This window comes from Hydrogenophaga sp. FW305-3-2-15-A-LB1, from assembly GCF_058787875.1.
The window spans coordinates 1-42,739 of sequence record NZ_JBYTAE010000056.1; the positions used below are offsets into that span (position 1 = coordinate 1).

Below are 42,739 nucleotides of genomic sequence, written 5' to 3' on the forward strand. Positions count from 1 at the left end.
GTAGGGGGTGTCGGGCCGGGTTGGGATTATAGGAACGGAGCCCCAGGCCCTCTGAAAATGGCCGCGCCAGGGAGCCGCGAGGGCGGTGGCATGCCAGCCGCTTGCCGGTTTTCCGGGCACATGCTAAAATCTAGGGCTCGGTGGAATTGGGTCCGCCGAGCTTCCATTCGTGGAATTTTTAAAGAGGTTCATATGTACGCGGTCATAAAAACCGGTGGCAAACAGTATCGTGTTGCTGCTGGCGAAAAAATTAAAGTAGAACAGATTGCTGCGGATGTGGGCCAAGAGATCGTGTTTGACCAGGTACTCGCTGTCGGCAACGGCACCGATATCAAGGTTGGCACTCCCTTGGTTTCCGGCGCAACGGTCACGGTCACGGTGTTGGCCCACGGCAGGCACGACAAGGTCAGCATCTTCAAGATGCGCCGTCGCAAGCACTACCAGAAGCGCCAAGGGCACCGTCAGAATTTCACCGAACTGCAGATTGCTTCGATCGCAGCCTGAGGAGTAAGTCAACATGGCACAGAAAAAAGGCGGCGGCTCAACGCGAAACGGGCGCGATTCCAAGCCCAAGATGCTCGGCGTGAAGGCGTTTGGTGGCGAGCTGGTCAGTGCTGGCTCGATCATCGTGCGTCAGCGCGGTACCAAGTTCCACCCCGGCATGAACGTGGGCGTGGGCAAGGACCACACCATTTTTGCAACGGTCGATGGCCACGTGAGCTTCGCCATCAAAGGCGCGCTGAACCGTCAGGTTGTCAGCATCACCCCCGTCTGAGCGGGCGTGCTCCGGTGCTGCAAGATTGAGAAATCGGTGCAGCGCGATGAGGCACATGTGATACGTTGAATGCAAAAGGCCCGCCCATGCGGGCTTTTTGTTTGGCCCTTCTCTAGCAGTTCCTTCCTGGAAAGCATGTCATGAAATTTGTGGACGAAGCCACGATCGATGTCGCTGCGGGCGATGGCGGCAATGGCTGCGCATCTTTCCGGCATGAAAAATACAAAGAGTTCGGGGGCCCCGACGGCGGCGACGGTGGCCGTGGCGGCCATGTGTATGCTGTGGCGGACGCCAGCCTGAATACCCTGGTGGATTTCCGGTTCACCCGCCGCTTCGAAGCGCATCGCGGCGAACACGGCAAGGGTTCGGACATGTTTGGCGTCAAGGGCGACGACATCGTGCTCAAGATGCCGGTGGGCACCATCATCGCGGATGCGGAGACCGGCGAAGTGCTGTTCGAGCTGCTGCAGCCCGGTGAGCAGGTGACGATCGCCAAAGGGGGCGACGGCGGCTTTGGCAACATGCACTACAAGAGTTCGACCAACCGGGCGCCGCGTCAGAAGACGCCCGGCTGGCCCGGCGAGAAGCGCAGCTTGAAGCTGGAGCTCAAGGTGCTGGCCGACGTCGGCTTGCTGGGCATGCCCAACGCGGGCAAGTCGACCTTGATCGCGGCCATCTCCAACGCGCGCCCCAAGATCGCCGACTACCCTTTCACCACTTTGCATCCCAATCTGGGTGTGGTCCGCGTCGGGCCGGAGAAGAGCTTCGTGGTGGCCGATGTACCCGGGCTGATCGAAGGGGCGTCGGAGGGCGCTGGCCTGGGGCACCAGTTCCTGCGGCACCTGCAACGCACGCGCCTGCTGCTGCACATGCTGGATGTGGCGCCCTTCGATGAAGGGGTCGATCCTGTCGCGCAGGCCAAGGCCATCGTGGCGGAGTTGAAGAAATTCGACCAGAAACTGTACGAGAAACCTCGCTGGCTTGTGCTCAACAAGCTGGACATGGTGCCCACCGAGGAGCGGGAGGCCCGGGTCAAGGACATCGTGAAACGCCTGAAATACAAGGGGCCCGTCTTCGAAATATCAGCGCTTACCCGCGAGGGTTGCGAACTGCTGGTGCAGAAGATCTACCAGCACATCGCGCAGGTGCATCAGTCGATGCAGGCGCCGGTGGATGTGGATCCCCGCTTCGTGAATGGTCCTGACACTCACTGACTCCGAGCCCATTTGCCCATGGACATCGCCTCAACCTCTTCGCCTGTTGATTCAATGAATGTGCATGGCATGGCCCCGGCGGCCGTGTTCAAGACCGCTCGCCGCATCGTGGTCAAGGTAGGTTCCAGCCTGGTGACCAACGAGGGCCGCGGCCTTGACGAGGAGGCCATCGGGCAATGGAGTCAGCAATTGGCGGCCCTGGTGCAGCAGGGGCGTGAGGTCATCATGGTCAGCAGCGGTGCGGTGGCCGAAGGCATGAAACGCCTGGGCTGGACCGTGCGGCCCAAGGAGATCAACGAACTTCAAGCTGCGGCGGCCGTAGGGCAGATGGGCCTGGTGCAGATGTACGAGAGCAAGCTGCGCGGTTGTGGCGTCGGCAGCGCACAAGTGCTGTTGACGCACGCCGACCTCGCGGACCGTGAACGTTATCTCAATGCCCGCTCGACCCTGTTGACATTGCTCCAACTGGGCGTGGTGCCGGTGATCAACGAGAACGACACCGTCGTCAACGACGAAATCAAGTTTGGCGACAACGACACACTGGGCGCGCTCGTGGCCAATCTGGTGGAGGCCGACGTGCTCGTGATCCTCACCGACCAGAAGGGCTTGTACACGGCCGATCCCCGGCGCGATCCTTCCGCTCAGTTTGTTCACGTGGCCCGCGCTGGCGATGCACGCCTGGAAGCCATGGCGGGCGGCGCGGGCAGTGGCATTGGCAAGGGCGGCATGATCACCAAGATACTGGCCGCCAAACGCGCCGCCGGTTCCGGGGCCTCCACGGTCATCGCCTGGGGCCGTGAGCCAGACGTGCTGTTGCGACTGACGGCGGGTGAAGCCATCGGCACCTGCCTCGTGGCCCAGACGCCCAAGCACCAGGCGCGCAAGCGCTGGATTTCCGATCATTTGCAGTTGCGTGGCGCCGTCGTGGTGGACGATGGCGCAGTCGGCAAGATCGTGGGCGAAGGCAAGAGCCTGCTGCCCATCGGCATGACGGGCGTCGACGGCGAGTTCTCCCGAGGGGATGTGATCGCGGTGCGCGATGCGCGCGGGGCCGAGGTGGCGCGCGGATTGGCCAACTACGCGAGCAGCGAGGCCCGGCTCATCTGCCGCAAGTCATCGCAGGACTTCGAGCGCTTGCTGGGTTACGTGGCTGAACCCGAAATGATCCACCGCGACAACCTCGTCCTGGCGCGCGGCTAAGGCCAGCGCCCCCGGGCCCGCTCAGCGCGTTTCCGGGCGGCCGTGTTTGAGGGTGTGCAGGATTTTCTGCGCGCTGCCGTTGATGGTTCGGCCTTCGCAGATGCCCGCCCGTGCCAGCAACATGGCGGGGCGGGTGGGTCCGGAGAACGACAGCTCTTGCCATGCTTCCTTGGCGTTGACGTTCCAGCTGGACGCGTTGTTGTTCCAGCGTCCATAGGTCTTGACTTCGGCCGTCTGGCAACGCAGGCCCTGGTACAGCACATTGAGGGCTCCGCTGGAGCTGCGGGCGACCAGTACATAGCGCACCACACCGTCCTCGCCCACGCTCAAGGTCTTGGGGTCGATACCGTAGCTCAACGCCGTACCGGCTGAGACCTCGAAGGCCTGCAATTGGTCGATGCTGAAAGTGGGCGGCGGCTTGACCGCCGCTTCCTGCCACGCAGGGGCGTCCGGGTCGTCTCGCAATTGGGCCTGCAATGCAGGGCTGAAACCCAGAAACGAAATCAGGGCCGCTGCGACGGACAGGCATCGCGGCAACCGGTGGCGGGCAGAAGTCATTTGTGTTCGATGTGGGCAGAGCGGGAGCCGCTCTGCGGGTCGGGATCAAAACTGGCGCCCGGGGGCAGCTCCAGGCCCGGCGGTGGGGCCGACAGGGACGAGGATTCGGGACTTTCGTCGTGGCGGTGGCGGGAGCCACCGCGCAGGTAGCGGTTGCGGGTGTCGTTCTTGGGCAGGTAGCGCGAGAGTTCGGTGAGCGCCATTTCGTAGACGCCTCGTTTGAACTCCACGACCACGTCGAGCGGTACCCAGTAGTCGTGCCAGCGCCAGGCGTCGAACTCCGGATGGCTGGTCGCGCGCAGGTTCAGGTTCCAGTCCTGCGCCACGAGGCGCAGCAGGTACCAGATCTGTTTCTGCCCCTTGTAGTGGCCGCGTGCATCGCGGCGGATGAAGCGGTCCGGCACTTCGTAGCGCAACCAGTCGCGCGTGCGGGCGACGATGCTCACGTGCTCGGGCATGAGCCCGACTTCCTCGTGCAACTCGCGGTACATCGCCTGCTCAGGTGTCTCGCCTCTGTCGATGCCACCTTGCGGAAACTGCCAGGAGTGTGAGCGGATGCGCTTGCCCCAGAACACCTGGTTTCGCTGGTTGAGCAGAATGATGCCGACATTGGGCCTGAAGCCTTCTCTGTCAAGCATAATCAACCCCAAATTTTTAAACTGTGTTCATTATGCATCGCGGCATGCAAGTTGCGAAGTGATCACACACCTGTTGCATCTCCGGGCGCAGGTGGGCCGTCCAGATCGCCGGATGTGCCGTTCTCCCGGTTCCCACCTCCGATGTACCGCAACACTGCCTCGCGGCAGAACCCAGCTCGCCCATGAAAGCCTCCCAGTTCCTGATTTCCACCCTCAAGGAAGCCCCGGCCGACGCGGAAGTCGTCAGCCACCAGCTGATGACGCGCGCCGGCATGATCAAGAAGCTCGGCGCTGGCATCTACAGCTACATGCCCATGGGCTTGCGCGTGATCCACAAGGTGGAGGCCATCGTGCGCGAAGAAATGAACCGGGCAGGTTCGGTGGAGCTCACCATGCCGGTGATCCAGCCGGCGGAGTTCTGGCAGGAAACCGGGCGCTTTGACAAGATGGGGGCCGAGCTGCTGCGCATCAAGGACCGGCACGACCGAGATTTCGTGGTGCAACCCACCAGTGAGGAAGTGGTCACTGACATTGCACGCCAGGATTTCCGCAGCTACAAGCAGTTGCCCAAGAACCTGTACCAGATCCAGACCAAGTTCCGTGATGAGCGGCGCCCGCGTTTCGGCCTCATGCGGGGCCGCGAATTCATCATGAAGGACGCCTACAGCTTCGACCGGGACGAGTCGACAGCCAAGCTGAGCTACCAGGTGATGGCCGCGGCCTACCGGCGCATCTTCGACCGGTTCGGCCTGCGCTACCGCGCCGTGGCGGCCGACAGCGGCGCCATCGGCGGCGATCTGAGCGAGGAATTCCAGGTGATCGCCGCGACCGGGGAAGACGCGATCGTCTACTGCCCGGCGAGCGACTACGCCGCCAACATGGAAAAGGCCGAGGCGCTGGCGCCGGCTGGACCGCGCCCCGCGGCAGCCAACCCCATGGTCAAGACGCCCACGCCCGGCAAGGCCACCTGCGCCGACGTGGCCACGCTGCTGGGCGTGCCTCTGGCCACCACGGTGAAATCGCTGGTGTTGGCCACCGACGAACTCGACGAGGCGGGCGAGGTCGCCAAGAGCCAGGTCTGGCTGTTGCTGCTGCGCGGCGACCACGACATGAACGAAGTCAAGGTGGCAAAGGTGCCGGGGCTCAACGCCGGCTTCCGGTTCGCCACCGGCGCCGAGATCGATGCGCACTTCGGCTGCAAGCCAGGTTACCTGGGCCCGATCGGCCTGAAGAAGCCGGTGAATCTCGTGGTCGACCGCGAGGTGGCCGTGTTGGCGGACTGGATCTGCGGGGCCAACGAGCCGGACTTCCACATGACCGGTGTGAACTGGGGCCGCGACCTGCCCGAGCCGACCCTGGTGGCGGACCTGCGCAACGTGGTCGAAGGCGATGCCTCGCCCGACGGCCAGGGCGTGCTGGCGATCGAGCGTGGCATCGAGGTCGGCCACGTGTTCTACCTGGGCACGAAGTACAGCAAGGCCATGAACGCCACCTTCCTGGGCGAGGACGGCAAGCCCGCGCATTTCGAGATGGGCTGCTACGGCATCGGCATCACGCGCCTGCCGGCCGCGGCGATTGAGCAGAACCACGACGAACGCGGCATCATCTGGCCCGACGCGCTGGCGCCATTCACGGTGGTGGTCTGCCCCATCGGCATGGACCGCAGCCCCGAGGTGAAGGTCGCCGCCGAACAGCTGTACAGCGAGCTGCTGGCGGCTGGCGTGGATGTGATCCTGGACGACCGGGGCGAGCGCCCCGGCGCCATGTTCGCGGACTGGGAGCTCATCGGTGTGCCGCACCGCGTCACCATCGGCGACCGCGGCCTCAAGGCCGGGCAGGTGGAATACCAGCACCGCCGCGATGCCGCCGCCACCCAGGTGGCGTTGGGCGAGGTGGTGGCGCTCCTGAAGGGCAAGCTGGGCGCATGAAGCCGCTGGTCTGGTCGCGCCGCGACTGCCTGCTGGCTGCCGGCGCGCTGGGCCTGGGCTCTCTGTCCCCGGTCGCGCACGCCGGTGGCCAACTGGAAGAGCCCCTGGCCGATTCGGTGCGCGGTGCCTTGAGCGCTGCGATCGCCAACAGCGCGCCGCCCGTGCCCGAGTTCACCGACCTGGAAAAACGCCTGGCCTATCTGCGCTGGCTGGGCGCTTCTAGCGACCGGCTGCAGCGCCGCAAGCCGGATTTCCAGACCCGCATCGAGTTCCTGCAGACCCTCTGGTACGAAACCCGGCGCGCGGGGCTGGACACCACCCTGGTGCTGGGGCTGGTGCAGGTCGAGAGCGCGTTCCGCAAGTTTGCCATTTCGCACGTGGGCGCTCGGGGCTACATGCAGATCATGCCGTTCTGGTCGCGCCTGATCGGCGACGGCGATGCCAGCCGGCTCTTCAACATGCAGACCAACCTGCGGTTTGGCTGCGTGATCCTGCGCCACTACCTGGACCGCGAACGCGGTGATACCTTCCTGGCGCTCGGCCGCTACAACGGCAGCCGGGGCCGCGCCGAGTACCCGAACGCGGTCTATGCCGCGGCCAGGAACTGGGCCCACCCGGACGCCTGAGCGCGCCAGGCCGTTTACTGAAGAAAGCCGATGCGGCCTTTGCCCGCGCCCGCGCGAGGCAGATCTTCGGGTTCGATGCGATAGCGGTTGTCCAGCCGCGCATTGCCAAAGCCGGTGACGAGCGCGCGGCGCATCTCCCGCGGCGCGAGCGTCGCCAGCAAATCCAGCACGTCGTTGGCCGGTTCGGGGTCAAAACGCTGGCCCCAGTCGTGCTCCCCCAGAATGCCCCGGTAGAGGTGGGCCGCGATCTTGCGCGCGGCCTCGGGTGAGGGCGGCGAGATCTCGTACACGTTCATGCGGTTCATGATGGGCTCGGGGATGCCGCGCTCGTGGTTGGCCGTGGTGACCCAGATCACCTGGCTGGCGTCGATCGGCACTTCCGCGAACTCGTCGACGAAGCTCTGCGCCGTGTCGTGTTCCAGCAGGCTGTAGAGCGCACCCAGCGGGTCGTACTGCGCGTCCGCAGCCGCCTTGTCGATCTCGTCCACCACGATCACCGGGTTCGCGTACTGCCCATCCACCAGGGCCTCGAACACCTTGCCGGGCTTGGCGCCTTTCCATTGCGAGGACGAGCCCGAGAGCAGCCAGCCGGCCGTCATGGAACTCATGGGCACCAGGCTCATGCTCGTGCCGAGCAGGTCGGCGAGCTGGCGCGCGAAGTGGGTCTTGCCGACGCCGGGCGGGCCCAGCAGCAGGATGGGTGTGACTTCCAGGCTGTCGCGGCTGTCCTGGCTCAGCGCCACGTGGCGCTTCACATCGTCGAGCACTTCACCAAAATTGGGCAGCAGGTCGTAGAGCGGTGCCATGTCGGGCACGCCCGAGGGCTTGACCGCGAAGCGCTGGGGACCGCGCTCCAGCATGCGCTGCCAAGTGTTTCGAAGGCTTTCGTAGTCGCGTTCGTTGCCGCTGGCTTGCAGGTGGGCCAGCTTGCGCTCGACGTCGTCGGCGCTGAACACGCTGCGCATCTGGGCGATGGGCAGACCGAGGGAGGGTGAAGCGACCAGGCTGCGAGAGCTCATGCGATTCTCCTTGAGGTTCGGTGGCGATTTCATTCAAGCACACAACATGCCCGACCTCAATGCAGAAATGCCCGGCAAAGTCACCGCATTCCGAAAGATGGGCACGAGGTGTGCGAAATCGCGCACCAGAAACAACAAGGCCACCCGAAGGTGGCCCTGGCTGGCGCACGAGAGGAGAACGGGATCAGGCTTCGCCGTTGATGACCTGTTGCAGTTCGCCGGACTGGTACATCTCCATCATGATGTCCGAGCCGCCGATGAACTCACCCTTGACGTAGAGCTGCGGGATGGTGGGCCAGTTGCTGTATTCCTTGATGCCCTGGCGGATGCCGTCGTCTTCGAGCACGTTGACGGTGGTCAGCGTTTTCGTCTCGACGCCACAGGCCTTGAGGATCTGGATCGCACGGCCGGAGAAGCCGCACATGGGGAAGCTCGCGTTGCCCTTCATGAACAACACGATGTCGTGGGATTTGACCAGCTGGTCGATTCGGGTTTGCGCGTCGCTCATGGCTGAAAGTCCTTCTGCGGAAGGGTCTGGAGAGACCCGGAAACGGCTCACATTATCGCCGCTGCGGCCACTGGCCGCCGCTGCAGCGCTCAATGCCCGGGAGGTCGGCGCGGCTGCCGACCTGTGTGAAGCCGGCCGCCTGGAGCAGGCTGCGTACCGCGCCGGCCTGGTCGTGCCCATGCTCGAGCAGCAGCCAGCCTCCCGGGTTCAGGGCGGCGGGCGCGGTGGACACCAAGGCCCGGATGTCGTCCAGGCCGTCGGGGCCGGCGGTCAGCGCCGAGCCGGGCTCGTGGCCGAGCGCCGCCAGATGGGCGTCGCCTTCGGCGATGTAGGGCGGGTTGCTGGCGATCAGGTCGAAGTGCTGTGCCGGCACCGCGGTGAGCCAGTGCCCGAGGTGGAAATCCACCGCCAGGCCCAGCCGATCGGCGTTCGCACGGGCGACGGCCAGCGCATCGGGGCTGGCGTCCGTGGCCGAGACCACGGCGCCCGGGCGCTGGGCCTTGAGGGCCAGTGCGATGGCGCCGCTGCCGGTGCCCAGGTCGAGCACGCGGGCGGCTGCCGGCAGCGCATCCAGCACATCCAGCGCCCAGCTCACCAGGGTTTCGGTGTCGGGCCGTGGCACGAGCACGCGCGGGTCCACCTGGAGCGTGAGGCCGAAGAATTCCTGGTCGCCGCGCAGGTAGGCCATGGGCTCGCCGTGCCGGCGGCGTTGCACCAGGGCCGCGAGGCGGGCGGCCGCCTCGGCGTCCATCGCGTCGCCGTCGTGCGCCAGCAGCCAGGCGCGGTCGTGGGGGCTGCGCTGCAGGGCCAGCAGCAGCAGCATCTGCGCGTCGATCCGGTCCAGGCCGTCGCGCTGCAGGTGCGTCAGGGCTTCGCGCAGCGTGGTGGTCATGCGCCGTTGCGTTGTTCGAGCTCGGCCAGCAGCTCGGTGCCGCGCGCGACCTGCAGGGCGTGGATCACCTCGTCCAGATCACCTTCCATCACCTGCAGCACCTTGTACAGCGTGAGGTTGATGCGGTGGTCGGTCAGGCGGCCCTGCGGGAAGTTGTAGGTGCGGATGCGGTCGCTGCGGTCGCCGCTGCCGATCAGGCCCTTGCGCGTGGCGGCTTCGGCGGCTGCGCGCTCGCTGCGGTCTTTTTCCTGCAGGCGCGCCGTGAGCACCTGCAGCGCCTTGGCCTTGTTGCTGTGCTGCGATCGGCCGTCCTGGCATTCGGCGGTGATGCCGGTGGGCAGGTGGGTCACGCGCACGGCGGAGTCGGTCTTGTTGATGTGCTGGCCGCCCGCGCCACTGGCGCGGAAGGTGTCGATGCGCAACTCGCTCGGGTTGAGCTGCACCGCCTGGGTCTCGTCGGGTTCGGGCATCACCGCCACGGTGGCCGCACTGGTGTGGATGCGGCCCTGGGTCTCGGTGGCGGGCACGCGCTGCACCCGGTGGCCGCCGGACTCGAAACGCAGCCGCCCATAGGCTCCGGGGCCCGCGATGCGCAGCACCACTTCCTTGTAGCCGCCGAGCTCGCTGGGCGACTCGCTCACGGTCTCCACCTGCCAGCGCTGCTTTTCGGCGTAGCGCGTGTACAGGCGGGCGAGGTCGCCGGCGAACAGGGCCGACTCGTCGCCGCCGGTGCCGGCGCGGATCTCGACGAAGGCGTTGCGCTCGTCGTCCGGATCCTTGGGCAGCAAGAGTTGCTGCAAATCGATGTCCAGCTGCGCCAGGTCGGCCTCGGCACTCTGGATTTCCTCCTGCGCCATCTCGGCCATGTCAGGGTCGTCGAGCATTTCCCGCGCCGTCGCCAGGTCGGTCTCGCGTTGGAGATAGCGGTTGAACACCTCGACCACCGTGGAGGCCTCGGCGTGTTCGCGGCTCAGCGCGCGGAAGCGATCCATCTGGTCGACGACGTCGGGCGCGGACAGCAGCGCATCGAGCTCGTGCAGTCGGGCTCGCTGGCGCAGCAGGGTGTCACGGACGAAGGGTTTCATGGTGGGGCACGGAGACCCTGCACGCCGACACGGGCGCGGGCCCGCAACGCCGTGCGCGGGCCGGGTCAGCTAGTTTTGCGCGTTGCGCGGGGGTTTGAGCGGTTCGTCGCGCAGGAACAGCCGCGAAACGGTCTGCGCGGTGGCGGCACGTGTGGTGCTGTCACCGGTGTGCAGTTCGGCAAGGGTGCCGTGAAGCATTTTTTGCGTGAGGCCGCGCGAGAGCGCTTCCAGCACGGCTTCCACCGGCTCGCCCTTGGCCAGCAGGCGGCGGGCGCGCGCCATTTCCACGGCGCGCCATTCGTCGGCCTGGGCGTTGATCTGCTGGATCAGCGGCACCACGCCGTGGGCCGGGTCGCGTTGCTCCATCCAGTGCATGAAGCTGAGCACACCCGCGTCGATGATGGCCTCGGCCTGCGCCACGGCAGCCAGGCGGTGGTCCTTGCCGGTCTGCACCACGGTGGCGAGGTCGTCCACGGTGTAGAGGTAGACGTCGGGCAGGGCTTTGACCTCGGCCTCGATGTCGCGCGGCACCGCCAGATCGACCATGAACATGGGGCGGTGGCGGCGCTTCTTGAGCGCGCGTTCCACGGCGCCCAGGCCGATGATGGGCAGCGTGCTCGCGGTGCAGCTGATGACGGCGTCGAACTCGTGCAGGCGGTCGGGCACGTCGGCCAGCCGCATCACCTGCGCGCCGAAGCGGCTGGCGAGCTTCTCGCCGCGCTCCAGCGTGCGGTTGGCGATCGCCATGCCCTTGGGCGTCTTGGCCGCGAAGTGGGTGGCGGCCAGTTCGATCATCTCGCCCGCGCCGACGAACAGCACCTTGATGTCGCGCAGGTCTTCGAACAGCTGCGACGCCAGGCGCACCGCGGCGGCGGTCATGCTGATGGAGTGGGCGCCGATCTCGGTGGAACTGCGCACTTCCTTGGCCACGGCGAACGAGCGCTGGAACAGCTGGTGCAGGGTGGTGCCCAGGGCGCCCGCGTCGCTGGCGGCGCGCACCGCGTCCTTCATCTGGCCGAGGATCTGGGCTTCGCCCAGCACCATGCTGTCCAGGCCGCTGGCGACGCGGAAGGCATGGCGCGCGGCCTGGTCGTCGCGCAGGATGTAGGCGTGGTCGCGCAGCACCTGGCCGCTCACGCCGCCGGTCTGCGCCAGCCAGTCCAGGGTGGGGTCCACCGCCGACTGGTCGCCCGCGCCGTACAGCTCGGTGCGGTTGCAGGTGGACAGCAGCGTGGCCTCGGGCTGGCGCGCCAGACTCTGGCGGTAGCCGTGCAAAGTGGGCTGGATCTGGTCGAGCGCAAACGCAAAACGGCCCCGCAGATCGAGCGGAGCCGTGTTGTGGTTGATGCCGAGGGCCCAGACAGACATGGGGTGATTATAAAATTGAACCCTTATGCACGCCGCCGCCCGCTTCGAATGACGCCTTTGGCCTTCCTCGGGCACATCGCCGGCTTCATCGCCCCTGCCGTTTTCATGGCCCTGGTCCTGTGGACGGTGCCCCGTTTCCGCCGCGCCGGCCGTGCGGCGCAGGGCGCCGGCCTGGAGGCCTTCATGCTGGTCGTGGCGGGTGTGGTGGTGCTGCTGGCGGGGCTGGTGTTCTTTGGCCGTGACGGCAAGATGGCCACCTACGCCGCCCTGGTGTTCGTTCAGGGCACGCTGGCCTGGTGGCTGCACCGCAAGCGCTGAGCGCTTCGCCTCAGCGCCCGGGCGCAAACAGGTCGATGCGGTCGGTGATGATGCCGTCCAAGCCCAGGTCCAGCAGCCGCTGCGCGGCCCATTCGTCGTTCACGGTGTAGGCCAGGGTGCGCAGGCCGCTTTCCCGGGCCTGGGCCACGGTGCTGCTGTCCCACAGGGCGTGGTTGCACACGGCCGCCACGCACCCCAAAGATTGCGCCATGTCCCGCCAGCCTTCCCGCAGGGTGTCGAGCAGCAGCCCGCGCGGCAGGTGGGGAGCGCTTTCCCGCGAGCCCTGCAGCGCGTCGGGCTGGAACGAGGTGAGGAAGGGCGCGCGCTCGGCGTTGCTGGCCCAGAGCCGCGCGGCCGCTTCCGCCACGGCGCGCCCCGTGGCCAGCTCCGTGCCGGGGGTGGGTTTGATCTCGATGTTGAGCCAATGGCCCTGCGCCTGGCAGTGGCGGGCCACGGCTTCCAGGGTGGCCAGGGGCTCGCCCGCGAACGCGCGCGAGTGCCAGCCACCGGCATCGAGCTGGCTCAGCTCGCCCCAGGGGCGCTCACCGGCCACGCCGCTGCCGTTCGTGGTGCGCTCCAGGGTCGCGTCGTGCAGCAGGAAGACCACGCCATCGGCGCTGAGCTTGGCGTCGCATTCGTACATGCGGTAGCCGTGCGAGGCCCCGAGGCGGAAGGCGGCGAGGGTGTTTTCGGGCGCCAGCTTGCCGGCGCCGCGGTGGGCGACCCAGCGCGGGTAGGGCCAGTGGCCCGGCTGCTCTCTCCCACTCATTGCCGCTGGCCGGTCTCGGCGTTGAACCAGTGCAGGCGGTCCTCGCGCGGCTGGGCATGGATGGTGCTGCCGATGGCCGGGGCACCCTGGTCCTCGTGGGTGCGGATGATCAGCATCTCGTCGCCCAGGCGGGCGTGCACCAGGCGCTCGGCGCCCAGCAACTCCACCGTTTCCACCTGCAGCGCCCAGCCACTGTCACCCACGTCCAGGTGCTCGGGGCGGATGCCCAGGATGCTGCCGGGGCGCCCACCGGGCGCGTGTTTCAGCAGGTTCATGGGCGGCGAGCCGATGAAGCTGGCCACGAAGGTCGTGGCCGGGCGCGAATAGACCTCTTCGGGCGTACCGAACTGCTCCATGTTGCCCGCGTTCATCACGATCATGCGTTCGGCCAGCGTCATCGCTTCGACCTGGTCGTGCGTGACGAACAGCGAGGTGATGCCCAGTTCGCGGTGCAGCTTCTGGATTTCCAGCCGGGTCTGGGCGCGCAGCTTGGCGTCCAGGTTGGAGAGCGGCTCGTCGAACAGGAAGACCTGTGGCTGGCGCACGATGGCGCGGCCCATCGCCACGCGCTGGCGCTGGCCGCCCGAGAGCTCGCGCGGCTTGCGCTCAAGCAGGTGGCCGAGTTCGAGGATCTTGGCGGCCTTGTCCACACGGGCGCGGATCTCTTCCTTGGGCACCTTGGCGATCTTCAGGCCGTAGGCCATGTTGTCGAAGTTCGTCATGTGCGGGTAGAGCGCGTAGTTCTGGAACACCATGGCGATGTCGCGCTGGGCCGGTTCCAGGTTGTTGACGACGCGGTCGCCGATGCGAAGTTCACCACCGGAGATTTCCTCCAGGCCCGCGACCATGCGCAGCAGCGTGGACTTGCCGCAGCCCGACGGCCCGACGATGACGACGAACTCGCCATCCTGGATCTCGGCGTTCACCCCGTGGATGACCTGATTGGCCTTGGGGCCGATGCCGTAGCGCTTGACGATGTTGCGAAGTGAGAGAGAAGCCATGGCGTTGTTGTGATCGTGTTGTTGTCGGTTGCCGGGTTACTTTTCGGTGTCCACCAGTCCCTTGACGAACCAGCGCTGCATGAAGATCACCACGAGCGCGGGCGGCAGCATGGCCAGCAGCGCGGTCGCCATCACGATGTTCCACTCGTTGCCGGCGTCGCCGCCCGCGATCATGCGCTTGATGCCGATCACCACCGGGTACATCTCTTCCGAGGTGGTGACGAGCAACGGCCACAGGTACTGGTTCCAGCCGTAGATGAACTGGATCACGAACAGCGCGGCGATCGAGGTGCGCGACAAGGGCACCAGGATGTCCTTGAAGAAACGCATCGGGCCTGCGCCATCCACGCGCGCGGCTTCCACCAGTTCGTCTGGCACCGTGAGGAAGAACTGCCGGAACAGGAAGGTGGCGGTGGCGGAGGCGATGAGGGGGACGGTCAGGCCCGCGTAGGTGTTGAGCATGCCCAGGTCGGATACCACCTGGTAGGTCGGGCCGATGCGCACTTCCACGGGCAGCATCAGCGTGATGAAGATCAGCCAGAAGCAGATGCCCTTGAACGGGAAGCGGAAGTAGACGATGGCGAAGGCCGACAGCAGCGAGATGGCGATCTTGCCGAAGGTGATGACGAGCGCCGTGACCAGGCTTACCCACATCATGCGCGCCACCGGCGCGCTGGAGCCCGGGCCGCTGCCGCCGCCGAACAGGGTGTCGCGGTAGGTCTGCCAGAAGTTGCTGCCGGGCAGCAAAGGCATGGGGGCTTGCACGATGTCCTGCGCGGTGTGGGTGGACGCCACGAACGCCAGGTACAGCGGGAAGCCGACGATGAGCACGCCCAGCACCAGGATCAGGTGCGACAGCAGCGTCAGATAGGGACTGCGTTCAACCATGTCAGTACTGCACTTTCTTCTCGACGTAGCGGAACTGGATCACCGTGAGCACGATGACGATCACCATCAGCACCACCGACTGCGCGGCCGAGCCGCCCATGTCCATGGCCTTGAAGCCGTCGTGGTAGACCTTGTAGACCAGGATCGCGGTGTCGCGGCCCGGGCCGCCTTGCGTGGTCGCGTCCACGATGGCGAAGGTGTCGAAGAAGGCGTACACCACGTTGATCACCAGCAGGAAGAAGGTGGTGGGTGACAGCAACGGGAACTGGATGCTCCAGAACCGGCGCCAGGGCCCCGCGCCGTCGATGGCGGCGGCCTCGATCAGCGACTTGGGGATCGACTGCAGCCCTGCGAGGAAGAACAGGAAGTTGTAGGAGATCTGCTTCCACACCGCCGCGATCACGATCAGCGTCATCGCGTGGTCGGAGTTGAGCATGTGGTTCCAGTTGAAGCCCGACTGGCGCAGCATGTAGGCCACCACGCCGAGCGATGGCGAAAACATGAACATCCAGAGCACGCCAGCCACCGCCGGGGCCACGGCATAGGGCAGCAGCAGCGCGGTCTTGTATGCCAGCGCGCCTTTGATGATGCGGTCGGCGAAGATGGCCAGCACCAGCGAAATGGCAATGCCGAAACCCGCGACCAGCACCGAGAAGAAGGCCGTGGTCTTGAACGAGGCCAGGTAGCTCGGGTCTTCGAAGAGATTTCTGAAGTTCTCGAAGCCCACCCACTCCTTGGAAAAGCCGAACGAATCCTGCACCTGGAACGATTGCACCAGGGCCTGACCTGCCGGCCAGAAGAAGAAGATGCTGATGATGGCCAGCTGGGGCGCCAGCAACACCCAGGGCAGCCACGCAGAGCGAAAGAGCACGCGCTTTTCCATGTCCAGTCTTTCTCAGTCTTTCAAAAAGACAACCCGCCGCTGTGCAAACCGCGGGGGTCTGCAGAGTGGCGGGCTATCGATGCCGACCAAAGGACTGGCAGGCATCGTCAGGCTTCGGGCCAGAATTTACTTGTTGGCGCGGGCGAAACGCACGAGCTGCTCGTTGCCTCGTGTCACGGCGGTGTCCAGCGCTTCCTTGGGCGACTTCTTGCCGGCCCAGATCTGCTCGGTTTCCTCGTCGATGATGGTGCGGATCTGCACGAAGTTGCCCAGGCGGATGCCGCGCGACTTGTCGGTGGCCTTGCGGATCATCTGCGTCACGGCCACGTCGGTGCCCGGGTTCTTTTCATAGAAGCCGGATGCCTCGGTCAGCTTGTAGGCCGCGGTGGTCACCGGCAGGTAACCGGTGCGCTGGTGGCTGGCGGCCTGCACCCGGGTGTCGTTCAGGAAGTTCAGAAAATCGGCCACGCCCTTGTATTCGGCGGGCTTCTTGCCGGCCATCACCCACAGGCTGGCACCGCCGATGGCGGTGTTCTGGGGCGCGCCCTTGACATCGGCGTAGTAGGGCAGGGCGGAGATGCCGTAGGCGAACTTGGCGTCCTTGGACACGCGGGCATACAGGCCCGACGAGCCCGTGATCATGGCGCACTCGCCCGAGGGGAAGGAGGCGTCGGGCGCGTTGCCTCGACCCTTGTAGACAAAGCTGCCTTCCTTGGAAGCCTTGGCGAGGTTCTCGAAGTGGCGCACGTGCAGCGGCGTGTTGATCATCAGCTGTGCGTCGTTGCCGTCAAAACCGTTGTTCTTGGAGGCGAACAGGGTGTTGTGCCAGAGCGAGAAGCTCTCCAGCTGCGTCCAGCTGATCCAGCTGGTGGTGAACGGGCAGGCGTGGCCGCTGGCTTTGAGCTTGGAGGCGGCGGCGAACACTTCGGGCCAGGTCTTGGGCGCTTTTTCGGGGTCCAGGCCGGCCTTCTTGAAGGCGTCCTTGTTGTAATAGAAGATGGTGGTCGAGCTGTTGAGCGGGTAGCTCAGCATCTGGCCGTTGGGGGCGGTGTAGTAGCCGGCCACGGCCGACACGTATTGCGTCGGGTCGAACTTGAAGCCGCCGTCGTTGAGCACCTTGGCGGCGGGCACGATGGCGCCCTTGCTGGCCATCATGGTCGCGGTACCGACCTCGAACACCTGCAGGATGTGTGGCGCATTGCCCGCGCGGAAGGCGGCAATGGCGCCCGTCATGGACTCGTCGTACGTGCCCTTGTACGTGGGCACGACCTTGTACTGGCTCTGGCTGGCGTTGTACTGCTTGGCCAGGTCATTCACCCACTCGCCAAGCGCTGCGCTCATCGAGTGCCACCACTGGATCTCGGTCGGCGCCTGGGCGTGGACCGGGCCGCTCATCAGGGCGGCGAGCGCCAGGGCGCCGGTCATGGGAAGAAAACGCTTGTGCATGGGTGTTGCTCCTTGGGATGGATGGTCGGAAACCGGTGGGGGTAGGGTAGGGCTCCGATATGTCAAAACGATTGCACATGCGTTTCCCAGGTGTGACAACAGGGGTTTCCACAGGGGGGGTGGGTGAATGTTGCGCTGCGGTACCATCCTGGGTTCTTTACTGTCATGCTGGCGACTGCCACACACATGAACGCACCCACACCGCTTTCGTTGCTCGCCACCGCCACCGACGATGCGCCACGTTTGCGCGAGATTCCCTACAACTACACCTCCTTCTCGGATCGTGAAATCGTGCTGCGCCTGCTCGGCGAGCGCGCCTGGGGCCTGCTGGACGAACTGAGGGGTGAGCGTCGCACGGGCCGCTCCGCCCGCATGCTGTACGAGGTTTTGGGTGACATCTGGGTGGTGCAGCGCAACCCCTACCTGCAGGACGACCTGCTCGACAGCCCCAAGCGCCGCCAGCAGCTGGTGGACGCCCTGCACCACCGGCTGGCCGAGGTGCAGAAGCGCCGCACGCCACAGGACGACGCGGTGCGCGATGGCCTGGTGGCCGAGTTGCTCACGGCGGCCCGCGCGGCGGTCGATCAGTTCTCCCGCTCGTTCCAGGACATGGCCGCGCTGCGCCAGCGCGCCACCAAGGCGCTGCGCCGGCTGACGGCCAAGGACAACATCAAGTTCGACGGCCTGTCGCGCGTCTCGCACGTGACCGACGCGACCGACTGGCGCGTGGAATACCCCTTCGTGGTGCTCACGCCCGACACCGAAGCCGAAATGGCCTTGCTGGTCAAGGGCTGCTACGAGCTCGGGCTGACCATCATCCCGCGAGGGGGCGGCACCGGCTACACGGGCGGCGCGATTCCGCTGACCTGGAAGAGCGCGGTGATCAACACCGAGAAGCTCGAAGCCATGACCGAGGTGGAGTGGGTCAAGGTGCCCGGGCACGACAAGCCGTTGCCCACCATCTGGACCGAAGCCGGCGTCGTGACCCAGCGCGTGTCCGACGCCGCCGACCGCGCGGGCCACGTGTTCGCGGTGGACCCGACCTCGGCCGAGGCCTCGTGCATCGGCGGCAACATCGCCATGAACGCGGGCGGCAAGAAGGCCGTGCTGTGGGGCACGGCGCTGGACAACCTGGTGTCGTGGCGCATGGTCACACCGCAGGCCCAGTGGCTGGAAGTCACCCGGCTGGACCACAACCTGGGCAAGATCCATGACGCCGAGGTCGCCACCTTCGGGCTGCAGTACTTCGAGGCCGACGGCAAGACCCCGGTGCGCAGCGAGCAGCTGGTGATCCCGGGCAAGACCTTCCGCAAGGAAGGCCTGGGCAAGGACGTGACCGACAAGTTCCTCAGCGGTCTGCCGGGCATCCAGAAGGAGGGCTGCGATGGCCTGATCACCAGCGCGCGCTGGGTGGTGCACCGCATGCCCGACCACGTGCGCACGGTCTGCCTGGAGTTCTTCGGCAATCCCAAGGACTGCGTGCCGTCCATCGTGGACATCAAGGACTTCATGTTCGCCGAGATGAAGCGCCCGGGCGGCGCCATCCTGGCCGGCCTGGAGCACCTCGACGACCGTTACCTCAAGGCCGTGGGTTACGCCACCAAGAGCAAGCGCGGCACCTTGCCCAAGATGGTGCTGATCGGCGACATCGTGGGCGACGACGCCGATGCCGTGGCGCGCGCCACCAGCGAAGTGATCCGCATGGCGAATTCGCGCAGCGGCGAGGGCTTCGTGGCCATCAGCGCCGAGGCGCGCAAGAAGTTCTGGCTGGACCGCAAGCGCACGGCGGCCATCAGCCGGCACACCAACGCCTTCAAGATCAACGAAGACGTGGTGATCCCGCTGCCGCGCATGGGCGAGTACACCGAAGGCATCGAACGCATCAACATCGAGCTGTCGCTGCGCAACAAGATCAAGCTGGCCGACGCGCTCGAAGCCTTCTTCGCCAAGGGCAACCTGCCGCTGGGCAAGACCGACGACGCCAGCGACATCCCCAGCGCCGAACTGCTGGAAGACCGCGTGCAGCAGGCCCTGGCCCTGGTGCGCGAAGTGCGCGCGCTCTGGGCGGGCTGGCTGAGCGACGTGGACGCGCTGTTCCCGCAGCTGCAGGACCACCGCCTGCGCGCGAGCTGGAAGACGCAGATCCGCGCGCCGCTGCAGGCCATCTTCTCCGGCGCGGCGTTCGGCCCCTTGCTGGCCGAATGCACCACCATCCACCAGCGCGTGCTCAAGGGCCGCGTGTGGGTGGCGCTGCACATGCATGCCGGTGACGGCAACGTGCACACCAACATCCCGGTCAACAGCGACGACTACGAGATGCTGCAGACCGCGCACGAGGCCGTGGCGCGCATCATGGTGCTCGCGCGCCAGCTCGACGGCGTGATCTCGGGCGAACACGGCATCGGCATCACCAAGCTGGAATTCCTGACCGACGAGGAGCTGCAACCCTTCGCGGACTACAAGCAACGCGTCGACCCCGAGGGCCGCTTCAACAAGGGCAAGCTGCTGCGCCAGGGTCCGGTGGGCGACGCCAGCCTGCGCAGCGCCGACCTGTCCAACGCCTACACGCCCAGCTTCGGCCTGATGGGGCACGAATCGATCATCATGCAGCGCAGCGAGATCGGCGCCATCGCCGACAGCGTCAAGGACTGCCTGCGCTGCGGCAAGTGCAAGCCGGTGTGCGCCACGCACGTGCCGCGCGCCAACCTGCTCTATTCGCCGCGCAACAAGATCCTGGCCACCTCGCTGCTGGTCGAGGCTTTCCTGTACGAAGAGCAGACCCGCCGCGGCATCAGCATCAAGCACTGGGAAGAGTTCGAGGACGTGGCCGACCACTGCACGGTGTGCCACAAGTGCCTGAGCCCCTGCCCGGTCAAGATCGACTTCGGCGACGTGACCATGAACATGCGCAACCTGCTGCGCAAGATGGGCCAGAAGAGCTTCCGGCCCGGCAACGCGGCGGCCATGTTCTTCCTGAACGCGACCAACCCCGAGACCATCAAGTTCGTGCGCGGCGCCATGGTGGGCGCGGGCTTCAAGGCCCAGCGCTTGGCCAACGACCTGCTCCAGCGCCTCGCGCGCAAGCAGACCGGCGCGCCCCCAGCCACCCTGGGCCCCGCGCCGATCAAGGAGCAGGTGATCCACTTCATCAACAAGAAGATGCCGGGTGGCCTGCCCAAGAAGACCGCCCGCGCCTTGCTGGACATCGAAGACAAGGATTACGTGCCCATCATCCGCAACCCCTCGGCCACCACGGCCGAGACGGAGGCGGTGTTCTACTTCCCGGGCTGTGGTTCGGAGCGCCTGTTCTCGCAGGTGGGCCTGGCCACACAGGCCATGCTCTGGCATGCCGGCGTGCAGACGGTGTTGCCCCCGGGCTACCTGTGCTGTGGGTACCCGCAGCGCGGCAGCGGCCAGTTCGACAAGGCCGAGAAGATGATCACCGACAACCGGGTGCTGTTCCACCGGGTCGCCAACACGCTCAACTACCTGGACATCAAGACCGTGGTGGTGAGCTGCGGCACCTGCTACGACCAGCTGCAGGGTTACGAGTTCGACCAGATCTTCCCGGGCTGCCGCATCATCGACATCCACGAATACCTGCTGGAAAAGGGCATCACCTTGCCGGCCGGGCAGGGCGGTTACCTGTACCACGACCCCTGCCACACGCCGATGAAGCTGCAGGACCCGATGAAGACGGTCAAGGCGCTGGTGGGCGACAACGTGGTGGAGAGCAAGCGTTGTTGCGGCGAATCGGGCACGCTGGGCGTGACCCGGCCCGACATTTCCACCCAGGTCCGCTTCCGCAAGGAAGAGGAAATCCAGAAGGGCGAGGCCGCGCTGCGCGCCGCCGGCACCGTGGGCGCGAACGACAACGTCAAGATCCTCACCTCGTGCCCGAGCTGCCTGCAAGGCCTGAGCCGCTATGGCGACGACCTCAAGTCCGGCCTGCTGGAAGCCGATTACATCGTGGTGGAGATGGCGCGCCAGATCCTGGGCGAAGAATGGCTGCCCGAGTACGTGGCCAAGGCCAACGAAGGCGGCATCGAGCGCGTGCTCGTCTGACCCGCCCGACAACGGAGACTTTCATGGCCGGCCTCGACAAGAACACCCCCTCGCCGCAGTCGATCACCCTGCACCAGCAGTCGCGGGTGCTGGAAATCGGCTTTTCCGACGGCCGCGAATTCAAGATCCCGTTCGAGCTGATGCGGGTCTATTCCCCTTCGGCCGAGGTGCAGGGCCATGGCAAGGGCCAGGAGGTGCTGCAGACCGGCAAGCGCGAGGTCGGCGTCGTGGCGCTGGAGCCGGTCGGCAACTACGCGGTGCAGCCCACCTTCTCCGACGGCCACAGCTCGGGCATCTTCTCCTGGGACTACCTGTATTTTCTGGGTTCGAAGCAGGCCGACCTGTGGGCCGAGTACCTGGAACGTCTGCAGGCCGCCGGCGTGGAGCGCGACGCCCCCATGCCGGACAAGGGCGGCCACGCCTGCGGCAGCCACTGAAGCGAGGAAATTCCACCATGGCCTCCACCCATTTCGGTTTCAAGACCGTCGACGAAGGCGAGAAGGCGCAGCGCGTGCGCAGCGTGTTCGACTCGGTCGCGCCCAAGTACGACGTGATGAACGACCTCATGTCGGCCGGGCTGCACCGCCTCTGGAAGCGCTACACCATCACCGTGGCCAACCCGCAGCCGGGCCAGCAGGTGCTCGACATCGCCGGTGGCACCGGCGACCTCTCGCTGGCGTTTGCCCGCAAGGTGGGCCCCACCGGCCGCGTGGTGCACACCGACATCAACGAAGCCATGCTGCGCGAGGGCCGCTCGCGCCTGCTGGACCTGGGCGTGGTGCTGCCCACCATGGTGTGCGACGCCGAGAAACTGCCGTTCGCCAACGAGTCGTTCGATTTTGTTTCAGTGGCTTTCGGCCTGCGCAACATGACGCACAAGGAACTTGCACTGGCCGAAATGCATCGGACCCTCAAGCCGGGGGGCAAATTGCTGGTGCTGGAGTTTTCCCGGGTGGCGAAACCGCTCGAGAAGGCTTATGACTGGTATTCGTTCAATGTGCTGCCCAAGTTGGGCAAGCTGGTGGCCAACGACGAGAGCAGCTACCGCTACCTCGCGGAGTCCATCCGCATGCACCCGGGGCAGGAAGAGTTGCGGCAGATGATGCGCACAGCCGGATTCGGCCATGTGGACGTGCACAACCTCAGCGCCGGGGTGGTGGCGTTGCACATGGGCATCAAGTGTTGAATGGTTTTTCAGGTTTTCTGTTGTTTGAAGGAGGCAAAAGCATGAACAAGTTGTGGTCGGTGTTGCTGGTGTTCGCGATGGCGCTGGGCACCCAGGATGTGTGGGCCAAGCGCATGGGCGGTGGCGCGTCGTTCGGCAAGCAGTCGGGCAACGTGACGCAGCGCAGCAGCGCGCCGCCGTCCCAGCAGGCCGCGCCGCAGCAGGCGCCTGCCCAGAATGCGGCGGCGGCCCGTCCGGCCACCGCCAATCCGGCCGCCGCCGCCGCGGCGCCCAAGCGCCCCTGGGGCGCCATGCTCGGGGGCCTGGCCGCCGGCCTGGGCCTGGCCTGGCTGGCCTCTTCTCTGGGCCTGGGCGAAGCCTTTGGCCAGATCCTGCTGTTCGCCCTGCTGGCGATGGTGGTCATGGCGGTGATCGGCATGGTGATGCGCCGCCGCGCGCCTGCGGCGGCTGCTCCGGGTGGCATGGCCTACCAGGGCGCCGGCCCGGCCGGCCAGTCGCAGTACGACCCGGCCACGCCGCGCAGCTACAGCCCGCAGAACGTCGGCAACGACGCCTCGGCCCGGCCCTGGGAGCGCAGCGGCCCGGCCGCGCTGGACCACTCCCACCGCCCCGTCGGCGGTTCCATGATCGGTTCGGCGCTCGGCGGCAGCCAGAGCTGGGGCGTTCCCGCCGGTTTTGATGCCGAGGGCTTCCTCAAGGCCTCCAAAGCCAACTTCGTGAGCCTGCAGGATGCCTGGGACCGTTCCGACATCCCCGCGCTGCGCGCGATGATGACCGACGACATGCTCCAGCAGATCCGCGGCCAGCTGGCCGAGCGCGAGCAGGCCCGGAGTGGCGCCAACAAGACCGAGGTCGTCATGCTGGACGCGCAGTTGCTCGGCATCGAGGAACTGCAGGGCGAGTACATGGCCAGTGTCGAATTCTCCGGTCTCATCCGCGAGGAAGCGTCCGCCGGTCCCAACCCGTTCCGCGAAGTCTGGAACATCACCCGCCCGAAGAACGGCCCGGGTGGCTGGCTGGTGGCGGGCGTGCAAGCGCTGCAGTGACGCCGCAGGGGCTGCCTCGCCAGCCCGGCTGATGCACGCTGACGCCGTGCCTCGCGCTTTATCCGTCAAAATCGGGTGGTCATGAAAAATGAACCACCCGATTCTTCTTCCGGGGCCGGTGCGGCCGCCGCCCCCTTGAGCTTCCTGCAATCGCTGCTCGGCGCGATCCGCCCGCCCGAATGGGTGGTGGACGAATTGCAGAACCGCGTGGTGCTGTTCCTCAACCACGTGCTGATGCAGGAAAAAGCGGCCCAGGACCGCCTGCGCCGCCAGAAGGGCAAACCCGTGCGCATCCAGTGGGGCGATTTCCACCTCACGCTCGCACCCAGCGCCGCCGGCCTGCTGGAGCGCTGTGCACCCGATGCGACGCCCGAACTGAGCGTCACGCTCACCCAGCGCTCGCCGCTGGCGTTGGCCCAGAGCGTGCTCGCCGGCCAGAAACCGGGCGTGGACATCCAGGGCGACGTGCAACTCGCCGCCGAGGTGGCCTGGCTGGTGGACAACGTGCGCTGGGACGTGGAGGAAGACCTTTCCCGCATCGTCGGTGACGCCACTGCCCACACGCTGGCGCGCTTCGCTCAGTCGGCGGCCCAGGCCGTCAAGGCCTTCGTGGAGCGCCTGCCAGCCGGCCGTGCGCCGCGCGCGGCCGCCGGTGGCGATGCGTCGGTGCCTCCGCGCGCCGACGGAACCGCGGCATGAGCCGGCTCTTCCGCGGCGCCTTCATCGTCTGGGTGGTGTTGCGCTACGGCCTGGACGAGCTGGTGCTCTCCAGCTTCGAGCGCCCGGCCATTCGCCTGCTCACCCGCATCGTCTCCATCGGCCGCAACCTGGACGCGCCGCGCGGTGCCCGCCTGCGCGAGGCCCTGGAGCGCCTGGGCCCGATCTTCGTGAAGTTCGGCCAGGTGCTGTCGACGCGGCGCGACCTGCTGCCGCCCGACATCGCCGACGAACTCGCGCGCCTGCAGGACCGGGTGCCGCCGTTCCCCAGCGAAGTTGCGGTCGCCAGCATCGAGCGCGCCTTCGGCAAACCGCTGTCCTCGGTGTTCTCGCATTTCGAACAGGTGCCGGTGGCCAGCGCCTCCGTGGCCCAGGTGCATTTCGCCACCCTGCTGGACGGCCGCCACGGTGGGCGCGAGGTCGCGGTGAAGGTGCTGCGCCCGAACATGCGCCCGGTGATCGACAAGGACCTCAGCCTCATGCGCATGATGGCCGGCTGGGTCGAGCGGCTGTCGGCCGACGGCAAGCGCCTCAAGCCGCGCGAGGTGGTCGCCGAGTTCGACAAATACTTGCACGACGAGCTGGACCTGCTGCGCGAAGCCGCCAACGCGGCCCAACTGCGCCGCAACATGCAGGGGCTGGACCTGGTGCTGATCCCGGAAATGCTCTGGGACTACTGCCACACCGAGGTGATGGTGATGGAGCGCATGCACGGCACCCCCATCAACCGGGTCGAGGAGCTGCGTGCCCTGGGCGTGGACATTCCCAAGCTCGCGCGCGATGGCGTCACCATCTTCTTCACCCAGGTGTTCCGCGACGGCTTCTTCCACGCCGACATGCACCCGGGCAACATCCAGGTCAGCACCGCCCCGGCCACCTTCGGGCGCTACATCTCGCTCGATTTCGGCATCGTGGGCACGCTCACCGAGTTCGACAAGGAATACCTGGCGCAGAACTTCACCGCCTTCTTCCGGCGCGACTACAAGCGCGTGGCCGAGCTGCACATCGAATCGGGCTGGGTGCCCGCCGAAACGCGGGTGGACGAGCTCGAATCGGCCATCCGCGCGGTGTGCGAACCCTATTTCGACCGTCCGCTGAAGGAAATCTCGCTCGGCATGGTGCTGATGCGGCTGTTCCAGACCTCGCGCCGCTTCCACGTGGAAATCCAGCCCCAGCTCGTGCTGCTGCAGAAAACCCTGCTCAACATCGAGGGCCTCGGGCGCCAGCTCGACCCCGAACTCGACCTCTGGAGCACGGCCAAGCCGTTCCTGGAGAAATGGATGGTGGAGCAGGTCGGCCCGCAGAAGCTGCTGCAGCAACTCAAGGCCGAGGCGCCGCAGTACGCCAAGCTGCTGCCGGCGCTGCCGCGCCTGCTGCACGACTACCTGCAGCACAAGCCACACGAACTGCGGCGCGAACTCGACACCCTGGTGGCCGAGCAGCGCCGCACCAACCGCCTGCTGCAGAGCATCATCTACGGCGGCGTCGGCTTCGTGCTGGGCCTGATCGTCATGCAGGTGCTGGTGCGGGTCCGGCTCTGGTAGGTGGGGGCCGCCGGGCGCCGACGCCCGGCGCACGCGGGACACACCCTCAATTTATAATGACGGGTTTTGTTCCACGTCCCGCACGGGAACGTCCGGCGCCCTCCGGGGTCCGATTCCCCGAGGCGCTCCAGCCCTCATTCCGGTCCACGCCATGCCTATCTATGCCTACAAGTGCGAGTCCTGCGGCCATGCCAAGGACGTGCTGCAGAAAATCTCCGACGATCCGCTCACTGTCTGCCCGGCCTGCGGCCAGGCCAGCTTCAAGAAGCAGCTGACGGCGGCCGGTTTCCAGCTCAAGGGCTCGGGTTGGTACGTGACCGACTTCCGCGAAGGCAACAAGCCCGCCACCACGACCGCGCCCGCCACGGCCGGCGACGCCGCGGCCCCCGCACCGGCCAAGGCCGATGCCTCCGCCGCCCCGGCACCGGCCGCCGCGCCCGCGCCGGCAACGGCGCCCGCCAGCCCGCCCGCGTCCTCCACCTGAGCCTGTCCTGATGCCTTCCTTGCGCAAATGGCTGCTCTCGGGCCTGCTGGTCCTGGTGCCCCTGATCATCACCCTCTGGGTGCTGGAGTGGGTGGTGAGCACGCTCGACCAGACCTTGCGCATCCTGCCCACGAGCTGGCAGCCCGATCAGCTGCTGGGGGTGCACATCCCGGGCCTGGGCGTGCTGTTCGCCCTGGTCGTCGTGCTGTCCATCGGCGCGCTGGCGTCCAACATCATCGGCAACAAGCTGGTGAGCTGGTGGCACGCCATGCTGCACCGCATCCCGGTGGTGCGCTCGATCTATTCGGGCGTCAAGCAGGTCTCCGACACGCTGTTCTCCGAGAAGGGCAACGCCTTTCGCAAGGCCATGCTGGTGCAATGGCCGCACGAAGGCATGTGGACCATCGCCTTCCTCACCGGCTCCCCCGCGGGCGACGTCCTGACCCACCTCCAGTCCATGCCCGGCGGCGCCGAGCACGATGAGTTCTTCAGCGTGTACGTGCCCACCACGCCCAACCCCACGGGTGGCTACTTCGTGATGGTGCGCAAGAGCGCCTGCGTGGAGCTGCAGATGAGCGTGGACGAAGCGCTCACCTACGTCGTCTCCATGGGCGTGATCGTGCCCGGCGGGCCGAAGAACCCGCACTTCAAGGTGGCCGCCGATGGCGCCATCACCGAAGCCTCCTGAATGTTCTCCCGCGGGCCTGTCCGCGAACCTGTTGAAAGAAGAGTCGAAATGGCGATGCGTACCCACTATTGCGGTCTGGTGACCGAAGCCCAACTGGGCCAAACCGTTCAGCTGTGCGGCTGGGTCAACCGCCGCCGCGACCACGGTGGCGTGATCTTCATCGACCTGCGCGACCGCGAAGGCTATGTGCAGGTGGTCTGCGACCCCGATCGCGCCGAGATGTTCAAGACCGCCGAGGACGTGCGCAACGAGTTCTGTGTGCAGGTCACCGGCGTGGTGCGCGCGCGCCCCGCGGGCACCACCAACGACAAGCTCAAGAGCGGCCAGATCGAGGTGCTGTGCCACGAACTGAAGGTGCTCAACGCCTCGGTGACGCCGCCGTTCCAGCTCGACGACGAGAACCTGTCGGAGACCACGCGCCTCACGCACCGCGTGCTCGACCTGCGCCGCCCCTACATGCAGAACAACCTGATGCTGCGCTACCGCGTGGCCATGGAAGTGCGCAAGTTCCTCGACGCCAACGGTTTCATCGACATCGAAACCCCGATGCTGACCAAGAGCACGCCCGAAGGCGCGCGCGACTATCTCGTGCCCAGCCGCGTGCACGACGGCCACTTCTTCGCGTTGCCGCAATCGCCCCAGCTGTTCAAGCAGCTGCTGATGGTGGCCGGCTTCGACCGCTACTACCAGATCACCAAGTGCTTCCGCGACGAAGACCTGCGTGCCGACCGCCAGCCCGAGTTCACCCAGATCGATATCGAAACCTCGTTCCTGACCGAGGAAGACATCCGTGACATGTTCCAGGGCATGATCAAGACGGTGTTCCAGAACACGCTGGGCGTGGACCTGGGCGAGTTCCCCATCATGGCCTACAGCGAAGCCATGCATCGCTTCGGCTCCGACAAGCCCGACCTGCGCGTGAAGCTGGAGTTCACCGAACTCACCGACGTGATGGGCGACGTGGACTTCAAGGTCTTCTCGGCACCCGCCACCATGAAGGGTGGTCGCGTGGTCGCGCTGTGCGTGCGCGGCGGCGCCGACCTGAGCCGCAGCGAGATCGACGCCTACACCGAGTTCGTGAAGATCTACGGCGCCAAGGGCCTGGCCTGGATCAAGGTCAACGACGCCGCCCAGGGCCGCGATGGCCTGCAGAGCCCGATCGTGAAGAACCTGCACGACAAGGCCGTGGCCGACATCCTCTCGCGCACCGGCGCGCAGAACGGCGACATCATCTTCTTCGGCGCCGACAAGGCCAAGGTGGTCAACGACGCCATCGGCGCGCTGCGCCTGAAGATCGGTCACAGCGAACTGGGCAAGAAGAATGGCCTGTTCGAAGACCGCTGGGCGCCCATGTGGGTGGTGGACTTCCCGATGTTCGAGCACGACGAGGAAGCCGACCGCTGGACCGCGGTGCACCACCCCTTCACCGCGCCGAAGGACGGCCACGAGGACTGGATGGTGACCGCGCCCGAGAAGTGCATCGCCAAGGGCTACGACATGGTGCTCAACGGCTGGGAGATCGGCGGCGGTTCCGTCCGCATCCACACCGCGGCCGTGCAGCAGAAGGTGTTCGACGCGCTCAAGATCACGCCCGAGGAAGCCCAGCTCAAGTTCGGCTTCCTGCTGGACGCGCTGCAGTACGGCGCGCCGCCCCACGGCGGCCTGGCCTTCGGCCTGGACCGCATCGTCACCCTCATGACCGGTGCCGAGTCCATCCGCGACGTGATCGCCTTCCCCAAGACCCAGCGCGCCCAGTGCCTGCTGACCCAGGCCCCCAGCCCGGTGGACGAGAAGCAACTGCGCGAGCTGCACATCCGTCTGCGCAACGTGGACCTGGCGAAATCCGCCTGACGAGCCTGTCTGTAGGACACCTCCGAAAGGGGCGCCGAGTGCGCCCCTTTTTCTTGTATCAATGCGCTGATTGCAGTGATCTGCCTTCAAACATCGCCATTCCTTCGGGGTAACATGGCCTTTTGAAAAGGAGTCCCTCATGCCCAAGATTCGTACGACCGCCCTCGATGGCAAGGACAAGCTCGTGGCCGACCTCCAGCGCGTGATCACCGACGCCGAAGAACTGATGCAGGCCACGGCCCACCAGACCGAAGGCAAGGTGGTGGAACTGCGCGACCGCATCAACGAGAACCTGCGCGACGCCCGCCACAAGTTGGCGGATGCCGAGGAGGCCATCAAGGAAAAGACGTTGGAGATGGCCCGCGCCACCGACGACTACGTGCACGAAAACCCCTGGTCCGCGATCGGCGCCGCCGCCGGTGTGGGCCTGCTGGTCGGCCTGCTCATCAGCCGCCGCTGATCGGGGCCGCCCGCGCCATGGCCACGCCGCAGCGTTTTTCGTCGTCTCTCCGGGGACTGGCCTCCACGGTCCTGGAACTGGTGCAGATCCGGCTGGAGCTGTTCAGCATCGAAGCCCAGGAAGAGGTGCTGCGCGTCGGCGCGCTGCTGGTCTATGGCGCCGTGGCCGTGGCCTTCCTCAGCCTGGGCGTGGTGCTGCTGGCGCTGCTGATCACCGTGGCCCTTTGGGACACCCACCGCCTGTTGGCGCTGGGCATCTTCACCGGGCTGTTCCTCGTCACCGGCGGCGTGGCCGCCTGGCTGGCGCGGGAGCGCGTGCGCTCCGGCACCTACCTGTTCTCGGCCAGCGTCGAGGAACTCAGGCAGGACCGTGAGGGTCTGCGCGCCGCCAAGGAGGACGCTTGAACCCGCGTGCGGTCGTGCTGGCGATGCGGCGGGAGCGGCTGGTGCTGCGCTCGCAGCAGCTTCGTCGGCAGATCACCACCGAGTTGCAGGCGGTGCAGCCCGCGCTGACCTGGGTGGACCGCCTGCAGGACGCCCTGCTGTGGTTGCGCGGCAACCCCTTGATCGCCACCGCCGGCAGCCTGCTGCTGGCCGTGTGGCGCCCGCGCCGTGCGGCCAGCTTCGGCATGCGGCTGTGGTCGGCCTGGAAGTTCGTGCAGGGCCTTCGCGGGGTCGGCGCGAAACCGCCGTCCCCACGGCGCTGAACCCACCTGTTCGTCCCGTGAAGATTCCGCAATCGGTGCTGGTGGTGATTCACACCCCGGCGCTGGAGGTGTTGCTGATCGAGCGCGCCGATGCGCCCGGTTTCTGGCAATCGGTCACCGGCTCCAAGGACACCGAGGCCGAGGGCTTCGAGGCCACGGCGGCGCGCGAGGTGCAGGAAGAGACCGGCCTTGATGCCCATGCGCCCGGCCACGTGCTGAGCGACTGGGGGCTGGAAAACGTGTACGAGATCTACCCGCAGTGGCGGCACCGCTACGCGCCGGGCGTCACGCACAACACCGAGCACCTGTTCGGCCTGTGCATTCCCCGCGCGGTGCCGGTGCGGCTGAGCCCACGCGAACACCGCAACCAGGTGTGGCTGCCCTGGGCGCAGGCTGCCGAACGCTGCTTCTCGCCATCCAACGCCGAAGCGATCGCCTGGCTGCCCCGCCTTGGTGGCATGATTTGCCCATGAGCATCGTCAGGATCGCGACCTACAACATCCACAAGGGTGTGCAAGGCCTCGGGCCAGGGCGCCGGCTGGAGATCCACAACATCGCCCACGCGGTGGAACAGTTCGACGCCGACATCGTGTGCCTGCAGGAGGTGCGGCGCCACAACCGCAAGCTCGAAAAACACTTCACCCGCTGGCCCGAGCTCGATCAGGCGGGTTACCTCTCCCCCGAAGGCTACGAATCGGTCTACCGGACCAACGCGATCACGCGCCACGGCGAACACGGCAATGCGCTGCTCTCGCGCTGGCCGGTGATCGACACCAAACACTCCGACGTGTCGGACCACCGTTTCGAGCAGCGCGGCCTGCTGCACGTGCAGCTGCTGGTCGAGGGCGTCGATGTGCACGTGGTGGTGGTGCACCTGGGGCTGATCCACGCCAGCCGCGAGCGCCAGGTGCAGCGCCTGGGCGAGTACATCGCCACCGCCGTGCCGCCGAGCGCGCCGCTGGTGGTGGCGGGCGACTTCAACGACTGGGGCGCGCAGCTGCTGCGGCCCATGGCGGCCCTGGATCTGCGCACCTTCGAGGGCATCCGCCTGGCCACATACCCGTCGCGCCTGCCGCTGCTGCACCTGGACCGCATCTTCGCGCGCGGCCTGCGGCCGGTCTCGGCCCACGTGCCGCACGGCCGGGTGTGGTCGCGCATGTCGGACCACCTGCCCCTGATCGCCGAGCTCGAACTGTGAGCGCGGCACCCCTTCGTTCCGCGAGCGCGCGGCACGCGCCCATGCGAAGGGGCCACCAGCTGCTGTTGCTGCAGGGCGGCGTGGAGTTCTTCCCCGCCCTGATCGAAGCGATGGACGCGGCGCGCATGGTGGTGCATCTGGAGACCTACATCTTCGAGTTCGCCGGCTCGGCCCTGGGCGTGGCCGAGGCCCTGGAGCGCGCGGCGCGGCGCGGCGTGGTGGTGCGCCTGCTCATCGACGGCGTGGGCACGCCCGTGGTGCCCCAGGAGTGGCAGCGCCGCTTCGCCGAAGCCGGCGTGGTGATGCGCATCTACGCCCCGCTGGGCCGGCTCGGCCTGCTGGTGCCGCGCAACTGGCGCCGCCTGCACCGCAAGCTCTGCGTGGTCGACGGCGTGGTGGGCTTCTGCGGCGGCATCAACATCATCGACGACCAGGACGACGTGGCGCTCGGCCGCCTGACCGCGCCCCGGCTGGACTTCGCGCTGCGCGTGGCCGGCCCGCTGGTGGAGGACATGGTCGACACCATGGAACAGCTCTGGTGGCGCACCCTGGCCGCGCGGCGCGTGCGCCAGCGCGAGTTCAAGGCCGCGTGGGACGCGCTGCGGGCCTCGCGCCCGGTGGGCGATTTCTCCCGTCTGCTGCAGAAGATCGAAGCCCTGGCCGAGGCCCAGGAGGATGCCAGGGTGGAAGGCCCTTACGGCGAATCCGCGCCGTCGCCGCTGGGGGTGGACGGCGCGCGCGCCACGCTGCTGCTGCGCGACAACGTGACCCACCGGCACGACATCGAGCGCGCCTACCTGAAGGCCATCGGCGAGGCGCGCCAGGAGGTGGTGATCGCCAACGCCTATTTCATTCCCGGGCGCAAGCTGCGCCGCGCGCTCACGATGGCCGCCGCGCGCGGCGTGCGCGTGCGCCTGCTGCTGCAGGGGCGCTACGAGCATTTCCTGCAGTACCGCGCGGCGCGCCCGGTGTACCAGCGGCTGGTGAACGCGGGCATCGAGATCCACGAGTACGCGCCCAGCGCGCTGCACGCCAAGGTGGCGGTGGTGGACCGGCGCTGGTCCACCGTGGGTTCCACCAACCTCGATCCGCTGTCCATGCTGCTGGCGCGCGAGGCCAACGTGATGACCAACGACCGCCGCTTCTCCGGCCTGCTGCACAGCTACCTCGATGGTCTGGTGCAGCACACCGGCCAGTTGCTCGACACGGGCGCCCTGAATCGGCGCCCCTGGGTGCAGCGGCAGCTCGACCGAGTCGCCTTCGCTGTCATGCGGATCACGTTGTTCGTGACGGGCCACCGCTACTAGAGCCAGCCACATGCCCGACGACCTGATCGTCCAGCGCCCCGAAGGGCTGTATTGCCCGCCCGGCGACTTCTACATCGATCCCTGGCGCCGCGTGGAGCGCGCCGTCATCACCCACGCCCATGCCGACCACGCGCGCACCGGCCACGCGCACTACCTGGCCACGGCGGTGTCCGAAGGCCTGCTGCGCGCGCGGCTGGGGGCTGACATCCACCTTCAAGGGCTTGCCTACGGCGAGACGGTGGAGCACCACGGCGTGCGCATCTCTCTGCACCCGGCCGGCCACGTGCTGGGTTCGGCGCAAGTGAGGGTGGAGCACCAGGGGCGCGTGTGGGTGGCCAGCGGCGACTACCGCACCACGCCGGCCGGCGCCGTGCCCGACCGCACCTGCGCGCCCTTCGAACCGGTGCGCTGCGACGTCTTCATCACCGAGTCCACCTTCGGCCTGCCGATCTACCGCTGGCGCTCCGATGCCGAGCTGTTCGGCGAGATCAACCGCTGGTGGCAGGACAACGCCGAGACCGGCCGCGCCAGCGTGCTCTCCTGCTACAGCCTGGGCAAGGCGCAGCGCATCCTCGCCGGGGTGGACGCGTCCATCGGTCCCATCGTGTGCCATGGCGCGGTCGAACCGCTGAACCGCGCCTACCGCGCCGCCGGCGTTGCGCTGCCCGACACGCTGCAGGTGAGCGACGTGAGCGACCCCGCCACCTTCCGCCGCGCGCTGGTGCTGTGCCCGGGCTCCGCCCTGGGCACGCCCTGGATCAAGCGCTTCGGCGATTTCTCCGACGCCTTCGCCAGTGGCTGGATGCAGGTGCGCGGCTGGCGGCGGCGCGGTGGCCTGGACCGCGGCTTCGTGCTCAGCGACCATGCCGACTGGCCCGGCCTGCTCAGCGCCATCGGCGCCAGCGGGGCCGAGCGGGTCATCGTCACGCACGGCAGCGTGCCGGTGCTGGTGCGTTACCTGCAGGAGCAGGGCCTGCAGGCCGAGAGCTTCGACACCGAGTACGGCGACGAGACCGAGGCCACCGGCGCATGAAACGCTTCGCGGCCCTGTTCAACGAGTTGGACGCGACCACCGCGACCAACGCCAAGGTCGCCGCGCTGCGCCGTTACCTGGCCGAGGTGGACGACGCCGACGCGGCCTGGGCGGTGTACTTCCTGGCCGGCGGGAAGCCGCGCCAGCTCATCAAGACGGCGCAATTGCGCGCGCAGGCGATCGCCGCCTCGGGCCTGCCGGAGTGGTTGTTCGAGGCCAGCTACCAGGCGGTGGGCGATCTGGCCGAGACCATCGCGCTGGTGTTGCCCCTGCCGCCACAGGCCGAAGGCATGCAGACCCGGTTGAGCGAGTGGATGGAAGAGCGGCTGCTGCCCCTGCGCGGGCAAGGGGACGAGGCCGTGGCCATGGCCCTGGGCGCCTGGTGGCGCGAGCTCGACGCCGCGGGGCGTTTCCTGCTCGTCAAGCTGGTGGGCGGAGGCTTTCGCGTCGGCGTGAGCAAGCTGCTGGTGCAGCGCGCGATCGCCGCGCACGCCGGGCTGGACGCCAAGCTGGTGGCCGCGCGCATGATGGGCTTCACCGACAGCAAACGCTCGCCCACGCCCGCGCTGTACCGCGCGCTGGTGGCGCCGGCCGAGCCGGCAGGCGAGGCGCGGGGCGGGCGCGACCCGAGCCAGCCCTATCCGTTCTTCCTGGCCAGTCCGTTGAACGCGGAGGCGGACGGCGATCTCCTGGCCATGGAGATCGCGAGCGCGGGCACGGCCCAGACCATGGAGGCCCGCCTGGGCCCCGCGAGCGACTGGCTGGCCGAGTGGAAGTTCGACGGCATCCGGGGCCAGATCGTCAAACGCGCCGGGCAGGTGTGGGTGTGGTCGCGCGGTGAGGAACTGATGAGCGAGCGCTTCCCCGAGCTGCAGGCGCTCGCGCAGCGCTGGCCGGACGGCACCGTGCTGGACGGCGAAATCCTGGTCTGGGACGACGGCGACCCGGTCACGCCCCGACTACCCGGCAGCGAGAGACCGGGCGGCCCCGCACCCTTCGCCCTGCTGCAGCAGCGCATCGGCCGCAAGACCCTGGGCCCCAAGGTGCTGGCCGAGGCGCCGGTCGGTTTCATGGCCTACGACCTGCTCGAGGCCGGCCACGACGACCTGCGCCAGGTGCCGCAGCACGAACGCCGCCTGCGCCTGGAAGCCCTGGCCGCCACGCTCAACGCCACGCCGGGCCCGCGCCTGTGGCTCTCGCCCCGGGTCCCGGGCGGGGACTGGGCCACGCTGGCCCGCTGGCGCGCGCAGGCGCGGACGCTCGACGTGGAGGGCCTGATGCTCAAGCACCGCGACAGCGCCTACGGCACCGGCCGGCAGAAACGCGGCGACGGCCCGGGTCTGCTGGCGTGGTGGAAATGGAAGATCGATCCGCTGACGATCGATGGCGTGCTGATCTACGCCCAGGCCGGCCACGGCCGCCGCGCCTCGGTCTACACCGACTACACCTTCGCGGTGTGGAACCGTCCCCCGGTGGACGCCGCCGAGGCGCAGGCGGTGGTCGAGGCGATCGCGCAGCGCCGCCCGGCCGATCCCGAGGGCCTGCAGCTGGTGGCCTTCACCAAGGCCTATTCGGGCCTGACCGACGAGGAGTTCAAAGCGGTCGATGCGGTGATCCGCCAGAACACGCTGGAGAAGTTCGGCCCGGTGCGCAGCGTGCGGCCCACGCTGGTGTTCGAGCTGGCGTTCGAGGGCATCGCACGCAGTTCGCGCCACAAGAGCGGCGTGGCGCTGCGCTTTCCGCGCATGCAGCGCATCCGCGACGACAAGCCGCTGCACGAGGCCAACACCCTGCAAGACCTCGAGCAACTGCTGGCCAGCAAGGCCGGCTGAGGCCCGGCGCCCAATGCCCCCAGGCCGGGTACCCCCGGGAGGTCCGGTGTTAGCATGCCCCAATGCTGACGAAAACCGCATCCGACATGACCCCCGCAGCCCCCCCTGACGACGACCACGGCGTGCCCGTTTCCGTCAAGATCCGCGAGCGCGTGAAGGCCGCGCGCCAGCGTTTCCACTCCAACGACAACATCGCCGAGTTCATCCAGCCCGGCGAGCTGGAGAAGCTGCTCGACGAAGTGACCGAGAAGATGCAGGGCGTGCTCGATGCCATGGTCATCGACACCGAGAACGACCACAACACCGGCGACACCGCGCGCCGCGTGGCCAAGATGTACCTCAAGGAGGTGTTCAACGGCCGTTACGTGAAGGCCCCGAGCATCACCGAGTTCCCCAACGCCGAGCACCTCAACGAGCTGATGATCGTCGGCCCGATCACCGTGCGCAGCGCCTGCAGCCACCACTTTTGCCCGGTCATCGGCAAGATCTGGATCGGCGTGATGCCCAACGAGCACACCAACGTGATCGGCCTGTCCAAGTACGCGCGCCTGGCCGAGTGGATCATGGGCCGCCCGCAGATCCAGGAAGAGGCCGTGGTGCAGCTGGCCGACCTGATCCAGGAAAAGACCCAGCCCGACGGCCTGGCGCTGGTGATGGAAGCCAGCCACTACTGCATGGCCTGGCGCGGCGTGAAGGACATGAACAGCAAGATGATCAACTCGGTCATGCGCGGCGTGTTCCTCAAGGACCCCAACCTGCGCCGCGAATTCCTCGCCCTCATCCCCCGTCAATCCTGAGGCCCATCATGCTGGTACGCCTGCTCTACGTCAGCCGCGCTGTCGACAAGGACTGCGCCAAAGCCATCGAATCCATCCTGGAGTCGTCGCGCTCGCACAACCTGGGCAACGGCATCACCGGTGTGCTCTGCTACGGCGGCGGCGTGTTCCTGCAGGCCATCGAGGGCGGCCGCAACGCGGTGAACGGCCTCTACAGCCACATCGTGGCCGACCCGCGCCACACCGAGGTGGTGCTGCTGCACTACGAAGAGATCACCGAGCGCCGCTTCGGTGGCTGGACCATGGGCCAGGTCAACCTCTCCAAGCTCAACACCTCCATCGTGCTGAAGTACTCCGAACGCCCTGAGTTCGACCCCTACGCCGTCTCGGGTCGGGTGTCGCTGGCTCTTCTCGAAGAGTTGATGGCCACAGCCAGCATCATCGGCAGAGCTTGAGGATCTCCCCCCTGCGCCGCTGCGCGGCTTCCCCCCTCCGTGGCGCGCCTTCGGCGCTTCGAGGGGGGACGGCACCTTGGGCCGGCGGAGCCGGACCCTCGGCGCCCCTTGAGTTTGATTTCTCCACTGCATGTCGCTGAACGCGTTCTGTCTCATCGTGCTGGCCGGCCTGATCCACGCCGGCTGGAACATCGTCGCCAAGAAGGCCGCGGGCGACGCGCGCTTCGCCTTCTTCAACGCCTTCCTCATGATGCTGGTCTGGGCGCCGCTGGGCTGGTGGCTGGGCCGCGAGGAGGTGCCGCGCTGGGGCGCGACCGAATGGGGTTTCGTGGTCGCCAGCGGCGTGCTGCACGTCTTCTACTACGTGATCCTGTTGCGCGGCTACCGCAAGGCGGATCTCACCGTGGTCTACCCGATGGCGCGCGGCTCGGGGCCGCTGCTGTCTTCGCTGGTGGCCATCGTGTTTCTGGGCGAGCGCATTTCGGCGCTGGGCGCCCTGGGCATCGCGGGGGTGGTGGGCGGTGTGTTCCTGATCGCCGGCGGCCCGGGCCTGCTGCGCGCCGCGCACGATCCGGTGGCGCGCCGCCGCGTGCACAAGGGCATGGTCTACGGCGTGCTCACGGGCGTGTTCATCGCGGCCTACACGGTGGTGGACGGCTACGCGGTCAAGATGCTGCTGATGTCGCCCATCCTGATCGACTACATGGGCAACTTCGTGCGCCTGGGCCTGCTCGCCCCCGCCGTGCTGCGCGACCTGCCCACCGCGCGGCAGCTGTGGCGCGTGCAGTGGCGCTACGCGCTGCTGGTGGCCGTGGTCAGCCCCATCGCCTATGTGCTGGTGCTCTACGCCATGCGCGAGGCGCCGCTGTCGCATGTGGCGCCCGCGCGCGAGGTGTCCATGCTGTTCGCGGCGCTGATCGGTGGCCACCTGCTGGGCGAGGGCGACCGCGCGGCGCGCATCCTCGGCGCCCTGTGCATCGCCGCCGGCGTGACCGCGCTGGCCCTGGGTTGAAATGGGCAGTGTGAGCGACACGGCGGCCTTCCAGCTGCTGGGCTGCGACTTCAGCAGCGCACCGAGCCGGCGCAAACCCATCACGCTGGCCGTGGGACGCGCCGACCGGGGCCGCGTGGTGCTCGAGGGCGTGGAGCACTTCGAGACGCTCGACGCCTGGAGCCAGCGCCTGGGGGCATCGGGCCGGTGGGTAGGCGGTTTCGACCTGCCGTTCGGCCTGCCGCGCGAACTGGTCACCACCCTGGGCTGGCCGACCGACTGGGCGGCCTGCATGGCGCACTACGAGGGCCTGAGCCGAGAGGCGATCCGCGAGGCCTTCGCCGCCTTCTGCGATGCGCGGCCGGTGGGCGGCAAGTTCGCGCACCGCGCCACCGACGGGCCGGCCGGCTCCAGCCCGAGCATGAAATGGGTCAACCCGCCGGTGGCCTTCATGCTGCACGCCGGCGTGCCGCGCCTGATCGCCGCCGGCGTCACGCTGCCGGGCTTGTTCGAGGGCGACGGCAGCCGCGTGGGGCTGGAGGCCTACCCGGGCCTGCTCGCGCGCAGCGTGCTGGGCACGGTCTCGTACAAGAGCGACGACAAGGCCAAGCAGACGCCCGAGCGCCTGATCGCGCGCAAGACGCTGATCAACGCGCTGGAGAACGGCCAGGCCCCGCTGCTGCAGGCCGTGGGCCTGCGCCTGCGGCTCACGCACGCCCAGCGCGACGCGCTGGCCGACGACGCCAGCGGCGACCGGCTGGACGCCGTGCTCTGCCTGCTGCAGGCGGCCTGGGCCGAGCAGCAGCACCGCGCCGGTCTGCCACGCTGGGGCCTGCCGGTGTTCGACCCGCTCGAAGGCTGGATCGTCACGGCCTGACGGGTTGGTACCCGTGCGACAGCGCGGGATTTCGGCACTGCCTAGAATTCGTCGGGTCCGGCCGCGTGCCGGACACAAGCGTTCTCAGGGCGGGGTGAAACTCCCCACCGGCGGTGATGGCGGCGTGGCGACACGACCGCACGAGTGCCGCGAGCGCCCAGGCGCCGGTTCGTCCGGCGCGTGGGGTCAGCAGACCCGGTGAGATCCCGGGACCGACGGTAAGAAGCGGGTCTGACCGACCCGCTTGACAGTCCGGATGAAAGAGAGCGCGAGCCAGGCACCCCCGTGCGCGCCCGCGCGCCGGTGGCGCGTGCGCTTGTGCGCCCTGATTTGTTGGCCCCTCCTTTTTCCGAGGACACCATGAATCAGACCGAGTCTTCCCACCACCTCCACCTGCCCGCCGGCCTGCGCTTCGCGTTCGTCGAGGCGTCCTGGCACGCCGACATCGTGCACCAGGCGCGCGATGCCTTCTTCGCCGAAATGGCGCAAGGCGGCTTCGGCGCCGACGCCATCGACGTGTTCGACGTGCCCGGCGCCTTCGAGATCCCGCTGCATGCCCAGCGCCTGGCCCGCTCCGGCCGCTACGCCGCCGTCGTCGGCAGCGCGCTGGTGGTCGATGGGGGCATCTACCGCCACGACTTCGTCTCGCAGACGGTGGTGCAGGCGCTCATGGACGTGCAGCTCGACACCGGCGTGCCGATGATCTCGGCCGTGCTCACGCCGCACCACTTCCACGAACACGCCGAGCACCGCAAGTACTTCCTGCGGCACTTCGCCGTCAAGGGCACCGAGGCCGCGCAGGCCTGTCTGCAGACCGTGGCCGGTCTGCGCCGCCTGGACGCGCTGCTGAGCCCGACCGCCGCCGCCTGACGGCCGGCGCCTTGAGCGCGCGGGGGCGATGGGGTACAACCGCCGTTCACCATGTCGCTGCAACGCCTGCCTTCGCCCGCCCTGCGCCCTTTCGTGGCGCAGCTGTGGGCGAGCGAGGACCCGGGCGAGGCGCGCTGCGCCACGCCGTGGCGCGAGCACGCCTTGCCCAGCGGGGCGATGCACCTCGTCATCCGGCTGTCCGACCACCCGCTGCGCATCGCCGATGCCGGCAGCGGCGACCGCGCGCAGACGGTGGCCCCGTCGCTGGTGGGCGGCATGCGCTCCCGGTTCTACCTGCGGGAGTTGCTCGCGCCGTCCTGCTCCGTGGGCGCGGTGCTGCGGCCCGGTGCGGCCGAATGCCTGTTCGGTGGCGTGACCGCCGACGAGCTGGCCGAACGCCACACCCCGCTGGACGCGCTGTGGGGCGCTGAGGCGCATCGGCTGCGCGAGCGGTTGCTGGCGCTGCGCTCGCCGAAGGACCGATTGACCCTGTTCGAGGCCGCGCTCGCGGCGCGCCTGCCGCGCGTGCAGGGCCTGCATCCCGCGGTGGCCGGCGCGCTGGCGCAGTTCCGGGGTGGGGCGTCGGTGGCGGCCGCCGTGCAGGAAAGCGGTTTCAGCCACCGCCGCTTCCTGCAGCTGTTCCGCCAGGGCGTGGGCCTGGCGCCCAAGACCTACCTGCGCGTGCTGCGTTTCCAGCGCGTGCTGCCGGTCCTGCGCTCGGACCCCGCGCTGTCCCTGGCGGCGCTGGCGGCGGACCTGGGCTACAGCGACCAGTCGCATTTCAACCGCGAGTTCCTGGCCTTCAGCGGTGTCACGCCGCTGGCGTACCGTCAGCGCATGGGGACCGACATCCACCACCTGCCGATGGGCGGTGGCTGAGGTCAATTTTTTTCTATACGCCCGCGCGGTGCCTGGGGAAGATGCGAACCCTGTCCCTTCCTGTCCACCGAGGTGAAACCATGAAGATCGAAGAAGTGTTCGCCTACCTTTGCGTGTCCGACGCGAAGGCCGCCATCGCGTTCTACCGCAACGCCTTCGGCGCCACCGAGAAATTCCGCCTCACCGAGCCCAGCGGCCGCGTCGGCCACGCCGAGATGGCCTTTGGCCCGATGACCGTCATGCTCAGCGACGAGTACCCGGAATACGGCATCCGCTCGGCCTCGGCGATCGGCGCCACCCCGGTGTCCATCCACCTGCACGTGGACAACGCCGACCGCATGATCGAGCAGGCCCTGAAGGCCGGGGCCACGCTCGAGCGCGAGGCGCAGGACGCGTTCTACGGCGAACGCTCCGGCGTCGTGCGCGACCCCTTCGGCCACCGCTGGCTGATCGGCCACCACATCGAAGACGTGACCACGGACGAGATGCAGCGCCGCTACACGGCGCTGATGGCATCCGGCGATCCCGGCGAGGGTTGAGGACATCCGCGGCCAGGCCTCGACGCCGGCCCGCCGCGCAGGCACCATGCACGGGTTTCATCCATCCGAAGCCCTTCATGCACCTGCTGTCGCACCTGGCCGTTTCCTGCTCCCTGATCCTGGCCTCTGTCGGCCTGTTCGCGGGTTGCGCCGCCGTTCGCGCCGGTGAGGCCGAGCGCCCACCGGCCTCGACCCAGCGGGGCGACGACGGGCGGTTCCGCAATCCGCCCGACCCGAGCAACCGCCCCACCGAAGGCAGCTGGAAAATCTGGAGCCGCTTCCTGTTCGAGACCCCGGTGGGCGCCGTCCCGCTGGACCCGATCCCGGTTCGCCGCCTGGACCGGGCCACGCTCGACGCGCTGGACCCGGCGGCCAACCACATCGTGCGCCTGGGCCATTCGTCGCACCTGCTCAAGCTGCAGGGCCGCTACTGGCTGATCGATCCGGTGTTCAGCGAACGCGCGTCTCCGGTGCAGTGGCTCGGCCCGAAGCGCTTCCACGCGCCGCCGCTGTCGCTGGACGAGTTGCCGCCCATCGATGGCTTGATCCTCTCGCACGACCACTACGACCACCTGGATCAAGCCACCATCGAGGCGCTGCGCGAGCGCGTGCAGCGCTACTTCGTGCCCCTGGGCGTGCGCGAGCGCCTGCAGGGCATGGGCGTGGACCCCCAGCGCGTGCAGGAGTTCGACTGGTGGCAGGGCACCCGCCACGCGGGGGTGCAGCTCACCGCCACGCCGGCCCACCACTTCTCGGGGCGCACGCTGTGGGACCGCAACAGCACGCTGTGGGCCTCGTGGTTCATCCAGAGTGGCGACGAGCGCATCTTCTTCAGCGGCGACTCGGGTTATTTCGCGGGTTTCAAGGCGATTGCCGAGCGCCTGGGCCCCATCGACATCGCCCTGCTGGAAAACGGGGCCTACGACAGCTACTGGCCGTCCGCCCACATGTCGCCCGAGGAGACCGTGCAGGCCTTCAAGGACCTGCGGGCGAAGCAGCTGTACCTGGTGCACAACAGCACCTTCAACCTGGGTTTCCACACCTGGCACGACCCCATGGACCGCGTGGCCGACATCGCCGAGCGGGAAGGCCTGCCCCTGGCCACGCCGGAGATCGGCGAGGTGTTGACGCTGGGCCGCCCGCGCCAGAACCAGCGCTGGTGGAAAGGCCTGCGCTGACGCGCCCGCCCCCAGGGAGCGCCCGAGCGGGTAAGCTGTCCTCCGTGTTTCAGGAGGACTCCCATGTACCCTTGGCTCTTTCTGTGGGCGCCGCAGCTGCAGCTGCCCTTCAGCGGCGATGTGGCGCAGCGCATCGAACCCCGCACCCAGTGGTTCTTTGACGGCATCGAGACCGTGTCGGGCGATCCGGTGATCGAGCGCAAGGCTTTCGAGGTGGCGACCTATGGTCGCCAGCTCGGGCTGATCACCGAGCTGCTGCTCGACATGGCCGCGCAGACGCCGCCGCGCACCCGGGCTGGCCGCGAGGCGCGCCAGCGGCTGCAGAAGATCCAGGCCGAGATCGAGCGCATCAAAGCCGAAGACGCGGCGGCCCAGGTGGACATGGTCGAGGCCGGCCTGCGGCGCCTCAAGGCCCGCCACCGGCCCGAGTACGAAGCCCTGCGCGCGCGCCTGCAGCAAGCCCTGGCCGCGCCCGAGGCCGCACCGTGAACCTGACCGACATGGGAGCCCTGCCACTCACCCTGCTGGCCTCGCTGGGCGTCGCCATCGTGCTGCTGGTGATCCGCGTGCTCGTGATGCAGCGGGTGCAGCAGCGGCGCCAGCGCGAGAACCGCCAGGAAACCGAGCGCCTGAAATCGCTGGTGGCGGCGTACCGCGCGCTGGCGGGGTCGTTCTCGCCGGCCACGGTCGAGCACGCGACGCAGATGGAGGAAACGCTGGCCGAGATCGTGCTGTTCGGCTCGCTGCCTCAGGTCGAATTGGCCGCGGCCTGCGCCACCGCGCTCAAGCGCGGCGAATCGCCCGACTTCCAGCCCCTGGTGGAAGCCCTGCGGTCCGACCTGCGCCGCCAGTTGGGGCTCGAACCCATTCCGATCACCCTGCTGTTGCCGACCTCGGGGCCGGGGCGCGCCGCGCCGCGCGGGCGGGGGGATGGCGAAGGC

46 protein-coding genes and 1 riboswitch are annotated in these 42,739 nt (G+C 67.7%); of the genes, 34 read left to right on the plus strand and 12 right to left on the minus strand.

What is annotated here, in order from left to right; translation table 11 throughout:
- The first annotated feature begins 192 nt into the window (after window positions 1-192).
- From rplU to proB, 4 genes are all read left to right on the plus strand, one after another.
- Window positions 193-504 carry a 50S ribosomal protein L21 gene (gene rplU / locus AC3WPZ_RS17460; RefSeq protein ID WP_382161335.1) on the plus strand — a complete coding sequence of 104 codons (312 nt, stop codon included), beginning with the start codon at window positions 193-195 and terminating at the stop codon, window positions 502-504.
- Window positions 505-517: 13 nt separating this feature from the next.
- Window positions 518-775, plus strand: a complete 258-nt coding sequence (gene rpmA / locus AC3WPZ_RS17465) for a 50S ribosomal protein L27 (RefSeq protein WP_297397423.1) — start codon at window positions 518-520, stop codon at window positions 773-775.
- A gap of 140 nt (window positions 776-915) precedes the next feature.
- Window positions 916-1,989 (plus strand): Obg family GTPase CgtA, encoded by a 1,074-nt coding sequence (cgtA, locus tag AC3WPZ_RS17470; protein WP_382161332.1) that lies wholly within the window; start codon window positions 916-918, stop codon window positions 1,987-1,989.
- Between the two features lie 69 nt (window positions 1,990-2,058).
- A complete protein-coding gene (gene proB / locus AC3WPZ_RS17475) occupies window positions 2,059-3,189 on the plus strand; it encodes a glutamate 5-kinase (RefSeq protein WP_382161329.1) in 1,131 nt (376 codons plus the stop codon).
- Window positions 3,190-3,210: 21 nt separating this feature from the next.
- Here the strand turns inward: proB and AC3WPZ_RS17480 are convergent, their stop codons facing one another.
- Entirely contained in the window at window positions 3,211-3,747 is a 537-nt protein-coding gene (locus AC3WPZ_RS17480; protein WP_382323377.1) for a CNP1-like family protein, read from the minus strand.
- Window positions 3,744-4,385, minus strand: a complete 642-nt coding sequence (locus tag AC3WPZ_RS17485) for an RNA pyrophosphohydrolase (protein ID WP_291114902.1) — start codon at window positions 4,383-4,385, stop codon at window positions 3,744-3,746. Before AC3WPZ_RS17485 ends, AC3WPZ_RS17480 begins: the two co-directional genes overlap by 4 nt.
- 182 nt (window positions 4,386-4,567) lie before the next feature.
- On the opposite strand from AC3WPZ_RS17485, the gene AC3WPZ_RS17490 reads away from it, so the two are divergent.
- Window positions 4,568-6,313: a proline--tRNA ligase gene (locus AC3WPZ_RS17490; RefSeq protein ID WP_444688429.1), complete on the plus strand. Its 1,746-nt coding sequence runs from the start codon at window positions 4,568-4,570 to the stop codon at window positions 6,311-6,313.
- The gene (locus AC3WPZ_RS17495) at window positions 6,310-6,939 is read left to right on the plus strand and encodes a lytic transglycosylase domain-containing protein (RefSeq protein ID WP_492432989.1); all 630 of its coding nucleotides are present in this window, start codon (window positions 6,310-6,312) and stop codon (window positions 6,937-6,939) included. The genes AC3WPZ_RS17490 and AC3WPZ_RS17495 overlap by 4 nt, the downstream gene beginning before the upstream one ends.
- 14 nt (window positions 6,940-6,953) lie before the next feature.
- Here the strand turns inward: AC3WPZ_RS17495 and AC3WPZ_RS17500 are convergent, their stop codons facing one another.
- The 5 genes from AC3WPZ_RS17500 to hemA form a co-directional block, all read right to left on the minus strand.
- Complete coding sequence (locus AC3WPZ_RS17500) at window positions 6,954-7,958, minus strand: AAA family ATPase (protein WP_382323378.1); 1,005 nt, start codon at window positions 7,956-7,958, stop codon at window positions 6,954-6,956.
- A gap of 184 nt (window positions 7,959-8,142) precedes the next feature.
- Window positions 8,143-8,466 carry a Grx4 family monothiol glutaredoxin gene (gene grxD, locus AC3WPZ_RS17505; RefSeq protein WP_291114910.1) on the minus strand — a complete coding sequence of 108 codons (324 nt, stop codon included), beginning with the start codon at window positions 8,464-8,466 and terminating at the stop codon, window positions 8,143-8,145.
- A gap of 52 nt (window positions 8,467-8,518) precedes the next feature.
- A complete protein-coding gene (gene prmC / locus AC3WPZ_RS17510; protein ID WP_382161310.1) occupies window positions 8,519-9,358 on the minus strand; it encodes a peptide chain release factor N(5)-glutamine methyltransferase in 840 nt (279 codons plus the stop codon).
- Window positions 9,355-10,443 (minus strand): peptide chain release factor 1, encoded by a 1,089-nt coding sequence (prfA, locus tag AC3WPZ_RS17515; RefSeq protein ID WP_382323380.1) that lies wholly within the window; start codon window positions 10,441-10,443, stop codon window positions 9,355-9,357. Before prfA ends, prmC begins: the two co-directional genes overlap by 4 nt.
- Before the next feature lie 69 nt (window positions 10,444-10,512).
- Window positions 10,513-11,811 carry a glutamyl-tRNA reductase gene (gene hemA, locus AC3WPZ_RS17520; protein WP_382327304.1) on the minus strand — a complete coding sequence of 433 codons (1,299 nt, stop codon included), beginning with the start codon at window positions 11,809-11,811 and terminating at the stop codon, window positions 10,513-10,515.
- A gap of 48 nt (window positions 11,812-11,859) precedes the next feature.
- Between hemA and AC3WPZ_RS17525 the strand changes: the two genes are divergently transcribed.
- On the plus strand, window positions 11,860-12,129 hold the full coding sequence (locus AC3WPZ_RS17525) for a hypothetical protein (protein ID WP_291114918.1): 270 nt from the start codon (window positions 11,860-11,862) through the stop codon (window positions 12,127-12,129).
- Window positions 12,130-12,139: 10 nt separating this feature from the next.
- Here AC3WPZ_RS17525 and ugpQ read toward each other — a convergent pair whose 3' ends face one another.
- The 5 genes from ugpQ to ugpB all read right to left on the minus strand — a co-directional run bounded on the left by ugpQ (window position 12,140) and on the right by ugpB (window position 17,116).
- A complete protein-coding gene (gene ugpQ / locus AC3WPZ_RS17530; RefSeq protein WP_444688428.1) occupies window positions 12,140-12,898 on the minus strand; it encodes a glycerophosphodiester phosphodiesterase in 759 nt (252 codons plus the stop codon).
- Entirely contained in the window at window positions 12,895-13,899 is a 1,005-nt protein-coding gene (gene ugpC / locus AC3WPZ_RS17535; protein ID WP_382323381.1) for a sn-glycerol-3-phosphate ABC transporter ATP-binding protein UgpC, read from the minus strand. The genes ugpQ and ugpC overlap by 4 nt, the downstream gene beginning before the upstream one ends.
- 36 nt (window positions 13,900-13,935) lie before the next feature.
- Window positions 13,936-14,787 carry a sn-glycerol-3-phosphate ABC transporter permease UgpE gene (gene ugpE, locus AC3WPZ_RS17540; RefSeq protein WP_291114924.1) on the minus strand — a complete coding sequence of 284 codons (852 nt, stop codon included), beginning with the start codon at window positions 14,785-14,787 and terminating at the stop codon, window positions 13,936-13,938.
- 1 nt (window position 14,788) lies between these two features.
- Complete coding sequence (gene ugpA / locus AC3WPZ_RS17545; RefSeq protein WP_382323382.1) at window positions 14,789-15,670, minus strand: sn-glycerol-3-phosphate ABC transporter permease UgpA; 882 nt, start codon at window positions 15,668-15,670, stop codon at window positions 14,789-14,791.
- Window positions 15,671-15,796: 126 nt separating this feature from the next.
- A complete protein-coding gene (gene ugpB, locus AC3WPZ_RS17550) occupies window positions 15,797-17,116 on the minus strand; it encodes a sn-glycerol-3-phosphate ABC transporter substrate-binding protein UgpB (RefSeq protein WP_382323383.1) in 1,320 nt (439 codons plus the stop codon).
- 186 nt (window positions 17,117-17,302) lie between these two features.
- On the opposite strand from ugpB, the gene AC3WPZ_RS17555 reads away from it, so the two are divergent.
- The 27 genes from AC3WPZ_RS17555 to AC3WPZ_RS17685 form a co-directional block, all read left to right on the plus strand.
- Window positions 17,303-21,181: a DUF3683 domain-containing protein gene (locus AC3WPZ_RS17555; RefSeq protein WP_444688427.1), complete on the plus strand. Its 3,879-nt coding sequence runs from the start codon at window positions 17,303-17,305 to the stop codon at window positions 21,179-21,181.
- Between the two features lie 23 nt (window positions 21,182-21,204).
- Window positions 21,205-21,618 (plus strand): gamma-butyrobetaine hydroxylase family protein, encoded by a 414-nt coding sequence (locus AC3WPZ_RS17560; RefSeq protein WP_382323384.1) that lies wholly within the window; start codon window positions 21,205-21,207, stop codon window positions 21,616-21,618.
- A gap of 17 nt (window positions 21,619-21,635) precedes the next feature.
- Window positions 21,636-22,367 (plus strand): bifunctional demethylmenaquinone methyltransferase/2-methoxy-6-polyprenyl-1,4-benzoquinol methylase UbiE, encoded by a 732-nt coding sequence (gene ubiE / locus AC3WPZ_RS17565; RefSeq protein ID WP_444688425.1) that lies wholly within the window; start codon window positions 21,636-21,638, stop codon window positions 22,365-22,367.
- Window positions 22,368-22,408: 41 nt separating this feature from the next.
- A complete protein-coding gene (locus tag AC3WPZ_RS17570; RefSeq protein ID WP_382161276.1) occupies window positions 22,409-23,413 on the plus strand; it encodes a Tim44 domain-containing protein in 1,005 nt (334 codons plus the stop codon).
- Between the two features lie 81 nt (window positions 23,414-23,494).
- Window positions 23,495-24,112, plus strand: coding sequence for a hypothetical protein (locus tag AC3WPZ_RS17575; RefSeq protein ID WP_382323386.1), 618 nt, complete (start codon window positions 23,495-23,497; stop codon window positions 24,110-24,112).
- Window positions 24,109-25,674, plus strand: a complete 1,566-nt coding sequence (gene ubiB, locus AC3WPZ_RS17580; RefSeq protein WP_382161270.1) for a ubiquinone biosynthesis regulatory protein kinase UbiB — start codon at window positions 24,109-24,111, stop codon at window positions 25,672-25,674. The genes AC3WPZ_RS17575 and ubiB overlap by 4 nt, the downstream gene beginning before the upstream one ends.
- 151 nt (window positions 25,675-25,825) lie before the next feature.
- Window positions 25,826-26,158 carry an FmdB family zinc ribbon protein gene (locus tag AC3WPZ_RS17585; RefSeq protein ID WP_382161267.1) on the plus strand — a complete coding sequence of 111 codons (333 nt, stop codon included), beginning with the start codon at window positions 25,826-25,828 and terminating at the stop codon, window positions 26,156-26,158.
- 10 nt (window positions 26,159-26,168) lie between these two features.
- Window positions 26,169-26,846, plus strand: coding sequence for a DUF502 domain-containing protein (locus AC3WPZ_RS17590; RefSeq protein ID WP_382161264.1), 678 nt, complete (start codon window positions 26,169-26,171; stop codon window positions 26,844-26,846).
- Between the two features lie 48 nt (window positions 26,847-26,894).
- Window positions 26,895-28,697 carry an aspartate--tRNA ligase gene (gene aspS / locus AC3WPZ_RS17595; protein ID WP_492440775.1) on the plus strand — a complete coding sequence of 601 codons (1,803 nt, stop codon included), beginning with the start codon at window positions 26,895-26,897 and terminating at the stop codon, window positions 28,695-28,697.
- Window positions 28,698-28,836: 139 nt separating this feature from the next.
- Window positions 28,837-29,157: an ElaB/YgaM/YqjD family protein gene (locus AC3WPZ_RS17600; RefSeq protein ID WP_382323387.1), complete on the plus strand. Its 321-nt coding sequence runs from the start codon at window positions 28,837-28,839 to the stop codon at window positions 29,155-29,157.
- Between the two features lie 17 nt (window positions 29,158-29,174).
- Window positions 29,175-29,561 carry a phage holin family protein gene (locus AC3WPZ_RS17605; protein ID WP_382161255.1) on the plus strand — a complete coding sequence of 129 codons (387 nt, stop codon included), beginning with the start codon at window positions 29,175-29,177 and terminating at the stop codon, window positions 29,559-29,561.
- The gene (locus AC3WPZ_RS17610) at window positions 29,558-29,863 is read left to right on the plus strand and encodes a YqjK family protein (RefSeq protein ID WP_382323389.1); all 306 of its coding nucleotides are present in this window, start codon (window positions 29,558-29,560) and stop codon (window positions 29,861-29,863) included. Before AC3WPZ_RS17605 ends, AC3WPZ_RS17610 begins: the two co-directional genes overlap by 4 nt.
- Before the next feature lie 17 nt (window positions 29,864-29,880).
- Window positions 29,881-30,336: a dihydroneopterin triphosphate diphosphatase gene (gene nudB, locus AC3WPZ_RS17615; RefSeq protein WP_444688423.1), complete on the plus strand. Its 456-nt coding sequence runs from the start codon at window positions 29,881-29,883 to the stop codon at window positions 30,334-30,336.
- The gene (locus tag AC3WPZ_RS17620) at window positions 30,333-31,061 is read left to right on the plus strand and encodes an endonuclease/exonuclease/phosphatase family protein (protein WP_291114956.1); all 729 of its coding nucleotides are present in this window, start codon (window positions 30,333-30,335) and stop codon (window positions 31,059-31,061) included. The genes nudB and AC3WPZ_RS17620 overlap by 4 nt, the downstream gene beginning before the upstream one ends.
- A gap of 41 nt (window positions 31,062-31,102) precedes the next feature.
- Window positions 31,103-32,368 carry a cardiolipin synthase ClsB gene (clsB, locus tag AC3WPZ_RS17625; protein WP_382323391.1) on the plus strand — a complete coding sequence of 422 codons (1,266 nt, stop codon included), beginning with the start codon at window positions 31,103-31,105 and terminating at the stop codon, window positions 32,366-32,368.
- 10 nt (window positions 32,369-32,378) lie between these two features.
- Complete coding sequence (locus AC3WPZ_RS17630) at window positions 32,379-33,401, plus strand: ligase-associated DNA damage response exonuclease (RefSeq protein ID WP_444688421.1); 1,023 nt, start codon at window positions 32,379-32,381, stop codon at window positions 33,399-33,401.
- Window positions 33,398-35,233: an ATP-dependent DNA ligase gene (locus AC3WPZ_RS17635; RefSeq protein ID WP_382323392.1), complete on the plus strand. Its 1,836-nt coding sequence runs from the start codon at window positions 33,398-33,400 to the stop codon at window positions 35,231-35,233. The genes AC3WPZ_RS17630 and AC3WPZ_RS17635 overlap by 4 nt, the downstream gene beginning before the upstream one ends.
- Window positions 35,234-35,295: 62 nt before the next feature.
- Window positions 35,296-36,030 (plus strand): GTP cyclohydrolase I, encoded by a 735-nt coding sequence (gene folE / locus AC3WPZ_RS17640; RefSeq protein WP_444688420.1) that lies wholly within the window; start codon window positions 35,296-35,298, stop codon window positions 36,028-36,030.
- Between the two features lie 8 nt (window positions 36,031-36,038).
- Entirely contained in the window at window positions 36,039-36,464 is a 426-nt protein-coding gene (locus AC3WPZ_RS17645) for a BLUF domain-containing protein (protein ID WP_382161236.1), read from the plus strand.
- Window positions 36,465-36,594: 130 nt separating this feature from the next.
- The gene (locus tag AC3WPZ_RS17650) at window positions 36,595-37,476 is read left to right on the plus strand and encodes an EamA family transporter (protein ID WP_444688419.1); all 882 of its coding nucleotides are present in this window, start codon (window positions 36,595-36,597) and stop codon (window positions 37,474-37,476) included.
- A 1-nt stretch (window position 37,477) separates the two neighbouring features.
- On the plus strand, window positions 37,478-38,332 hold the full coding sequence (locus AC3WPZ_RS17655; RefSeq protein ID WP_382323395.1) for a DUF429 domain-containing protein: 855 nt from the start codon (window positions 37,478-37,480) through the stop codon (window positions 38,330-38,332).
- Between the two features lie 76 nt (window positions 38,333-38,408).
- Window positions 38,409-38,604, plus strand: a riboswitch (FMN riboswitch).
- 88 nt (window positions 38,605-38,692) lie between these two features.
- The gene (locus AC3WPZ_RS17660; protein WP_382323396.1) at window positions 38,693-39,202 is read left to right on the plus strand and encodes a 6,7-dimethyl-8-ribityllumazine synthase; all 510 of its coding nucleotides are present in this window, start codon (window positions 38,693-38,695) and stop codon (window positions 39,200-39,202) included.
- 51 nt (window positions 39,203-39,253) lie between these two features.
- Window positions 39,254-40,081, plus strand: a complete 828-nt coding sequence (locus tag AC3WPZ_RS17665) for a helix-turn-helix domain-containing protein (protein ID WP_492440779.1) — start codon at window positions 39,254-39,256, stop codon at window positions 40,079-40,081.
- An 80-nt stretch (window positions 40,082-40,161) separates the two neighbouring features.
- The gene (locus AC3WPZ_RS17670) at window positions 40,162-40,620 is read left to right on the plus strand and encodes a VOC family protein (RefSeq protein WP_382323398.1); all 459 of its coding nucleotides are present in this window, start codon (window positions 40,162-40,164) and stop codon (window positions 40,618-40,620) included.
- A 77-nt stretch (window positions 40,621-40,697) separates the two neighbouring features.
- On the plus strand, window positions 40,698-41,798 hold the full coding sequence (locus AC3WPZ_RS17675) for an MBL fold metallo-hydrolase (protein WP_492440781.1): 1,101 nt from the start codon (window positions 40,698-40,700) through the stop codon (window positions 41,796-41,798).
- A 63-nt stretch (window positions 41,799-41,861) separates the two neighbouring features.
- Window positions 41,862-42,287, plus strand: coding sequence for a hypothetical protein (locus AC3WPZ_RS17680; RefSeq protein ID WP_492440783.1), 426 nt, complete (start codon window positions 41,862-41,864; stop codon window positions 42,285-42,287).
- Window positions 42,284-42,739 (plus strand): preprotein translocase subunit YajC (locus AC3WPZ_RS17685; protein WP_492440785.1); only part of this gene is annotated, 456 nt, incomplete at its 3' end. The genes AC3WPZ_RS17680 and AC3WPZ_RS17685, both read left to right, overlap by 4 nt.

Bases quoted from the DNA above. Each gene is read 5' to 3' on its own strand.
- rplU (WP_382161335.1), top strand. From the start codon at position 193: ATGTACGCGGTCATAAAAACCGGTGGCAAACAGTATCGTGTTGCTGCT.
- AC3WPZ_RS17645 (WP_382161236.1), top strand. From the start codon at position 36,039: ATGCTGGTACGCCTGCTCTACGTCAGCCGCGCTGTCGACAAGGACTGC.
- ubiB (WP_382161270.1), top strand. From the start codon at position 24,109: ATGAGCCGGCTCTTCCGCGGCGCCTTCATCGTCTGGGTGGTGTTGCGC.
- ugpE (WP_291114924.1), bottom strand. From the start codon at position 14,787: ATGGTTGAACGCAGTCCCTATCTGACGCTGCTGTCGCACCTGATCCTG.
- AC3WPZ_RS17590 (WP_382161264.1), top strand. From the start codon at position 26,169: ATGCCTTCCTTGCGCAAATGGCTGCTCTCGGGCCTGCTGGTCCTGGTG.
- prfA (WP_382323380.1), bottom strand. From the start codon at position 10,443: ATGAAACCCTTCGTCCGTGACACCCTGCTGCGCCAGCGAGCCCGACTG.
- aspS (WP_492440775.1), top strand. From the start codon at position 26,895: ATGGCGATGCGTACCCACTATTGCGGTCTGGTGACCGAAGCCCAACTG.
- AC3WPZ_RS17525 (WP_291114918.1), top strand. From the start codon at position 11,860: ATGACGCCTTTGGCCTTCCTCGGGCACATCGCCGGCTTCATCGCCCCT.
- prmC (WP_382161310.1), bottom strand. From the start codon at position 9,358: ATGACCACCACGCTGCGCGAAGCCCTGACGCACCTGCAGCGCGACGGC.
- cgtA (WP_382161332.1), top strand. From the start codon at position 916: ATGAAATTTGTGGACGAAGCCACGATCGATGTCGCTGCGGGCGATGGC.
- AC3WPZ_RS17555 (WP_444688427.1), top strand. From the start codon at position 17,303: ATGAACGCACCCACACCGCTTTCGTTGCTCGCCACCGCCACCGACGAT.
- ugpA (WP_382323382.1), bottom strand. From the start codon at position 15,670: ATGGAAAAGCGCGTGCTCTTTCGCTCTGCGTGGCTGCCCTGGGTGTTG.
- AC3WPZ_RS17650 (WP_444688419.1), top strand. From the start codon at position 36,595: ATGTCGCTGAACGCGTTCTGTCTCATCGTGCTGGCCGGCCTGATCCAC.
- AC3WPZ_RS17500 (WP_382323378.1), bottom strand. From the start codon at position 7,958: ATGAGCTCTCGCAGCCTGGTCGCTTCACCCTCCCTCGGTCTGCCCATC.
- AC3WPZ_RS17655 (WP_382323395.1), top strand. From the start codon at position 37,478: ATGGGCAGTGTGAGCGACACGGCGGCCTTCCAGCTGCTGGGCTGCGAC.
- AC3WPZ_RS17575 (WP_382323386.1), top strand. From the start codon at position 23,495: ATGAAAAATGAACCACCCGATTCTTCTTCCGGGGCCGGTGCGGCCGCC.
- ubiE (WP_444688425.1), top strand. From the start codon at position 21,636: ATGGCCTCCACCCATTTCGGTTTCAAGACCGTCGACGAAGGCGAGAAG.
- AC3WPZ_RS17485 (WP_291114902.1), bottom strand. From the start codon at position 4,385: ATGCTTGACAGAGAAGGCTTCAGGCCCAATGTCGGCATCATTCTGCTC.
- AC3WPZ_RS17665 (WP_492440779.1), top strand. From the start codon at position 39,254: ATGTCGCTGCAACGCCTGCCTTCGCCCGCCCTGCGCCCTTTCGTGGCG.
- ugpC (WP_382323381.1), bottom strand. From the start codon at position 13,899: ATGGCTTCTCTCTCACTTCGCAACATCGTCAAGCGCTACGGCATCGGC.
- AC3WPZ_RS17495 (WP_492432989.1), top strand. From the start codon at position 6,310: ATGAAGCCGCTGGTCTGGTCGCGCCGCGACTGCCTGCTGGCTGCCGGC.
- clsB (WP_382323391.1), top strand. From the start codon at position 31,103: ATGCGAAGGGGCCACCAGCTGCTGTTGCTGCAGGGCGGCGTGGAGTTC.
- AC3WPZ_RS17620 (WP_291114956.1), top strand. From the start codon at position 30,333: ATGAGCATCGTCAGGATCGCGACCTACAACATCCACAAGGGTGTGCAA.
- proB (WP_382161329.1), top strand. From the start codon at position 2,059: ATGGCCCCGGCGGCCGTGTTCAAGACCGCTCGCCGCATCGTGGTCAAG.
- AC3WPZ_RS17680 (WP_492440783.1), top strand. From the start codon at position 41,862: ATGTACCCTTGGCTCTTTCTGTGGGCGCCGCAGCTGCAGCTGCCCTTC.
- AC3WPZ_RS17560 (WP_382323384.1), top strand. From the start codon at position 21,205: ATGGCCGGCCTCGACAAGAACACCCCCTCGCCGCAGTCGATCACCCTG.
- AC3WPZ_RS17630 (WP_444688421.1), top strand. From the start codon at position 32,379: ATGCCCGACGACCTGATCGTCCAGCGCCCCGAAGGGCTGTATTGCCCG.
- AC3WPZ_RS17570 (WP_382161276.1), top strand. From the start codon at position 22,409: ATGAACAAGTTGTGGTCGGTGTTGCTGGTGTTCGCGATGGCGCTGGGC.
- AC3WPZ_RS17675 (WP_492440781.1), top strand. From the start codon at position 40,698: ATGCACCTGCTGTCGCACCTGGCCGTTTCCTGCTCCCTGATCCTGGCC.
- hemA (WP_382327304.1), bottom strand. From the start codon at position 11,811: ATGTCTGTCTGGGCCCTCGGCATCAACCACAACACGGCTCCGCTCGAT.
- AC3WPZ_RS17670 (WP_382323398.1), top strand. From the start codon at position 40,162: ATGAAGATCGAAGAAGTGTTCGCCTACCTTTGCGTGTCCGACGCGAAG.
- rpmA (WP_297397423.1), top strand. From the start codon at position 518: ATGGCACAGAAAAAAGGCGGCGGCTCAACGCGAAACGGGCGCGATTCC.
- AC3WPZ_RS17490 (WP_444688429.1), top strand. From the start codon at position 4,568: ATGAAAGCCTCCCAGTTCCTGATTTCCACCCTCAAGGAAGCCCCGGCC.
- AC3WPZ_RS17635 (WP_382323392.1), top strand. From the start codon at position 33,398: ATGAAACGCTTCGCGGCCCTGTTCAACGAGTTGGACGCGACCACCGCG.
- AC3WPZ_RS17480 (WP_382323377.1), bottom strand. From the start codon at position 3,747: ATGACTTCTGCCCGCCACCGGTTGCCGCGATGCCTGTCCGTCGCAGCG.
- AC3WPZ_RS17585 (WP_382161267.1), top strand. From the start codon at position 25,826: ATGCCTATCTATGCCTACAAGTGCGAGTCCTGCGGCCATGCCAAGGAC.
- AC3WPZ_RS17660 (WP_382323396.1), top strand. From the start codon at position 38,693: ATGAATCAGACCGAGTCTTCCCACCACCTCCACCTGCCCGCCGGCCTG.
- grxD (WP_291114910.1), bottom strand. From the start codon at position 8,466: ATGAGCGACGCGCAAACCCGAATCGACCAGCTGGTCAAATCCCACGAC.
- AC3WPZ_RS17605 (WP_382161255.1), top strand. From the start codon at position 29,175: ATGGCCACGCCGCAGCGTTTTTCGTCGTCTCTCCGGGGACTGGCCTCC.
- ugpQ (WP_444688428.1), bottom strand. From the start codon at position 12,898: ATGAGTGGGAGAGAGCAGCCGGGCCACTGGCCCTACCCGCGCTGGGTC.
- ugpB (WP_382323383.1), bottom strand. From the start codon at position 17,116: ATGCACAAGCGTTTTCTTCCCATGACCGGCGCCCTGGCGCTCGCCGCC.
- folE (WP_444688420.1), top strand. From the start codon at position 35,296: ATGCTGACGAAAACCGCATCCGACATGACCCCCGCAGCCCCCCCTGAC.
- AC3WPZ_RS17600 (WP_382323387.1), top strand. From the start codon at position 28,837: ATGCCCAAGATTCGTACGACCGCCCTCGATGGCAAGGACAAGCTCGTG.